Genomic DNA, 52,072 nt, shown 5'->3' with positions numbered 1-52,072 from the left:
GAAGTGTCCACGATGTCCTGACACATATGTGTCCACTACGTCATGACACATCACAGGTAGCGCGAACTACCAAAAAGGCGCACGGGGCCGGAGGCCCTAGGGCGTCACCTGAGCCAGCATCATCTGCTCGAAACCCTCACCGTAAGGCGGAAGCATTCCCCACTCGCCGCGCGGATCATGCTGCGCTGCTTCGAATACCGTTCGCGCGTGACTGAACTCGAGGAAACCCTCGCGCCCGTGGTAGTGCCCGATGCCCGAAGCCCCGACGCCGCCGAAGGGTGCATCGCTCAGCCCGGGGTGAGACATCGCGTCGTTGATGGTGACGCCGCCCGAGACGGTGCGTTCGAGTACGGATTGCTTCTCGTCCAGATCGGTTCCGAAGTAGTACAGCGCCAACGGCTTCGGCCGTGAATTGATGTCGGCGACGACGCTGTCGAGTTCGTCGTACGGCAGGATCACGACGGCCGGCCCGAAGATCTCCTCTTTCATGATCTGCGCGTCGGTCGGAGGGTCGACCACAATTCGCAGTGGACGACGACGAGTGTCTGCGGAGAGTTCTTCGTCGGGAACGGTGATGATTCGTGCTCCACGCTCTGCGGCGTCCGCGATGTACCCCTCGATGCGTGCGAGGTGACGCTCGCTGACTATCGAGACCATGTCTTTGTTGTCGGCGATCGTGGGGAACAGTCCTGTGAACTGATCGGTGAATGCGTCGATGAATGCTTCCGTGTTCTCGCGCGGGACGTAGATCAGATCGGGAGAGACGCAGAGTTGACCGGCATTGGTCGACTTCGCGATAGCCAAACGCGAAGCAGCAGAGTTGATATCGGCACTGCGGCTCAAGACGCTCGGTGACTTGCCGCCGAGTTCGAGGGTGACCGGAATCAGGTTCTTCGCAGCATTGGCCATGACCAGCTTGCCGACGGTCGTGCTGCCGGTGAAGACGAGGTGGTCGAAAGGCAGCGACGTCAGCAGATCAGCGACTTCCGGGCCGCCGGTCACCACCGCGACCTCCAAGGGGTCGAGCATTCGACGCGCTGCCTCGGCCAGGACAGCCGCAGTGTTGGGCACGATCTCCGACGGTTTGAGAACCGCGCGATTTCCCGCTCCCAGAGCGCAGGCCAGTGGGCTCAGGAGAGTGAAGAGTGGTGCGTTCCAGGTTCCGATGATGCCGATCGAACCCTTGGGTTGGTACGACACGTACGCAGTGGCACCCAGTTGATCCTGCATCGCTCCGGTGGCTCTCGGTGAGCGAATCATCCACTCTTCGAGCGAATCACGAACATGCTTGAGTGAAACCATCGATCCCAGAACGTCATTCATGACCGAGTAGGCCGGAATCCGACCGCCGAAGTCTTCATTGATCGCTTCGGTCAAATCCTTGTGGTTTGCCACCAGGAGATCGACGATGCGTTGGATGCGCTCGCGTCGTGTCTGCGCGGACGGAAGCCCGGCGGCGCGAGTTGCTTCCTGCTGGGCGCGCAGTATCCGTTCGAGATCGGTGGTGACGGCGACATCGGTGCTCATGGGCACTCCTCGTAGTGGCGAAGTATTGACCGGACCGTATCGACGCGGCGCGAGCGGATGCCCTTTTCGTCTCGTTGACCGGGACGGATTCGATTGGTAGAGAGAACACATGTCGCAGACACAGGTAGAAAACACTGCAGTGAAAATTTCCGTCGAGGAATCGGTGGGACTCGGTTTCCTGACACTCGATCGGCCGGCGCGCCGCAATCCGCTCTCGGCGGAGACCATGCGCGAGGTGACGGCTGCCCTTCTCGAGTTGTCTGCTGACGAGCGCGTGCGGGTTGTCGTCGTGCGCGCCGAAGGCCCGGTGTTCTCCGCGGGCCACGATCTGACGGAGATGATCGGGAGAACCCTCGAGGACGAGCGGGCGATCTTCGACGGCTGTACCGAGATGATGGAGACCGTGCAGCGGATTCCGCAGCCGGTGATTGCCTCAGTCCAGGGCCCGGCTATCGCGGCGGGCTGCCAGTTGGCCGCGTCGTGTGATCTGGTTGTTGCTGCGTCGAATGCTGTCTTCGGTACTCCCGGCGTCAAGATCGGACTGTTCTGCTCGACGCCCATGGTTGCTCTGAGCAGGGCGGTAGGGCGCAAGCGGTCGATGCAGATGTTGCTGACCGGTCAGACGATCGACGCCGAGACCGCTGCGGACTGGGGTCTGGTGAACTTCGTCGTCCCGCCCGAAGACCTGGACCGGGAGGTGCGCGAACTGGCCGCCAAGATCACGACGGCCAGCCCCTTGACGGTGAAGATCGGCAAGCAGGCGTTCTATCACCAGATCGATCTGCCGCAAGCGCAGGCGTACGAGGCGATGGCGGAAACGATGGCGACCAATGCCGTGACCTGCGACGCTCAGGAAGGTATGCAGGCCTTTGTGGACAAGCGAAAGCCCGAATGGCGCAATAAGTAACGATCGCTCTTCCGGTTTAGTTGGACGTCCTATAACCTGAGGCGCATGAGCCTGGATCCACGCACCAATACCGTCGACGGAGTGCTTCGGCGCTCGGCAGCCAAGTACCCCGACCGCGTAGCCGTCGTCTTCGAGGATCGCACCCGCACGTACCGCGAACTCGACGACGCGGTCACCCGGGTCGCGGCCTATCTGCTCGGTCTGGGTCTCGAACACGGCGACCGCGTCGCGGCGTACGGAACCAATTCCGACGCCTACGCAATCGGATTCCTTGCTTGTGCGCGAGCAGGTTTGGTGCACGTTCCGGTTAACTACGCACTCAAGGGGGACGAACTCCGGTACCTCGTGGCGCAGTCGGGCGCCCGGGCGGTGTTGGTGGATCCGGCGTTGGCGTCGACGCTCGACTCGGTCCGCTCCGACCTCGATCTCGACCACGTGATCGCACTGCGGGATGCGGAACTGTCGGTGGTCACGATCGGTGAGGCAGGGGAGGTGCCGGTCTTCGAACCGCGTGCGACGTCGACGGATCTGGCGCAGCTGCTCTACACCTCGGGCACCACCTCGAAGCCCAAGGGCGCCATGATGTCTCACGGTGCGCTCGTTCACGAGTACGTGTCCTCGGTGATCGCGCTGGGGCTCGACAAGAGCGACAACCCACTGATCTGCATGCCGATGTACCACTCCGCGGGCATGCACGTCTTCATGCTTCCGTACCTGTCCGTCGGCGCGACGGTCAGTCTGATGCAGGCGCCGGACATCCCGGAGATCCTGCGCCGTGTCGAAGCCGAAAAGATCGGATCGCTGTTCCTGGCTCCGACCGTGTGGGTACCGCTGGCCAACCATCCGGACCTCGAGACCCGCGATCTGTCCTCGCTGAAAAAGGCGCAGTACGGCGCCTCGATCATGCCGGTCACCGTGCTCAATCGCCTGCGTGATCGCTACCCGGACATCGGCTTCTACAACTGCTTCGGGCAGTCCGAAATCGGTCCACTGGCAACAGTTCTCCAGCCCAGCGAGCATGCTGATCGTCCGTCTTCCTGCGGTCGCGCGGTGTTCTTCGTCGAAACCCGCGTCGTCGACGCCGACGGAAACGACGTCGCCGACGGTGAGTCCGGTGAGGTTCTCTACCGCTCGCCGCAGCTGTGCAACGGCTACTGGGAGAATCCGGAAGCCACCGCCGAGGCCTTCCGCGACGGCTGGTTCCATTCGGGCGATCTGGTCGTGCGGGACGAAGAAGGTTTCATCACGGTCGTCGACCGGATCAAGGACGTCATCAACACCGGCGGCATCCTGGTGGCGTCGCGCGAGGTCGAAGATGCGGTCTACACGCACCCCGCAGTGGCAGAAGTTGCCGTGATCGGTACTCCCGACGAGAAGTGGATCGAGGCCGTCACCGCGATCGTCGTGCTCAAGGACGGCAACGACGAGTTGACGCCCGAGGCGTTGATTGCCCACGTCAAGGAACGGATCGCTCCGTTCAAGGTGCCCAAGCACGTCCGTTTCGTGGCCGAACTTCCGCGAAATCAGAGCGGCAAGCTACTGAAGCGGGAACTGCGCACCGTCTGAGACTTGCTATAGGTTCTGCCTTACCTTCGGTTCGTTTTCAGGTCTTTGACTCCGATTGCCTCACGGTATTGACTTCGGAGGACGGCATGGACTTCGGAAACAGCAAGGTGAGTGGTGGGAATGCAGGTCGATGCAGATGACTTCGCAGATATCTTGGCGACTGCGCGGGAGTTCATCCGAAAGGAAGTAGTTCCGCGTGAGCAGGAGATAGCCGACACCGACGCCATTCCTGAGGACATACGCAAGAAGGCCGCAGCCATCGGGCTCTTCGGCTACGCGATCCCTCAGGAATGGGGTGGGCTCGGACTCGACCTCACCCAAGACGTCGAATTGGCAATGGAATTCGGCTACACGTCCCTGGCGCTGCGCTCGATGTTCGGTACAAACAACGGAATTGCCGGGCAGGTATTGGTCGGCTTCGGTACCGACGAGCAGAAGGCTCAGTGGCTCGAGCGCATCGCCTCCGGTGACGTCGTCGCTTCCTTTGCTCTGACCGAACCGGGCGCGGGCTCCAACCCGGCCGGCCTTCGGACCAAGGCAGTTCTGGACGGATCCGACTGGGTCATCGACGGCAACAAGCGGTTCATCACCAATGCTCCACTGGCGCAGCTGTTCGTGGTGTTCGCACGCACCCGCCCGGCGGACTCCGATGGCCCCGGAATTGCAGTGTTCCTGGTTCCGGCCGACACACCGGGCGTCACGGTCGGCCCCAAGGACAAGAAGATGGGTCAGGAAGGTGCTTGGACCTCCGAGGTCACCTTCGACAACGTCCGGGTTCCCGAGTCGGCCCTCGTCGGTGGCGACCAGGACACCGGATACCGCGCAGCGATGACGTCTCTTGCACGCGGACGAGTCCATATCGCTGCGCTCTCGGTGGGAGCAGCACAGCGAGCGCTCGACGAATCTGTCGCGTTCTCCGTGGTCACGGAACAAGGCGGCACCGCTATCGGCGACTTCCAGCTTGTTCAAGCGATGCTGGCAGACCAGCAGGCCGGTGTCATGGCCGGGCGCGCGATGGTGCGTGAGGTGGCCGCGCGGTACGTCAGCGGTGAGGATCGACGTCTCGGCCCCTCGGCGGCAAAGCTTTTCTGCACCGAGATGGTGGGCAAGGTCGCGGATCTCGCCGTGCAGATCCACGGCGGCAACGGGTACATGCGCGGTGTGCCGGTCGAACGCATCTACCGTGAAGTTCGCCTGTTGCGCCTGTACGAGGGAACCAGCGAAATCCAGCGACTGATTCTCGGCGGTGGGCTCGTGGCGCAAGCGAAAAAGCAAAACCAGCGCTGACATCTTTCTTTACCTGACGAGCTTTAACCTCACGAACGGAGTGGACATGGGATTGTTGGACGGCAAGGTCGCAGTGGTGACCGGCGGAGCGCAAGGGATCGGACTCGAGATTGCGCGCACCTTCATCAAGGAAGGCGCGACCGTCGTCATCGGCGACATCAACGAAAGCGTGGGAACGGCTGCGGTCGCCGAACTCGGCGGAGAGTCGGTCGCCCGTTTCGCTTCCTGCGACGTGCGGGACTCCGGACAGGTCGAGGCAATGCTCGATCTGGCTGAAAGCGCTTTCGGTCCAGTCGATGTCATGGTCAACAACGCCGGTATGACTCGCGATGCCACGATGCGGAAGATGACCGAGCAGGACTTCGACGACGTGATCGCCGTTCACCTCAAGGGAGCGTGGAACGGGACACGCGCTGCCGCCGCCCGCATGCGTGAGCGCGAAACCGGCGCAATCGTGAACATCTCGTCGATCTCCGGCAAGGTCGGGATGCTCGGGCAGACCAACTACTCCGCCGCCAAGGCAGGCATCGTCGGCCTGACGAAGGCCGCGGCAAAAGAGGTCGCGTTCAAGAACGTTCGCGTCAACGCCGTTCAGCCCGGACTGGTCCGCACGGCAATGACCGAGGCCATGCCTGAACGGATCTGGAACGAGAAGCTGGCCGAGATTCCGATGGGGCGCGCAGCCGAGCCTTCGGAAGTTGCTTCGGTTGTACTGTTCCTCGCGAGCGACCTCTCGAGCTACATGACGGGCACGGTTCTCGAGATCACCGGCGGCCGCCACATCTGATCAGCCCTGTTCGAGTGCAAAAATTCTGAGTGTAAAAATTCTGGGTGTAAAACTTCTGGGGTGACTACTGACATGGGACAGCCGAACTCGGATCTTCCGCTCGACGGAATCACCGTAGTTGCACTCGAACAGGCGGTTGCGGCACCCCTCGCCACCAGACACCTCGCGGACATGGGTGCGCGGGTGATCAAGATAGAACGCGTCGGCGACGGTGATTTTGCGCGTCACTACGACCAGGCGGTTCACGGTCAGGCATCACACTTCGTGTGGCTCAACCGTTCCAAGGAATCGATCGCCGTCGACGTGAAATCGGAATCCGGCCGGCAGATCGTTCTCGATCTGGTCGCGCGAGCCGATGTGTTCCTGCAGAACCTGGCTCCCGACGCAGCCGCGCGACTGGGATTCGGTGCGGAGGAACTGCGCGAGAAATTCCCACGGCTCATCGTGATCGACATGTCCGGCTACGGCAGCGACGGCCCACGGCGCGAGCGCAAGGCCTACGACATGTTGGTCCAAGCCGAGACCGGAATGATCTCCGTGACAGGCACGCCGGAAACGGCCACCAAGACCGGCATCCCGGTCTCGGACATCGCGGCAGGAATGTACGCGCTGACTTCGATTCTGAGCGCCCTGTTCCGCAGAGAGCGAACGGGTAAGGGAGCGCTCGTCGAGGTCTCGATGTTCGATTCCACCGTCGAGTGGCTGGGTCATCCGATGTACATGAAAATGTATGCGGACAAGCAGATTCCGCGCGTCGGTCTCGGCCACGCCGCGATCGTTCCCTACGATTCGTATCCGACGGCCGACGGCGAGATCCTGATCGGCGTCCAGAACGATCGTGGATGGCGGGCACTGATGGTGGACGTGTTCGAGCGCGAGGATCTGGTCGACCATCCGCGTTACCGCACCAACATCGTGCGCGTCGAAAACCGCGTTGAGGTAGACGAATTGGTGGGTTCTCTGACTCGTCTGTACTCGACGGCAGATCTTGATCAGCGCCTGGCAGCTGCTGGTGTTCCGGCCGCGGCACTCAACGACATGGCCGGTCTGCTGGAACATCCGCAGCTGGAGAAGCGTGCCAGGTGGCGGTCCGTGGGCACCGAAAACGGTCCGATCGATGCCGTGCTGCCTCCGATGACGTTTTCGGATGTCGAAATGCGCATGGGTGATGTTCCAGCTCTCGGCCAGCAGACGGATTCTCTGCTGGCCGAGTTGGGTCGTACCGACGATCAGATCACGAATCTCCGACAAGACGGATCGATCGGTTGACGCGCCTAGCGTCGCAGGTTCTCGAACACCGCTGCAATTCCTTGTCCGCCACCGATGCACATGGTCTCGATCCCGTACCGCCCCTGGCGCCGGTCGAGTTCGCGCAACAGATTGGCGAGGATTCGCCCGCCGGTCGCGCCGACGGGATGTCCCAGCGAGATGCCGGAGCCGTTGACGTTGAAGCGTTCCTCGATGTCCTGCGCGCTCAATCCCCAAGCCTTGGCGCACGCGAGAACCTGGGCCGCGAAGGCCTCGTTGACTTCGATGAGGTCGATGTCGTCGAGTGACAGGTCGACACGGGAGAGTGCCTTCGCCACGGCAGGCACTGGGCCGATGCCCATCCGGTTCGGCTCCACACCGGCCACACCCCAGCTGACCAGTTTCGCGAACGGTCGCAGGCCCAGCCGTTCGGCGTTGGCAGCAGTAGTGACGATCGCGGCTGCGCCGGCGTCGTTCTGGCCGCACGCGTTACCGGCGGTGACAGTGGCGTCGGGATCGACGCGACCTCGAATGGGGCGCAGTGCAGCGAGATCGGCCAGCTGAATCCCTCGGCGCGGATGCTCGTCGTGGGTGACCACCGTCTGCTCACCACGACGTCCGGGCACCGAAACGGGAATGGTCTCGTCGTCGAAATACCCACTGTCCTGGGCATGAACTGCCCGCTCGTGTGATCGGACCGCGTAACGGTCCTGCTCGTCGCGAGTGATCGAGTACTCCCGACGCAAGTTCTCGGCGGTCTCGATCATTCCGCCCTCGACCGGGAAGTTGACTCCGCCGGAGTTCGTGCGCGGTTTGGCCAGTCGGTCGTGGAACTCGACGGAAGGGCGCTTTGTGCCCCAACGCATGTCGGTGGAGTAGAACTCGGTTCCGCTCATGCTCTCGGCGCCGCCGGCGATGACCAGGTCGCTCATCCCGGTCTGTACTTGCATCGCGGCGTAGATGATCGCTTGCAATCCCGAACCACAACGGCGATCGAGTTGTATTCCGGGAACGGACACGTCGAGACCGGCGTCGAGTGCCGCGATTCGCCCGATGGCCGCAGCCTCTCCGTTGGCGTAACCCTGACCGAAGATGACGTCGTCGACATCGGTGGACGCAATGCCGGTTCGTTCGACGAGGCCACGCACAACAGTGCCGGCGAGAGTGGTGACGGGAACGTCCTTGAAGACTCCGCCGAATCCGCCCACCGGGGTGCGAACGGGTTCACAGATGACTGCGTCGTGCATGGAATGCGCCTGTCTCGAGGAGAGGTGGGGAATGCGTCGCGTGGACGGACCGATCGAAGGGCCACCGCGACCTGGCCACTCGAATATCCAGCACGCGCGGCGCGATTGTCAACAGCGGGAACGACCTGTTCGGACATAGTTTCCGCCATACGGTTCGTATGCGAAATCGACTTTGACACATATACCGTTCAAGGATTGAATGGACGCACGACCTCTGCTGAGCACGGCTCGCCGCTGGTTGAAAGTTCCTGTAGTCGAATCGGTTTCGTCGACAGGAGAGGGTGAAGTACCGACTGACAGGTGGAACAGTGACTCGTTTGGCGCAGACGGCGGGATTGACCGAAACCCAGACCGACATCGTCGGGGCGGTACGAGAGTTCGTCGATCGCGTCGTCATCCCCGCGGCGCAGGAGCTCGAACACTCGGATACGTACCCGACCGACATCGTCAAGCAGATGAAGGACATGGGTCTGTTCGGATTGACGATCGAACCCGAGTACGGGGGCATCGGCGAATCACTGCTTACCTATGCGCTGTGCGTCGAAGAGTTGGCCCGTGGATGGATGAGCGTGTCCGGTGTCATCAACACGCATTTCATCGTGGCTCACATGATCTCGGCGCACGGGACGCCGGAACAGAAGGCGAAGTACCTGCCGCGTTTGGCTTCCGGGGAACTCACCGGCGCATTTTCCATGTCGGAGCCGGCCCTCGGTTCCGATGTTGCTGCGATATCGACCAAGGCGAAGCGGACGGACTCCGGCGATTACGTGATCACCGGGCAGAAGATGTGGCTGACCAACGGTGGTTCGTCGACGTTGGTGGCAGTCCTGGTCAAGACGGACGAGGGTGCGGAAAAGCCGCACAACAATCTGACGACGATATTGATCGAGAAGCCCGCAGGTTTCGGTGAGGTACTCCCGGGCCTGACCATTCCGGGCAAGCTCGAGAAGATGGGGTACAAGGGAATCGACACCACGGAGATGATCTTCGACGGTTTCGAGATCGGAGCCGAAGAGGTTCTCGGTGGCACCCCCGGCTTGGGATTCCGGCACATGATGGACGGCGTCGAGGTCGGTCGGGTCAATGTCGCCGCTCGCGCTTGCGGAATCGCCCAGCGGGCTTTCGAACTGGCTGTCACCTACGCAAAGCAACGCGAGACTTTCGGCAAGCCGATCGCCGAGCATCAGGCCATCGCGTTCCGGATAGCGGAGATGGGCACCAAAGTCGAAGCGGCCCATCTGATGATGGTCAACGCTGCCAGGCTCAAGGACTCGGGTGAGCGCAACGATGTCGCCGCAGGTATGGCGAAGTATCTGGCGAGTGAATTCTGCTCGGAGGTCACGCAGGACAGCTTCCGTATCCATGGTGGGTACGGCTACTCCAAGGAATACGAGATCGAGCGGTTGATGCGCGAGGCGCCGTTCCTTCTGATCGGTGAAGGCACCAGCGACATCCAGAAGCAGATCATCAGCAAGGGCCTGCTGCGTACCTACAACTGAGCCGAGAAGCGGCACCGCGAACTTTTGCGGTGCCGCTTTGTCGTGTCGGATCAGCGGGTGAACGTCAGCGCTTGAATGCCAGGGTTGTCACCGGTGACCGATTGCCGTATGCGTCAACGGCTTCGACACGAGCTTCGTATGCGGTGCCCGCCGCTGCATCGGGAATCGGAATGTCGAGGCTGTTCGGCCGCGGCATGAAGTAGAAGTCGGAGAGCACCTTCGACGAGACAACCTTCGCTCCGGTGGCTGTGTTCGTGATCTCGACGGCATAGTGATGGACCATCTGGTCGTCCATTGCCTGCGCGATCCGTAGCGCTGTTTCACCGTTTGCTCCGGTGCTCACCGAGAGCGGGGTGGCCGTGGTGAATTCCGGCGCGTGCGTGTTCCGTGCACCCTGGATGTAGCGGAAGTTGTCCTTGATCTGCTGGTTGGTCGAACCGTCGAGCTCGACCGTCCACCCCGAACCGCTCAGCGTGCCGGCGCTCGAGTACGGCGGCTGCCAGCTCGCGGACCACACGCCGCCGGCGTAGATGTCGTGCTTGTCTGCCGCCATGTTGATGCGGTTGATCTCCGTACGGTCTTGGTAGACCTCGACGAAGAGCGCTTGGGCGGTAGGTGATTCGAATCGGTTCGCGAGTCCGGACTCGGTCACCATCTGATAGCCGTGATCGATTTCGATGTACGACATCGAACCGTCGTTGACCGACGTGAAGTCACGCTGATGGATCGACCGATCGTCGTTGTTGTTCAGATGTGAGTGTCCGGAGAAGAAGATTGCCTGAGGGAAGGCGCTCAAGTCCTCTGTCAGTCGTGGATTCGACGCCTGCTGGCCGTCCATGGCCGTATTGCTGGCAGGTCGGTGGCCCTGGACGAGAATCGGTTTGGTCAGGTTCGCCGAGTCCGAGGTGATTTCGGTCAGGCGGGACTTCAGCCAATTGCGTTGTGCTGAATCATTGTTGTATGTCTCGGTGTTCACTGTGAAGAGATGGACACCGTTCACGTCCGATTCGTAGTATCCGCCACCGGAATCCGGGAACCACTCTGCCGGGTATCCGGCTCTGATCGCCGCGAGACTTGCATCGTGGTTGCCGTTGGAGATCAGCAGTTGGGTGTCGTTCATACCCTTCCTGGCGAGGTTTGCCTGGAAGATCTCTGCGACGATCTTGTGATCTGGGCCTTTGCCGTCTCCGTTGTCGTTGATCATGTCGCCGTTGGACAGGATTGCGTCTGGCTTCGGGAAGATGGAACCGATTGTGTCGAAGAAGCTTTCGTACTTCTTGTCGTTGTTCACGTGATCGCCGACATGGACGTCGGACATCACGACGACTCGAGCCAGCGGCTTCTCCGAGGTCTTGATCAGGTAGCCGAACGAGACGGCTGCGCTCGCGTGATCGCCGCGGAAAGCGGCGACAGTGACGTTGGTGTCCTTTGCGATCTGCAGCGGATGTCCGGGCGTGGCAGCTTGGCTGTCGGCGGTGGGTGTCGTTCCGTCCAAGGTGTAGCGGACGGTGGCGCCCCGCTCGGCGGTGAAGGTCAGGTCGAGGGGGTGCTCGTACCGTCCGCCGGGGACACTGACGCCGGGAACTGCGGGCGGAGAGTTGTTCTCACCTGAAGAACTGCCCCATTCGAAGGACGAGCTGCCCCAGCGGGGTTCGGCGTTCGGCTCGGCTTGGGGTTCGGCGGGGGCGATGCCGGGAACTGCGAGAGCCGCGGTCACGGCTGCTATCGCGATGGTCGTACGTCTCACGAGGATTCCTTGTCTTCGACGCGGTGGTTCAGACCCATCCGCAATTGGTCTGGACCAATTACGCTAGGCGGTGCCGAATAGGAAAAGGTGTGTCCTGAATGTCCGATTAATGAAGCGTGTATGAACACCCTGCAGTGCTTGGTATCGGTAGACATGGCTGCGTTTATGGCAAAGTCGACGGCGTGGACCTACGTCAGATCGAGTACTTCCTTGCCGTTGCCGGTGGGGAGTCTCTGTCGACGGCAGCGCAGAATCTGTCGGTCACCAAGCCGTCGCTGTCGCAGGGGATTCGTGGTCTCGAGCGCGAACTCGGAGTCGAACTGTTTCACCGTGTCGGTCGCGGTTTGGTACTGACGGCAGCAGGTCGGGCGTTGGTAGGGCCGGCCAGGCAGATGATGCGTAGTAGTGCGGCCGCGTTCAATGTCGCGATCGGTACGGCCGACGAGCCTCGTGGGCGACTCGACATCATTTCCGCGGCACATGGTCTCGAAGGCCCGATCGCACGCATCGTGGCGAACTTTCGTGAGCGGTGGCCTGGTGTCACCGTTCGGGTCGGTGAACTGATGCAGGGTGCGACGACCGAACAGGTGCTGGCCGACGGCGCATGCGAGGTGGTCTTCAGCTATTGGCCCCCGGACATGTCGGCGCTGTCGACAAAAGTGATCGGGGTGAACGAGTACTGGCTGGCAGTGCCATCGGGGGTGCACCCAGACGTGTGGCCCAACGGCGTGAAACCCGCTGCAGGAGAGCCGGTGTCATTGACAGAACTGCCCGATCTTCCGGTGGTGGGCGTGCTCAAACACTCGCGGGCGCGGCTCGCCATCGAGTCGTCCCTGCAGGCTGCCGGTGTCAGGACTCGAATGTCGACGGAGTTGGCGCAGCGGGAGACCGTTGGCGCGTTCGTCTTTGCGGGTTTGGGTATGGCATTCATGGAGCGTTCGCTGGCCGAGAGATCGGTTGCGTCCGGCGCGGAGATATTTCCGGTGGAGCCGGCGATCTCACTGAATTACGGCGTCGAATTCGATCCGGAGACACTCTCCCCGTTGGGCAGGCTGTTCGTAGACGGATTGTGACGTGTGCAGAGTTTCTCGATGTACGCGGACCCGGCCGGCGAGAGCGGGCCGTCGCGGTAGACCAAGATCGTCTGCCGGGTGATCGGTGGGAACAGCGAGCGAACCTCAGCTGCTGGGGAGTCTTGTTCGGCAATCGATCTGGGAAGCAGTGCGGCGCCTACGCCTTGGCCGACCATCTCCCGGACGGCAAGGCGATCAGGTACTTCCACGACGACGTTGGTGAGTTCCAGGTCGTCGTCGACCGAATGCCCGCGCCTGGCTGCGGAGGCCTCGACCACCATCGGCAAGCGCGCAACCACAGCGCGTGGAACCGGGTCGGATAGTTCTCTGGCCAGGTGAACGGGGATAGACAAGACCGTTTCCTGGGTACTCACGGAGATTTCTCGAAGCCCGTCGGAGACACCGGTACTCGGTTGGGTCTCGAGAAACCCGAGTTCACACGCGCCTGCTCTGACCAGTGCTCGCACGTCCTGTGCGTTCGCGGCGGCGTTCGTGAAGAACCGAATTCCGGGTGCCGTCAGATGGAGGCGTCCGGCGACCTCTGCCACCGGGTCGATGGCAAGATCGGACTGGACAGCTACGGCGAGTTCCCCGGCACGCAAAGTGGTTACCGCAGCCACCGCGGCTTCAGCCCGCGCAACGTCGGAAAGCAACGAACGGGCAGACTCGGCGACCGCCAGTCCGACTGCGGTGGGAGTCAAACCGCGAGTGGTGCGCTCGAAGAGTGTGGCTCCGAGTGCTCGTTCGAGGTTGCGTACGGCCTGCGACAGTGACGGTTGCGAAATACGCAGGACGTCCGCGGCCGCAGTGACGCTGCCGTGATCGACGACGGCGACGAGATACTGCGCGCTGCGTATGTCCATCCCGGGTGCCTGCATCTGACGATTCTCCCAGATGGTGGTGCCCTGACTGCGGTGACTTGCTGCGACCTGCAGACATAGGTCTGAGCTATGGCTCTGTGCGCCTTCTCGTCTTTGTGGCGCAGGCCATAGCGATGGTCGACTGTTCCAGTACCACTGACCGCGGTTCGCGCTCGGTGAGTACCTGGAACACAGGAGCGTGATGTGAGCGAGCTTCACCTACCCAACCGGATACGCCACTCGGCGTCGACACGGCCGTTCGATCTGGCGATCATGTGCGGCGACCGAGCTTTGACGTGGGCCGAGCTGGACGGCGAGACCAGTGCCTTGGCGAGTGCGTTGGCAGAAGTGACCGCAACGGGTGCTCGCGTTGGCGCGCTACTGCGGATGGGACTCGAAGGTGCGGAAACCTTCATCGCGTGTGCGAAGGCGGGCGCTGTGTTCATCCCGTTGAACTGGCGGCTCAACCCACTCGAACTCGTCGACATCGCCGAGGACGCAGAACTCGACGTCTTGATCCTCGACGACGAGTTCGCAGTGGGCGCGGCGGCGATTTCCGCAGCGTTGCCGGACATCGCGGTCATCACCGTGGGAGCTGTGGGGGGTCTGCCGGATTCGCGAACCTGGGCGGAGTTCGTGGCGTCCGGGACGGGCGTCGACCCCGGACAGGGGCACGATCCGGACGCAGCAGTTTTGCAGCTTTACACGTCCGGGACCACCGGCCGACCCAAGGGCGTCGTGGCCACGCATCGGAATCTGTACAACGAACCCGTGGGGTTCGACGTGTACGAATTCGGTTCGAATGCAGTGGCACTCGACGCGCTGCCCCTCTTTCACATCGCCGGTGCAGGCTGGATGAGTACGTGCCTGTCCGCCGGAGTGCCTTTGGTGCTGCTCGGCGACATGGCACCGGCTCGGGTCGCTGATGCCATCGCGACTCACCACATCACCCACGCATTTCTGGTGCCTGCGGTCATTCAGACGCTGGTAGATCTGCCCACCCTCGACACTTTCGACCTGACCAGCCTGCAGGTTGTCGCATACGGGGCGTCGCCGATCACGCCGGCACTTCTCGCCCATGCGATGAACGTGTTGAACTGCAAATTCGTTCAGCGATACGGGATGACCGAGACAACGGGTTCGGTATCCGTCCTTCGTGCCTACGACCATCATGTGAGTGGGCCGCGATCGGGCTTGCTCCGCTCTGCAGGAAAACCGATGATCGGTGTCGAGATCTCCATTCGAGACATCACGACTGGTGCGGAATTGCCGCCCAACGAATCCGGTGAGATCGTCGCGCGCAGTAGAAACAACACTCGCGGGTACTGGCGACGTGAACGTGAGACCGCCGAATTGTTCACCCACGACGGCTTTCTCCGAACGGGCGACGCCGGCCATCTGGACGACGAGGGCTATCTGTTCGTCACCGATCGTCTCAAGGACATGATCATCACCGGCGGAGAGAACGTTTATCCGATCGAGGTGGAATCCATTCTGGCCGAGCACCCTTCGGTTGCCGAGGTCGCGGTGGTCGGGGTTCCCGACAAGCGCTGGGGTGAATCCGTCACAGCGGTGGTCAAACTGGTCGACGGTGCCGAGGTGCCCAGCGTCGAGGAGTTGATTGCTTTCAGCACAGCGAAGTTGGCGTCGTACAAGAAGCCTCGCCAGATCCATTTCGTGGAGTCTCTACCTCGTAACGCCAGCGGGAAACTGCTCAAGTCGAGCTTGCGGACCATGTTGAACGCAAGCGGAGAAGCATCATGATCGTGACCGAAGACGTCGGTGTCGCACAACGAGAGGCGTGGGCGAACAAAGTCCTTCCACCGGTGGAGCAGGTACGGGACGGATTGTGGTCGATCCCTGTTCCCATGCCGGACAACCCTTTGCGCTACGTGCTCGTCTACGCGCTCGCGCTCGACGACGGACTAGCCCTCATCGACGTCGGTTGGGATCACGAACAGTCGTGGCAGGCTCTGGTCGACGGCATAGCGTCGATCGGATACCACATTTCCGAAGTGCGGTATGCGGCAATTACACACCTGCATCCCGATCACTTCGGCCTGGCGCCGCGCCTTCGGCAGGTCAGCGGTGCAACGCTGGCGATGCACGTGGCCGACGCGACGCTTCTCGGATACCACGGCCCCGAGCAGACTCGCGACGACATCAGTGGTTGGAACGTGCAGTTGTCCGAACTCGGCGCGCCGGCCGAAGTGCTCGACGCCTCTCGGGTCGACCTGGTGCGGTTCGCTGAGCACGAATCCATCGACGTCGTTCTTGGCGATGGGGATTCACTCGACCTACCCGGATGGAATCTTCGCGCCCAGTGGACGCCCGGGCACACCCCTGGACATCTCTGCTTCGTGGAAGAAGACAGGGGTTTGTTGTTCAGCGGCGATCACATGTTGCCGAGGATCAGCCCGAACATCTCCACGATTCCTGGTGAACTCGATAACCCGCTCCATCGTTATCTGCTCTCGCTCGAGGCGACGACAACCCTGGGTGAATGCGAAGTGCTTCCGGCACACGAATATCGATTCCGGGGGATCGCCGATCGTGCACGTCAATTGATGGGGCACCACGAGGAAAGATTGGCGGAAATTGTGGTGGCGGTGCAGGCCGAGCCCGAGTCCACAGCCTGGGACCTCTCGCGCACGATTTCCTGGTCTCGCCCGTTCGATCAGATGTCGCCGCGGCTACTTCGCCTGGCAGTCCGCGAAACACATGCTCATCTTGTTGTTTTGGCCAAGCGGGAGATCGCGACACCGTCCGGCGGCACGCCCGTGCGATGGAGCCTCCGCGCGCAGTGACCTTTCAAAAATCTCATCACGGAAGTAGGAACCGAACATGAGCGTCGTGCTCACCGACTTCGCCGACGGCATTGCCGTCATCACACTCAATCGTCCCGAGGCCAAGAACGCGGTCAACCTGGAACTCGCAAAGGCATTGGCGGCCGCGATCGACGAGTTCGAGGAACGGTCCGATCTCACCATCGGAATTCTGACCGGGGCTGGTGGAACCTTCTGCGCTGGCATGGATCTCAAGGGATTTGCGCGTGGGGAACGACCATCGCTGCCCGGTCGTGGGTTCGCCGGTTTGACGGAAGCTCCGCCGTCGAAGCCGCTGATCGCAGCCGTCGAGGGTTGGGCACTCGCCGGCGGTTGTGAACTGGCGTTGGCAGCCGATCTGATCGTGGCATCTTCCGACGCGAAATTCGGCTTACCCGAGGTGAAGCGGGGGCTTGCCGCGGCCGCCGGTGGCCTTCTGCGTCTGCCCAAGATTCTCCCGTATCAGCTCGCCATGGAGATCGCTATCACGGGTGACCCACTCAGTGCCGCCGTGGCGCATCATCACGGCCTGGTCAATCGACTCGCCGAACCGGGACAGGCTCTGGCCGTCGCACGCGAGCTTGCGGCACGAGTAGCGGCAAACGGTCCGCTGGCCGTGCGCGCGACGAAGCAGGTGCTGGCAATGTCCGCCAAGTACACCGATCCGGATGCCTTTGTCGCGCAACGCGAATTCATCGATCCGGTCTTCGCATCCCGTGATGCCAAGGAAGGCGCCACCGCATTCGCCGAGAAGCGCTCTCCCGTGTGGAGTGGTTCATGAGTGCCGAAACCGTCGAGCGCGCGGCCGTCAGCATCGAACGCACGGGCGCTGTCGCAACGATCGTTCTCGATCGACCGCATCGCCGCAACGCCCTCGATCTTGACGCCTGGATCGCGCTCCGTGAAGCGGTCCTCGAACTTCAAGAGGACTCGCAGATTCGCTCGGTGATCCTGACCGGCGCGGGTGGCACCTTCTGCGCGGGTTCCGATCTGGACAAACGCGGCTCGTCGCATCCGCTCGATCGGATGCGCGTCATCAACGCAACCGCAGCCGCCCTGGGTGAGTTTCCCAAGCCCCTGGTGGCAAAGGTCGACGGGTTTGCCGTCGGAGCCGGATGGAACATGGCGTTACTCTGCGACTTCGTCGTGGCAGCCAAAGGCGCGAAGTTCAGCCAGATCTTTGCCAAACGCGGGTTGTCGGTCGACTTCGGGGGTTCGTGGATCCTGCCGAGACTGGTCGGACTCCAGCAAGCCAAGCGACTGGTGATGCTCGCCGAGACGATCGACGCTCAGGAAGCCTACGAACTCGGATTGGTGACCTATCTGGTCGAACCGGCCGAACTGGACGAACACGCGTCAACACTGGCGCAGCGGCTCGCCGACGGTCCGCCTGCTGCATTGAGTCAGTCTGCGGCCATGCTCGAACATCACACTTCGCTCTCGTTGCGGGAAGCACTCGACAACGAGGCAAGGGCACAAGCCGTCAATTTCGCGACGGACGCTACCGACGCGGTTCGTGCCTTCGTGGAAAAGCGGGAGCCGAATTTCACCGGAGAGTGGGCGGTACCAGGGGTAACTCGCGTGGAGTGAGCGACAGATCGCTGGTCGTATGATGAGTGAGTGGACCTGCACTTTGTTACCTACTTCGTCGCTGTTGTCGACCACGGTGGGATAACGAAGGCCGCTCAGGCTCTCTACATTTCGCAACCGTCTCTTTCGCAGGCAATTCGTACGCTCGAGCGTCGACTCGGCGCCACGCTGTTCGATCGGACGGGTCGACGGTTGGTTCTCACCGATGCCGGACGAACGTTCGATCTCGCGGCCAGGCGAATACTTGCCGACGTCGAGCGCGCGAAGGCCAAGGTTACCGCCGTTCGCGAACTCGAGTTCGGCCGTGTCGACGTCGTCTCGTACTCCGCGTTCTCGATCGATCCGATGGTCGAATTGGTCCGTCGATTCCGGGCCAACTTCCCGAAGATCGTCGTGCGCGTTCTCGACACGTACGGCCCGGCCGGGGTGGACAACGCGTTGCGGCGCGGATCGGCCGAGGTCGGTGTCACCGATCTGAGTATCGGGTACGAAGGATTGGTCACGGCTCCGATCGTCACTCAGGAGTTGGTGCTCGCCACGCACGCGTCGTTGTCCGGCCGCTTGGTGGCGCCGTTGATCGATCCGGTTCCTCGAGCGCTACTGCACACTTTGCCTCTCGTCGTCGACCTCGGTGACCAATCGAACCAGTTCCGGGGTTTGCTCAGCGAAGGCGCCGAGAACGTCGTCGTGGATTGTGTCCATCCGGTCACGACGTGGGACCTGGTCCGTCGCGGAATCGGCGCCACAGTTGTTCCGAGAAAAGTTGCACAACAGCAGATGTCGGATGTGTGTGCCTTCTCGTTCGATCCGCCGCTTCGGCGCGACGTCGGCATCGTCTACCGCTCGGGTGAGCAATCGCCGGCCGCTGCCGCGCTTATCGCGACTGCTGCCGAAATGGCCGCCACGTCCTCTTCATCCGCTGGGGAGGGCTGATCTGTGGAATTTCGACAGATGGAGTACTTTCTCGCGGTGGTCGAGAACAAGGGAATCAATGGCGCCGCAGCCGCTTTGGGGGTCGCTCAGCCGACAGTGTCCCAGGCGTTGCGCGGGTTGGAACGCGAACTGGGAGTGAGGCTTTTCCACCGGATCGGGCGCGGCATGGTGCTCAGTGCCGCCGGTCGCAGCTTGGTCGGCCCGAGCCGACAGGTTCTGCGAGACGTTGCAGCCGCGGCGGAACAATTGACGGCATCCGACGGTGCGATTGTCGGTCGACTCGACATCATGGCTTTTCCTGCGCTGACCTCCGGGACGATCGTCGATCTGATCGCGGAGTTCTGTCGGCGGTATCCGCAAGCGCGAGTCAGATTTTCGGAACTCGAGCGGGAGGACAATCTGGAAAGCCTCATCCGGGACGGCCACTGCGAATTCGCGGTGGCACATCTGCCGCTCGAGGCCGGCGAAGGGCTCGAGATCGTCGAATTGGGGGAGCAGGAGTACCGCCTGGTCTACCCGGCGGGAACTGATCTACCCGAGGGGCCGGTACGCCTTTCGGAAATGCCGGACATTCCCATGGTATTCGTTCCTCGCGGGGCGGCGATGGGTGACGCGATCGAAGATTCGATCCGAAAGGCCGGTACGAGAACGGAACTCGCAGTGGTCACGGAGCAGCGGGAGTCGCGGCTACCGATGGTCATCGCTGGGCTCGGCGGTTCGTTGGTCGAGCGCTCGGTGGCGAAATCGATGCCAGGAAAGGTGGTGGAGCGAGCCTGTGAGCCGAGATTCCTGCGTGCGTACGGTCTCGCCTTCGACCCCTCGACATTGTCGCCGGTGGGACAGGCATTCGTGAACTTGGTCCACGAATACCTGTCCGACGAATACCTGTCACAGCACTAGCGTCGGCAGATACGCTCGCGAGCCGCCTCGTACTCGGATGCGAGACGCTCGACCACTGCATGCGTCGGAAGAACTGCGTCGACCGAACCGATTCCCTGGCCCGCGCCCCAGATGTCGCGCCAGGCCTTGGCGTCGGTATCGGTGGTCGCGAAACTCATTGCGGAAGGATCGGATTCGGCCAAGTTTTCCGGGTCCAAACCGGCGGCAACGATGCTGCCACGCAGGTAGTTCCCGTGCACTCCCGTGAACAGATTGGAGTACACGATGTCCGAAGCGCCAGAGTCGACGATCATTTCCTTGTACGCCGGATCGGCGTTGGCCTCTTCCGTAGCGATGAAAGCCGAACCGACATAAGCCAGGTCGGCACCGGCCGCGAGGGCAGCAAGAATCGAATCACCGTGAGCGATCGCACCCGACAGCAGTAGCGGACCGACGAACCACTCACGAATCTCCCGAATCAGGGCAAACGGCGACTGTCTACCGGCATGTCCGCCTGCCCCGGCGGCGACCGCGATCAGCCCGTCCGCACCCTTCTCGATCGCCTTGCGTGCAAAGCGGTTGTCGATGACGTCATGGAGAACGATTCCGCCGTACGCATGAACCGCATCGTTGATGTCCGTGCGTGCGCCGAGCGAGGTGATGACGATCGGGACCTCGAACTCGGCGATGGTCGCCAGGTCCTCTTCCAGGCGGTTGTTGGACCGATGGACGATGAGGTTGACCGCAAATGGTGCGGAGGGCTTCTCCGGGTGCTCACGATCATGCTCCTCGCGCGCCACCGTGATCAGCTTGAGCCAATCCCGAAGTGCCGACTGCGGACGGGCATTCAGGGCCGGAAAAGACCCGATGATCCCGGACGTGCACTGCGCGATGACGAGGTCGGGCGTCGAGATGATGAACATCGGTGACGCGAGAACGGGTACCCGCAGTTGCGACGTCAGGTCTGCGAAGGTTGTCATTTGGAACCTGCCTTGTCGACCGACTCGAGAAGCCTCGACCGGAGATCGGTTTTGAGGACCTTGCCGGCGGCGGACGTCGGGAGTAGCTCTACCTCGACGACCTCGCGAATCTTCTTGTACGGCAGCACTTGTTCGGCGACAAACGCCTTGATCTGCTCGGCGTCGAACTCGGCGCCCGGAATCATCACCACGAAGGCGACGGGTTCTTGACCGTTGCTCCCCACTTCGCGGCCGACGACCGCAGCAGTCGAGATCGCGGGGTGCGAGACCAGAATCTCTTCGAGTTCACGCGGATAGACGTTGTACCCCTTGTAGATGAGCATGTCCTTGGCCCGGTCACAGATGAAGAGGTATCCGTCCGAGTCCAGGTACGCGATGTCGCCCGTGTCCAACCAGCCGTCGACGAACTGTTCAGCGGTAGTTTCCGGGTGACCGAGATAGCCGTCGGTGACCTGAGGTCCACGCACCCACAGCTCGCCACGTTCGTTCTCGCCCAGAACCGTCTTCCGGTCGAGTTGATCGCGAATCTGTATCTCGGTGTCGAAGATCGGGAGGCCGACGCTGCTCTGACGGTACTCCGAGCCGTTGATCAGCGGAGCGGCCGTGACCACACAAGTGGCCTCCGTCAGTCCGTACCCCTCGACGACCAGCGCTTTGGGAAATGCGCGGCGGAGCGCAGCGAGCGTGACGCTGTCGATCGGGGCAGCGCCGGAGGACACGACACACACGCTGTCGGTGTTACGCACCGTAGCGTCGGGATGAACCGACAGCGCGTGCCACATGGCGGGAGACCCGGTGAGGTAGGTGGCCCCATGCTTTTCGATCAGCTCGAGCATCCGGCCGGGTTCGAACCGGCCGGCAAATACCTGAGTGAGTCCGGAAATCAACAGGAACGACGTGTTGAGCAACGAATGTGCGTGGAAGAGAGGTGAGACTACGATGGTCGCCCCGGTTCCCGGCGTCGGACCGAGCACGTCGAGGCCGTCGATGCGTCGTGGCGTGACCAGACCGTCGGCACCTGCCTCCAACTCGTGCCCGGTTCTCCAACCACACATCTGCGTGATGTTGCCGACGACGTTGCGGTGAAGAACGCGAACACCTTTGGAAACTCCGGTGGTTCCGCCCGTGAACGCGATGTGTGCGATGTCGTCGCTACGGACGGTGGCAGGGGTGAATTCGGTGGGTAGGTCCGCGATGAAGGCGTCGAACGCGACGACCGACTCCGGTGCGTCGAGCGCGCCCTCGGCGTCCTGGACCATCACGATCGTACGTACGGTGCTTCCCGCAGAAGCCGCCAGAAGGACGTGCAGCTGCGAACTCTGAGTGACCGCAGCAACGGCCGACGTCTCTTCGATCTGCTTGCGCAGCCCAAGCTCTGGCTGCAGTGGATTGACCAACGTAACGGTCGCTCCGGCTTGCAGGCAGCCGTAGTAGGCCTGGAGGAACTCGACGCAGTTCCCGAGGTGCATCAACACCACGTCGCCGACGCCCACCCCGGCTTGCCGCAATGCACCGGCGAATTGTGCACTGCGCTGACCGAGTTCGCGGAAGGTGCACGTGCGCTCGCCGTCCACGACCGCGAGGCGATCACCGTACAGTGCCGCCATGCTGGGTGCCCAGTACGCCATGGTGGTATCCGGGTAGTGCATGTTGTGGCGCAGTTGTGGATTGGCGATCACGCTGGCGCCCGTCACCGGGGAGCCATCCGGATAGCGCCGTCGAGCCTGATGGTTTCGCCGTTGAGATAGCCGTTCTCGAGCATGGAGACGGCCAGCTGACCGAACTCGTCGGGGCGACCCAACCGTGAGGGGTTGGGAACCGAAGCTTCGAGGGCGGTGCGCACGTCTTCGCGCAGGCGCGCCAGCAGGGGAGTGTCCATGATGCCAGGAGCGATGGTGTTGACGCGGATTCCGCGGCTGGCGAGATCGCGAGCAGCGGTGACCGTCATGCCGACGATGCCGGCTTTGGATGCCGTGTAGTTGATCTGACCGATCTGACCTTCGAATGCCGCGACCGACGCCGTCATGACGATGGCACCTCGCTCACCGTCCACGGCGTCGAGTTCGGCCATCCGCTCGGCGCCGAGACGGAGTGCGTTGAACGAACCGACCAGATTCAGTTTGACGACGAACTCGAAATCCTCGACCGATCCGGCTTTTCCGTCCTTGTCGAGAATGCGCATGCGACGCCCGGCCCCCGCGCAGTGGACGACGCCGCGCAGTCCACCGCGCTCGTGCGCCGCGTCGAGTGCTTCCGCGAATTGTTCGCTGTCGGTGACGTCGGCCGGGGCGAATTGTGCGGCAGCTCCGAGATCGGCCGCCACCTGCTTACCGTCGGAGGAAGGCAGATCGATCAACGTGACCTGCGCCCCGGCGTCGAGCAGTCGTCGAGCGGTTGCCAGGCCGAGACCTGAAGCCCCGCCGGTGATCGCGGTGGAAAGTCCCTCGAGTTTCATGAATCAATTCTTCTTTCCTGCTGGATGACGTACGGCCCGAAAGCTTTGTCGGGTCAGATCAATTCGAGAATGGTCGCATTGGCCATGCCGCCGGCCTCACACATCGACTGGAGGCCGTAGCGAATTCCCCGATCGCGCATGTGATGTGCCAGGCGAGTCATCAAGATCGCGCCCGATCCGCCGAGTGGGTGACCGACCGCGATCGCGCCGCCGAGCGGATTCACACGATCGATGGCCGCGCCGGTCTCAGCCTGCCAGGCAAGCGGGACGGGCGCGAATGCTTCGTTGATCTCGAAAGCGCCGATGTCGTCGATGGACAAGCCGGAGCGATCCAATGCCTTTGCAGTAGCGGCAATCGGACCGGTGAGCATGATGACCGGGTCATCGGCCGCGACCACTGCGGTGTGGATACGGACGAGAGGCTTCCACCCGCGTGCCCGGGCGTACTCACTGGTCGTGACGAGTGCGGCGCCCGCTCCGTCGGAGATCTGAGAAGAGTTGCCGGCGTGGATGACTCCGTCGGCGTCGAAGGCCGGGGGCAGCTTCGCGAGCGACTCCAGACTTCCGCCTCGGCGAATGCCTTCGTCCTGGGACAACTCGGCGATCGGAGCGATCTGCCCGGTGAAGGCACCTGCATCGGTGGCGCTGGCCGCGAGTTCGTGTGAGCGAAGTGCGTATTCGTCCAGAGCGGTTCGTGTGAGGGCCCATTTCCGAGCCATCATCTCGGCGCCGGTTCCCTGGCTGAAACTGTCCACCCCGAAGCGTTCGAGTACCGAAGCGGGGAAGTGCTCACCGTTTTTGCTGGCGGTCCCCATCGGTACTCGCGACATCGATTCGACGCCTCCGGCTACGACCACGTCGTTCTGGCCGGAGATGACGGTGGCCGCGGCGAAGGAGACTGCCTGCTGGCTCGATCCACAGGCTCGGGTCAGCGTGACACCGGGAACGCTGTCCGGCCAACCGGCGGCGAGTGCCGCTGTGCGGGCGATGCTTCCGGCCTGTTCGCCGACCTGACTGACGCATCCCCAGATCACGTCGTCGACCGTCGCCGTGTCGAGCCCGGTCCGTTCAGCGAGCGCACGCAGTACATGCGCAGACAGCTCGGCCGGATGGATCTCCGAGAGGGCGCGGCCGCGACGGCCGATCGGTGTACGTACTGCGTCGACGATGACGGCATCTCGCATGTATCTCTCCTGCTGTTCGTGCCCGGTGTTGCGACGGCGCGGTTGGGGCGTTACTCGAGTCGATCACGAGCGGGGCGACCCGGCAATGTCTTTCGGTGAATGGCTGTGTTAGCGAATGGCTATACGTGGAGTACTCAGCCGCGGATGAGCTTGCGGTCGCGTTCGGGGTTGGCGAAGACGAGGACCAGAACCGCGGCGATGACGCCGATGATGCCGATTGCCTGGAAGGACTGGGCGTAGCCGTCGGCCGGCGTTGCAGCGTTGTCCACGATGACTCCCGTTGCGTAGGGCGCAATCAGGCCGCCGATCGACATGATGGCGAGGAAGAATCCCATCGTTCCGGCAGTCTGCTGCGGCGGGCACAGTTCGGAGATCGCAGCGTTGATGAGCGGGAAGGTGATTGCCGAGAATCCGTAGCCGATCGAGACCATGGCGACAGCGACGATGGGAGTGGAGATCTGAGGCAGGAACAGGAGGATCGATCCGCAGATCAGAACGCCGACACAGGGGACGATGACACGAACCGTGCGAGAGGTGAAGCCGCGGCCGATCAACTTGTCCGTGACCGAACCGGAGGTGATCATGAGAACCAGCCCGACGATCGAGGGTAGCGCGAACATCGAACCGGCCTGCATCGCACTGTATCCGAGGCCGACCTCGAAGTACGACGGCAGCCAGGTGAGAACGACGGTGGTCAGCGCATAGATGGCGGCGATGAGGAAGCAGCAGCTGACGAAGGTGCGGGAGAGCACGATCTTGCGCCACGGAACATTGGGTTCGGTGACTGCCTTCGTTGCTGTCCCGGTCGCCTCGGTTGCTTCTGTATCTGCATTCTTGGTCGCCTTGACGGCCTTGCTCGTGTACGGGCCCTCGGACCAACCGGCCAGCCAGCAACCCATCCACACGAGCCCGAGAACGGAGAGCGAGAGAACCGCTGCTCGCCAGCCGTAATGAACGGCGATGAAGGTCAGTACCGGCGCGAGGGCAATCTTCGCGATAGAGGCGGATCCGGCGAGCATTGCGCCGGGAAGGCCGCGCTTGGCCGGCGGGTGCCACGAGTAGGCGGCGGTGTGCATCAGCGCCGAGCTGGGACCCTCGGCGAATCCGAGGAGCATGCGCGAGACGATCAACATCGCGAGGCTGGCGCCGAGAACGAGGGGGAGCATGACCACGGACCAGATTGCGGCCAGGATCAACAGCGCCCAACGTAGGGTCAGGTACTTGTTGAGCGGTCCGGCGAGGAATCCACCGATGCAGAACATCAGGAAGAAGAGCGAGCCGACCATGCCGATTTGCGACGACTTCAGTCCGAGCTCACGAGCGAGGGGCTGAGCGATGATTCCGAGGACTGCTTTGTCCGCGTAGTTGACGATGTAGAGGAAGACGACGAGCCCGGTCATCGTCCACGCACGCTTGCGAGTACCGAAGACGGGGACTGCTGACGAATCTGGCGTTGCTGTTGCTTCGGGCTGGACGTCGTTACGCTGTGGCGCGATGGGGGTCACGTGGCGTCCCTTCGAGACTGGTGGGCGGATGCGATCGTGCTCGAAGCGCGGCCTCGAAGCGATCGTCGGTGTTGTATTTGCCGGCTGACCTATTCAACGTGTTCTGGATCACTTTGAGCAATGTCGCGTCGGTGATCGGAACGATAGCGGTTGCCTATGTATTGCAGGTCAGGCCATATTGGTACGCCCTATCGGACGCATAGCCGATGGGTGTTGGATCAAAGACGGAAGGTTGAGGCAAGGTGAGATCAGGATCACCCTGTTCCCATTGACCGACTGGAGTTCATACATGCAGCGCACCGTGTTCAACGAGGATCACGAGGCATTCCGGGCTACCGTCCGCGATTTCATCGCGAAGGAAGTAACCCCGGTCCACGAGAAGTGGGAAGAGGACGGTCACCCGCCCCGTGACTTCTACCGGCGGCTGGGAGAGCTGGGCGTACTCGGAATTCAAGTCCCGGAGGAGTACGGCGGAGGCGGCGAGAAGTCGCTCAAGTTCAACGTCGTCGTCGCCGAGGAAGTTGCTGCCGCCGGGGCGTCGTTCGGCTCGCAGTCGGTGCATACGAACCTGATCCTGCCCTACCTGCTCGAGTACGCGAACGACGAGCAGAAGAGCCGCTGGTTGCCGGGCTTCGCTTCTGGAGATCTGATGTTCGCGATTGCGATGACCGAACCGGGAACGGGTTCGGATCTGGCGAACATCGCGACGACGGCCAGGCTGTCCGAGGACGGTACGCACTACGTGGTCAATGGTTCGAAGACGTTCATCACCGGCGGGGTACTTGCCGATCGCGTCCTGGTCGTGTGCCGCACCGCGCCCAGTACAGCGGAGAACCGACGCACTGGGTTGTCGATTCTGGTGGTCGATACGTCGTCGCCCGGATACTCGGTGGGGCGCAAGATCAACAAGATCGGCCTCAAGACCTCCGATACTGCGGAGCTTTCGTTTGTCGACGTACAGGTGCCCGTCGAAGACCGGCTCGGAGAAGAAGGCGACGGGTTCAGCTATCTGACTCACAACCTGGCTCAGGAGCGGTTGACCATCGCGTTCGGAGCAGCCTCCACCGCGAGTGCCGCACTTCGCTTTGCCATCGACTACGTCAAGGACCGCAAGGTGTTCGGTAAGCCCGTTGCGGCATTCCAGAACACCAAATTCGTTCTGGCCGAATGTGCTACCGAGGTCGATGCCATCCAGCTGGTGTCCGACAACGCACTCGAATGCCATGACCGTGGCACGCTGACGATTCCCGACGCAGCGAAGGCGAAACTGTTCTGCACCGAGGCGGCAGGTCGAGTGATCGACAAGTGCCTCCAACTGCACGGCGGATACGGCTACATCACCGAGTACCCCATCGCGCGTCTTTACGCAGACACGCGCGTCACGCGAATCTACGGTGGCACAAGTGAAGTCATGAAGACCATCATCGCGAAGGATCTCGGTCTCTGAATTGCTCGCTACAAACTTTCGGCCTCGGAACGTTGTTCCGAGGCCGAAAGCCATTTCTGGGTAGATCAGTTCGGCGGAACCCCGACGACGCCGTCCGTGATCAGCGCCGAGTTGTGATCGGCGTTGGTTCCGAGGATGTCGGCGATCACCGCGATCGAGTCGCCGCCGACCTCGGAGGCGGGGCCGGTGGCCAGGTGCGCGCCGTCGAACGAGGCAGGGTTGGCGGCAGCCAGATAGCTTCCGATTCGAGGTTGATCGAGTGCGGAGAACATCGGGTTATTCTCGAGTTCACCGGATTTCACAACCTCCTCGAAACTTCGGTACCTCTCGAACAGAACTGACGATGTGTCCAGCGCTGCGGCGATCTCGGCGGCGCTGTGTTCCCGGAACCAGTGTGAGAACAGGGCAGTCAGCACCTCTCGGTGGCGGTAGCGGTCCGCTTCGGTGGAGAAGTCCGCTCCGAGTGCGGTTTCGACGGCGTCGACAGCCGCCGTGGTGCCGGTGACCGACGCGAGGTCGCGGAAATGGCGAGTAGTGAGGGCGACGATCATGAACCGTTCGTCGTCACTGGAGACGAAATCGATTCCGTACGTGCCGTAGACGGCGTTGCCACCGGACTCGCGACTGCGGCCGTTAACCTGTACTTCGGTGAGGTAGCCGAGAGTTCCTGCGGTGGCCAACGCGACGTCTTCGAGTGGGAGCGTGATCCGAGATCCACGTCCGGTCGAATCACGTTGACGCACTGCCGCAGTGATCGACAGGGCGGCGTACAGCCCGCACGCGACATCCCAAGCGGGCAAGGCGTGATTGACAACTCCGGCGTAGTCCGCGGGGCCGGTGATCCGTGGAAATCCCAACGCGGCGTTGACCGTGTAGTCGACTCCGGGGCTGCCGTCGCGGCGCCCGAGGATCTCGAGGGTGATGACATCGCTGCGCAACTGGGCCAGGGAGTCGTGGCTCATCCAGTTGCGGCCGCCGGCATTGGTGACCAGGATTCCGCCGCCAGGTCCCGTAGCTGTGATCAGTTGGCGAACGAGTTCTTGGCCGCGCTCGGCACGCATGTCCACCGAGAGTGAGCGTTTGCCTTTGTTGAGCCCGGTCCAGTAGATGCTTTCACCCTCGGCTGTCACCGGCCAGCGCTTGTAGTCGGAGGCACCTCCAATGGGATCGATCCGGATCACCTCGGCACCGAGCTGGGAGAGAGTCAGCCCGCACAGGGGCGCGGCGACAAAGCTCGAGACCTCGACGATGCGAAGCCCGGACAGCGGGCCTGGGGTCTGAGTCATCTGTGTTCCTCCGGGGTAGAAGAGTGTGCGGTCATGCCATCAACACGGTGAAACGCCAGTCGAGAACCGGAGTGTGTGGTGCAGAAGCATTGTGGGAGAACACGAGTGAACGCAGCTGCACTGCGGTTCCGTGTTCGAGGGGCGACGAACCTTCGACGTGCAGTTCGCTCGAGAGGGTATCGCCCTCGTGAACGGGTCCGGTGTGATCGCACGAGTGCCACCCGAGAACCGTCACCACGTTGGGCAGTGCGCGAGTTGCCTGGGCGAGTGCAATCCCGATGGTGTGGCCGCCGTAGACGAGGCGACCGTGAGTGCCGACGCGCTCGTCGTGATGCGTAGCTGCGATGTTCAAGCTCAGGCGGGCAAGTTCGGGGGCGCTGGAGACGACGTCGCCGCTGCTGTGGAAGACGGAGCCCACCAAACCTGATTCGAAGTGCTTGCCGGGTACCCGCTCTCGGTACGTGTCGAGGTCCCAGCCGTCAGGTGAGACGTACGGAGCGGGTTCGTGCGGACCGATCGCCCCGAGGTCGTCGGCGTGGCGAGTTCTCGTCTCGATCGGGTCGGGGCTCAGCGGGAGCATGGCGCAGCGGTAGAAGTCGAGGACCGTGTTGCCGTTCTGATCAGCGGACGTCATCCGCAGCGCGGCAAGTCCGGTGGCGGCGCGTCCCGGCTTGGCCGAGTTCTCTCGTAGACCGACCACTTCGGTCCGTGTGTACAGGGTGTCGCCGAGCAGGGGGAAGCGGTGGAAACGCAGTCCGCGGTAGAAGAGGTTCGCCTTGACGTGGTGAGTGACCACGGTGGACTGGCCGATGGCAATGTCGGTGACCAGGCCTGGATGTGCCACTGGTGCAGCGGAACCCGTGATGCTTGCCGACAGATGTGCGTCGAGAGGCAGGCGCATGCGGTCGCCGAGGATCGTCTGGTGGGTCGCGGCGAGTCCACTGGTCAACGTCACCGCGGGGGCTTCGTCGAATACCTGTCCGTGGGTGAGTTCGTCGAAGTACGGTCCTCCTACGTAGTGCTCGCTCATACGGTGACTCCTTCGGCTCGGGCAAGCGTACGACGCGCTGCCACGGCGACTGCTTCGTCGAGCATCTGGCCGTCGAGTTGGGCGGCGCCCGAACCCCGGGTTTCGGCTTCTTCGAGTGCGGTCAATACCCGTCGGGCGTCACTGACGGCGTCCTCCGAAGGGGTGAATGCGTCAGTGGCCGAGTCGATCTGCGCCGGGTGGATGACCCATTTGCCGTCGAATCCGAGAGCGCTGGTCCAGTGCGCAGCGCGTCGGAAAGCGTCGTCGTCGGCGATACCGAGGAAGGGTCCGTCGATTGCTGCGACGCCGGCCGCGCGGCAGGCAATCAGGATTCTGTCCTGAACGGCAAGCCAGTGTTCAGGCAGAGCCGAGTGCGAGCGACCCAGCGCTGCACCGAGATCGGCGTATCCGATGACGGCGGCCTGGAGGCGAGGAGTCGCGCGGGTGATGGAGTCGGCATTCTGGACACCGAGCGGAGTTTCGATCAGTGCTTGCAAGGTGGTGTGGTGCCCGCCTGCAGTCGCGAGGATCTGTTCGGCCTCGAGCAGTTCGTCGGGCGACTCGACCTTCGGGACGATCACGCTGGTCAGTGATTCTCCGAGGGCGCCGCAGGCGATCAGGTCGTCGCGGGCCCACGGCGTGGCCAGGCCGTTGATCCTCACCGAGATGGTGCGCTTCGCACCGAACTCCTGCACCAGCGCGGTGACGAGGGCTCGTGCCAGGTCCTTGTTCGCCGAAGTGACGGCATCTTCTAGGTCGAGGATCACCTCGTCTGCGTTCGAAGAGAGTGCTTTGCGGGCCTTGCGCTCGTCCGAACCCGGTGCGACCAGGGACGCGCGGCGTCTGGTCGAGCGGTAGTGGTTCTCGTCCATGTGTGTCGATTACCTCGATCTGGGGATCAAATGTACGGCCAGTTGTGAAAGTGATGAGCTGCCGTGAACGGCCTTGATGTGCACCGAACTGCCTCGATGCTGGCAGTTGCTGCGTATCCATGTCAAGGAGCGGTATTGACATTGCGCGAACAATATCGAAATATGGCCGTACAAACTTTTTTCAAGTCGAGGCGGATTCATGCTCAAGCTCAACGACGAAGAGACATTCCTGATCGAAACCGTGCGCCGGTTCGTCGACCGAGAGGTCAAGCCCACGGTCCAGGAGGTGGAGCACGCGAACGAGTATCCCGAGAAGTGGATCGATCAGATGAAGCAGATCGGGATCTACGGTCTCGCGATTCCCGAGGAGTACGGCGGATCGCCGGTGTCCATGCCTTGTTATGCGCAGGTGACGCAGGAACTGTCGCGAGGGTGGATGTCCCTGGCGGGAGCGATGGGCGGACACACGGTGGTCGCGAAGCTCATCTCGCTGTTCGGTACGGAAGAGCAGAAGGTGAAATACCTGCCGCGAATGGCAACCGGTGAGATCCGGGCAACCATGGCGCTCACGGAGCCCGGCGGTGGCTCCGATCTGCAGGCCATGACGACCAACGCCAAGAGCGACGGCACAGATCTGGTCGTCAACGGGGCCAAGACGTGGATCACCAATGCCCGACGGTCCGGTGTGATCGCCTTGCTGTGCAAGACCGATCCCAGTGCAAGCCCTCGGCATGCGGGCATCTCGATCGTTCTCGTCGAGCACGGAGAAGGACTGACCGTCTCCCGCGATCTCCCGAAGCTCGGGTACAAGGGCGTCGAGAGTTGTGAACTGTCCTTCGACAACTACCGAATCTCCGAGTCGGCCATTCTCGGTGGCACTCCTGGCAAGGGATTCGGGCAGATGATGAAGGGGCTCGAAACCGGCCGTATCCAGGTGGCCTGCCGTGCACTGGGCGTGGCCACGGCTGCCCTCGAGGATTCGCTTGCCTACGCGCAGCAGCGCGAAAGCTTCGGGCAGCCGATCTGGAAGCACCAGTCGATCGGGAACTACCTCGCCGACATGGCAACCAAGTTGACTGCCGCACGGCAGCTGACGTGGCATGCAGCGCAGATGTACGACAGCGGCGAGCGATGCGACATGGAGGCAGGCATGGCCAAGCTGTACGCCTCCGAGGTGGCAATGGAAATCGCGTTGTCCGCCGTCCGCATCCACGGTGGTTACGGCTACTCGACGGAGTACGACGTCGAGCGGTACTTCCGTGATGCGCCGCTGATGATCGTCGGTGAGGGAACCAACGAAATTCAGCGCAACGTGATCGTTTCGCAGTTGGTTGCCCGCGGCGGTCTGTGACGGCCCGGTGAGCAAGTAGGATCATGTCGCTATGAGCGGTAAGGAAAGAGAGACGGAGCCGGCGTACCAACGCCTCTCTCGTGAGCTTCGTCAGCAGATCTCTGCCGGTACCTACCGCGACGGCATTCAGTTGCCCACCGAATCCGAACTGGCGCAGCATCATGGCGTGAGCCGACAGACCGTCCGCCGAGCCTTTCACGACCTCGTTGCCGAGGGCATCGTGTACCGGGTACCCGGGCGCGGAACGTTCGTGACCGAGAACAGTGGCCGCTATCTCCGTCATCTCGGGTCCATCGAAGATCTCATGAACCTTTCGCGGGATACGACGATGGAAGTAGTCTCACCGCTGCAACGGCGCGTGGACATCGAGGCTGCCAGTCGGCTTCGGCTCGACACCGACGTCGTGTACACCGTGGTCTTTCGGCGGATACACGAAGGGGTTCCGTTCGTTCAGACGACGGCGCACCTGCCGGAGGCGATAGCTCGTCAGATCATCGACCTTCCTGCCATGGCTGCCGGTGCAGTCAGCGCCAACACGGTGATCGGCCTACTGGAACCGCTGATCGACAGTCCGATTGTCGAAGCAGCACAATCGATCACGGTGTCCCCGGCGACGGCGGACGTAGCCAGGGACGTCGATTGCGAGATCGGGCACGCCATGTTGCGGGTGGATCGGTTGTACTCCAACTCGCAGGGCGTCGCCAACGAGTTGTCGGTGAGCTACTTCTTGCCGGAGCAGTACACGTATCGGGTGACACTGCGCCGGGGCGCACATTAGAACTGCGCTCGGGCGCTGTTGCTTTCCTTTGCTGTTCAACACCTTTCAGGAGATAACTATGCGAATTTTCAACGGAATCGACGAAGTAGAGACGGCTGTCGGTGAGCACCTGGGCTACAGCGCGTGGTTCCCGGTCACACAGGATCGGATCGACAAGTTCGCCGACGCCACGGAGGATCACCAGTGGATTCACGTGGATCCCGAGCGCGCAGCTCAGGGTCCTTACGGCGGCACCATTGCCCACGGCTATCTGACCCTGTCGTTGTTGCCGGTGCTCGGCGCTCAGGTGATGCGCGTCGACGGAATTTCCATGACCGTGAACTACGGCAGCAACAAGGTGCGATTCCCCGAACCGGTCAAGGTCGGTTCGTCGGTGAGAGCGGGCGCGGAGATTCTCTCCTTCGAGCGCACGGCGAAGGGCGCGACGATTGTCGTGCGGTACACGATCGAAATCGAAGGAGCGGGCAAACCGGCGCTGGTGGCAGACACCGTGCGCCTGCTGGTTGCCTGAGCCCTTTTCCATTCTTCCAAAGCGAGATTCGAGGTCAGTTGTGAAACGAGCAGCATTGGTCGCGCCGGTCCGAACCGCGGTGGGCCGTTTCGGAGGGGCACTTCGAGACGTGCCGGCGGAAAGTTTGGCCGCCACCGTCGTCAAGGAGACTGTGCGTCGTAGCGGAATCGATCCGTCCCGCATCGACGACGTCGCGATGGGGCAGTCGTACGCCAATTCGGAGGCGCCGTGCATCGGAAGGTGGGCGGCGCTCGAGGCCGGATTGCCCATTTCGGTGGCCGGTTTCCAAACGGATCGCCGATGCGGAACGGGCCTGCAAGCCATCGTGACTGCGGCCATGATGGTCCAGACGGGTGCTGCCGACGTGGTTCTGGCGGGGGGTGTCGAATCGATGAGCGGGATCGAGCATTACACCACCGGAGCGCGGTGGGGTACCAAAGCCGGTGGGCTGCAACTGTTCGACCGCCTCGATCGTGGTCGCGAGCGCTCGCAACCCGAGTGGCGTTTCGGCCGGATCAGCGGAATGATCGAAACGGCCGAGAACGTCGCGACACGCTGCGGGATCAGTCGAGAAGAGTCGGACGCCTTTGCCGTCGACAGTCACCGAAAAGCGACACTGGCAAGAGATTCCGGCCGGTTCGACGCTGAAATCGTCGCCGTCGAACTGAAAGATCGAAAAGGGAACGTCACACAGTTCCGTGCTGACGAGGGGATCCGTGCGGATAGCTCACTCGAAACCTTGGCACGGCTGCGTGCGGTGACCGAGGGCGGGGTCGTGACCGCCGGTAACGCCAGCCAACAGAATGACGCTGCCGCAGCGATGTTGGTGGTCGCCGAGGATCGTCTGGACGAGCTGGGGCTGGAGCCCATCGGGTTCCTCGACAGCTGGGCGGCAGCCGGATGTGAACCGGCGCTGATGGGCCTCGGGCCGGTCGCCGCCGTCTCGAAACTGTTTGCCCGGACGGGCGCAGGCTTCGCCGACTTCGAGCTGGTCGAACTCAACGAAGCGTTTGCGTGTCAGGTTCTCGGCGTCGTGAAGGAATGGGGCTTCGAGGACCTCGATCGCCTGAACGTCAACGGTTCCGGCATCTCGCTCGGGCACCCGGTGGGAGCGACGGGTGCGCGTATGGCGACGACGGCCCTTCACGAACTCGGCCGTCGCGGCGGCGGAAAAGCGCTGTTGACCATGTGCATCGGCGGTGGGCAGGGCATGGCGGCCGTGGTGGAGTCTGCCTGACGAGGTCTCGCTTCTGGGTACACTTGCGGCGGGGATCGGAAGTTCTACGGAGGCAGTCGGTTGACGAATGCAGGTGCAGCAGACACCAGCGGCGCGCTGAGCATCGAGGATGTTCGTCGCGCCAGGGCTGCACTCGAGGGTTTGGACGTCACCAGTTGGTCCGGCCGCTTCGAGCTGCTCTCCGACGCCAACCGTCTGCGTCTGCTGCTCTGCCTTCACCACGCACCGGGTATCTGCGTCACGGATCTGTCCGTAGCGCTGGGGATGAGCGGCACAGCCGTCTCACATGCGCTGCGACTGCTGCGTAGCCAGGGGTGGGTGAGCGCGACGCGCGACGGCCGATCGATGCGATACCAACTGGCAGACGACACCGTTCACCAGTTACTGCATTCGATCGGCGCCACGCATTTTCACGAGGAGCCACACACCCCCGGGCACACGCACAGCTGAGCGGCTCTCAAGGAGTCGCGAAGAACTTCTCGACGGCCGGTGCAGCGTTCGGGTTTCCGTTGGTGATTCCTGCGCCGACTCCGGCAACCGTGCCGATGACTCCACCGACGATGCAGCCGGCGATGAAGTTCGGGAAGATCGACAGGCAGCCGATTCCGACGCCGAGGTTGGCTCCGATGAGCGTCGACTGCAGGCCGCCGTTGTTCCAGCCGGTATTGACCTCGTTGGCCATGGTGTCGAACGCGGCCTGCTTCGGATCGTTACCGGGGAAGAGCATCAACGCCGCCTGGCTGTTCGACTCGGCGGTCGGGGTCAACAGGGGTTGGGACGGATCGAAGCCCGCATTCGGGGGCGCTGCGACGGCAGTGCCTGCTCCGGCGCCGACAGCGGCGACAACGAGAACGGACATCGTGAGAGTTCGGGACAGTTTCATGGGGACGGCCAATCTGTCTGTGTGGAACCGGTCGTGAATGGAGGCGGTGCAGTTCGTTTGCCAGAACTCCACCGTCAGGATCGATCGTGCGGACCTCCTCGGGCACAACGGGACCCGTCGTCTCCGCGCGACGGGCCGTGTTTGGTGGCTACCCGACTCCGTGTGCCCTGAAACCGCCCAGTCTCATTCGTTTTTCGACAACCGTGCGCGCAATTCTTCGACCTCGGTAGTAAGGCGATCGACCTCGGCTTGCAAGGGTTGGCGTGCCAGAGCGAGGGATTCGTCCATTCGTTCCTTGTCGAAGCGAGGCGTGATGTTTCGACTGCAGTTCCAGTCGAACGCTTCGACGTCGATGACGATGGAACGCTGGGCTTTTGCCGTCATGGTGCCCCCGGGTACCCGCAAGAGTTGTTGCAGCAGTTCGGGGTCCTGATCCGCTTCGATCACCTGCGCGCGCCCGTAGAGCTTCAATCTCGTCCGCGTCGGGTAGTCGATGACGAACAGCGAGATGCGATTGTTCTCTTCGAGATTGCCGAGTGTCACGAATTGCTGATTGCCGGGCAGATCGGCGAATCCGATTCGATTCGGACCCAACACATGCAGGAATCCGCGCGGGCCGCCGCGATGTTGGACGTACGGCCAACCGTCCGGCGTCACCGTGGACATGAAGAAGGAATCCACGGATTTCACGAATCCCTGAGCGCGGAAATCGAATTCCATCGGGCCTTCGTCAGGCTGATCGAGTTTCGAACCGTAGACGGTGAAGCTACCGGTCGACCGCTGACGCTCCACCGCAGCGGGTGAAAAGGCGATGTGTGCGTATCGGGTCGACATTTTTTTATCTCCTGGTGCTCAGTGCCAGCGGTGGTCGGCAACGGCAGTTCGCGGACCGAACTTGGGTTTGACGGCTTGGCCGCTGACCTGCAGCAGTCGCACCGCGCGGTATCGATGCGGTTGGAGGGGAGCGAGGTACTGCACCATCTGGGCGTCGTCGATCGGTTCACCCAGCAGCGACCACCCGACGACGGCGGCGAGGTGATAGTCACCGACCGAGAGTGCGTCGGAATCGCCGAAGGCACGCTGAGCCACTTCGGCGGCAGTCCAGATCCCGACGCCGGGCACCGCTCGCAATCGTTTGGTCGCTTCGGCCCTGGAGAACGTGGATGCCTGCTCGAGGCGGTCGGCGACGCGAGCGCACTGAACAATCGTCTTGGACCTTGCGGGATCGACGTTCGCGCGATGGAACTCCCACGACGGCATTCGCCGCCATTGGTCCGCGGTGAGTGGAACTCGCATTCCGTCGGGGGCGGGACCGGGTGGGCGCTCACCGAACTTGGTCAGCAGGCGGCGCCACGCGGCAAATGCGTCGATGCCGTGAACTCGTTGCTCGAGGATCGCGGGAACCAGAGCTTCCATGACGCGGCCGGTGCGGCCGATGCGCAGATGAGGGAAGCGTCGATGGGCTTCGGCGAGCTTGGGATGTTCGGGAGCAAAATCTTCGGCTTCGTCGTCGAGACCGAGCAGCGCTTCGGCGCCGTCCAGTAATTCCGTGGCACCGGGACCCCACGCCTGCACGCGGACCGTGTGCCGATCCGACTGCGTGATGCGGTAGGTCACAGGACCCGAAAGTTGGCGGGAAACTCGCCAGATCGCTCCGTCGGCGGACCGCCGATGTGCGGGGTCGCCGGGTCCGCGCTGATGCGGGCTGAGCGTCAGCGCGGCATCGAGTGGTCGCTGAGAAGTCACCGTGACTTCGTCGACCGGAGATAGCGGCGTCATCGAGGTCAGCGTATCGCCACCGTGCATCCTCCGTTAAGGCGTGTGTCGGTGGCGCAACGTATTGTCCGAGCCATGATCATCGTGAGCACCGACGGATCCTGTCTGCGAAACCCCGGTGGGGCTATCGGCTGGGCGTGGGTCAATCACGAGGGTCCGAGCATGTCCGGCGGAGAAGCGTCCGGCACCAACCAGATTGCCGAGTTGCGTGCCCTCTTCGAGGCCGTCGTCGCGCATCCCGGTGGGGATCCTCTGCTCATCGAATCCGACTCGCAGTACGCCATCAAGTGCGCGTCGGAATGGCTGCCGAGTTGGAAGCGCAAAGGATGGAAGACCGCGAGCGGCGGGGCGGTCAAGAATCTGGAACTGGTGCAGAGCATCGACCGAGCCATCACCGACCGTGTCGGACCGGTGCGCTTCCGCTGGGTGCGCGGTCACGTCGGCAACCACTACAACGAGATGGCAGACAAGTTGGCCGGCGAAGCCGCACGCGCCATCGTCTCGGGGGACATCGCGTCGGTCCCGCTTGCGGCGCCGGTCAAGAAGGAACCGACCGTCGTGAACCCCTCGTACAAAGAGAAGTCCACGACGGCCGAAGAACCGGCAGATCTGTTCACGCTTTTCTGAGCGGTTCAGAAACCGTCGGCAACCTGAACCAGCGCCCGGCCGGTGTATTTGCCTTCGCGCACCTGATCGATCACCGAGACGACGTCGCGGACGGCAACGAGGTTCGTGATCTCCTTCAGATGACGTGGCGCAAGGTCGGAGCCCAGACGGGACCACAGTGCACGACGGGGTTCGATCGGCATCAGTACCGAGTCCATGCCCAGCAGTGAGACTCCGCGGAGAATGAACGGCAGCACCGTCGTGGGCAGAGCGGCGCCACCGGTCAATCCGCTGGCAGCGACAACACCGCCGTAGTTGATCGTGCTCAGTACGTGGGCGAGGGTCTTTCCGCCGACGCAGTCGACGGCCGCAGCCCACTGGGATTTTCCGAGCGGACGGGGCTTGGCGTCGGGATCCTCGGGGAGCCGGCCGATCACCGAAGACGCACCGAGCGATCTCAGAAGGTCTGCCGCACCGGGCTTGCCACTGGAGGCGACCACGTCGAAGCCTGCGCTTGCCAGAAGGTCGACGCTGACTGTGCCGACTCCGCCGCTCGCGCCCGTCACCAGTACCGGACCGTCGGCGGGCTTCACTCCGCTGGCCAGAATGGCTTGGACACTCATGGCGGCGGTGAATCCAGCCGTGCCGATTGCAGCAGCGTCGGCAGTGGAGATGCCGTCGAGCTTCACGACCCACTCGGCAGGCAAACGGGCGATCTCGGCGTAGCCGCCGTTGCGAGCGGTCCCGATCTCGTACCCGTGGGCCACCACCTTGTCGCCGGGGGCGAACGCGTCGGACTCGGAGGCAATGACCTCGCCGGCGACGTCGATGCCGGGGACGATCGGGTAGTCGCGAACCACCCCGCCCTTCGGAGTGACCGCGAGGGCGTCCTTGTAGTTGACGCTCGAATACTCGACGCGAATGGTGACCTCACCTGCGGGGAGAAAGGATTCGTCGACGGTTTCGGGGGCGAAGTCGATGGTGCCGTCGCTGTCGCGGGCGACCCAGGCGTTGAAGGTAGTCATAGGTCGAACATAAAGGCCTTCGGCCCTGTGCGCCTTTTTGGTAGTGCGGACTACCAAAAAGGCGCACAGGGGCGGAGCCCCTAGATCAAGCTGCCCTCATGCACCGCTCGATCGAAAGCCGGCAGCGGACCACCCGCGCGCAGGGTCGTCGCCAACGCAGGATCGGCGAGATGGAGACGGCCGATCGCGATCAGATCGAACTCACCCCTGCCGATTCGCTCCTCGAGTTGCGGGATATTGTCCACCACGGGTGCAACGCCTTCGATGCGACTGTCGCGCAGTGACTTTCCGATCCCGACGCTACCGACAGCCATCGTGACGGCGCCGGTCAGCTTTTTCGCCCAACCGGCCAGTGAGAGGTCGCTGCCTTCGAAGGCCGGGATGTCGAAACGCCTGATACTGGCGTCGAGGACGTCGACCCCGGCGTCGACCAGCGCACCCAGGATGACACCCAACTCCTCGGGAGTTTCCGCGATCTTCGCGGTGAAATCCTGCTGCTTGTGCTGCGAGAAACGGTAGATGATCGGCAGATCCGGGCCGATTACCGCGCGGATTGCAGCGACGACGGCAGCCGGGAACTTGGTACGACGCTCGAGATCGCCGCCCCACGCGTCGTCGCGCTGGTTGGTGCCCTCCCAGAAGAAGGAATCGAGGAGGTAGCCGTGACCGCCGTGGATCGCGATACCGTCGAAGCCGAGTTCGACAGCATGCTTTGCGCTGCGGACATAGGCGTCGATGACGTCCTGGATGTCCTGCTCGGTCATGGCTTCGGTGCTCGCCTGCGCTCGCTCGACGTAGGCAGCGGAGTACGAGGTGACGCCGAGCGGACCCCATTCACCGGAGGGTCGCATCGGCTTGAGTGATGGGTCCATCTGCGTCATCGCGCCCCACAGCGGTCCGACGTGCCAGAGCTGAGGCACGATCTTGCCGCCCGCCGCGTGCACGTCGTCGACGACCTTGCGCCATCCGGCCTGCGCAGCGGGGTCGTGGAGGTTGGGGACGTCGGCGTGATCGACAGCGGTCTCGTGATCGATCGCGACGCCTTCGGTGACGATCAGCCCGGTGCCGCCCTCAGCACGTCGGCGGTAGTAGTCGGCAACGTCGCGGCCGGGCACGCCCTCGATGGAGTACGTGCGCGTCATCGGCGACATGACTATGCGGTTGGACAATTCGAGCGAACGGATGCGGAGCGGTTGGAACAGCGGGTTGGTCACTTCGTCACAGCGCTTTCATGAATCGGAAGAATCCGGGGTCCTGGTCGACACGGAGCCGCGTGAGAGTTCGGTAGCTGATCAGCCACTTACCGTCCTCCTTGCGGTATTCCTCTTGGTAATGGCCGTAGCCGTGCAGGTGCAGTTCCTTCTCGCCGTCGTTCCACCACAGCATGTCCTCCATTGCCCAGATACCGGTTGCGGTGGTGGGCGAGGTCAGCACGATTTCGGGGGTGTGTGCGTGGTGCGCTGTGGTGAGGGGGATGTCGCCGTCGAGCATGTTCCGAATTGCTGCGGTGAGCTTGTCGATTCCCACTACCTGGTTCGAGGTGTCACAGGTCTTGGGTTGCTTGTCTGTCGGGAGTCCGCCCCACGTCTCGCTGACGACGTCTGCGGTGTGCAGGGTTGGGTAGACGTGCCACTGCTTGGTGTCCATGCAGCGTAGGCGCGCGGCGAAGACACGCTTGATTTCCTCGATGGCGAGCAGTTCCTCGACGGCACTGATCGACTCCACTTCGGACTCGGTCTGAGACATTCAACCTCCAACAGTGATCGGCAATATGGGTTCACATTCGGGTGCTCGGGTCAGGCCGTCAACGACCTGTCCCGGTGAGCGCGACGGCACTCGGTATGGTCGAGCGAACGAAAGGGGTGTCAGACGTGTGTACCGAAGAGGTCCCATCGACCGGACCGGAAGAGATTGCCGAGGTTCGGGCTTTCTGGCGCGAGTTGGGTGTTCCGGGCGTGATCGACGTCCATACCCATTTCATGCCGAAGAGCGTCATGGACAAGGTGTGGGGCTACTTCGATTCCGCGGGACCGATGATCGGTCGACCATGGCCCATCGCCTACCGGCTTGCCGAGGAGGAACGGGTACACCGTCTCCGCGAGTTCGGCGTCCGGGCTTTCACGTCGATGATCTACCCCCACAAGCACGCGATGGCCGAATGGCTCAACCAGTGGGCCGTCGAATTTGCCGCGCAGACACCTGATTGCCTGCACACGGCCACGTTCTATCCCGAGGAGTCGGCGGCGTCGTACGTCGGCAAGGCGTTGGAGTCGGGCGCGCGAATCTTCAAGTCCCACATCCAGGTCGGCAGTTACGATCCGAACGATCCTCTGCTCGACAAGGTCTGGGGTCAGCTCGAGGACTCCGAGACGCCCATCGTGATTCACTGTGGTTCGGGACCGGCCCCGGGGGAGTACACGGGGCCCGATCGCATCGCTTCGCTGCTGGCACGGTACCCGCGCCTGCCGTTGATCGTCGCGCACATGGGGATGCCCGAGTACAGCGACTTCCTCGATCTTGCAGAGGCTTACGGCAACGTCCGCCTGGATACGACCATGGCGTTCACCGACTTCACGGAAGAGCAGTGCGCCTTCCCGAAAGCCGATGTTTCTCGGCTCGTCGACATGCAGGACCGGATTCTGTTCGGTAGCGACTTTCCGAACATTCCGTACCCGTATCTCACTGCCTTGCAGGCGGTTACGCGCTTCGATCTCGGTGACGAGTGGTTACGAGCTGTTGTGCACGACAACGCTGCCAAGCTCTTCTCGGTGAGCTGAGCCCACCGAGAGGAACTTCGACTCAGCGGAGTTTGATGCTGCCGCCGTCGGCCATCAACGTCTGACCCGTCATGTACTTGGAGTCCTCGCTCGCCAGGAACACCACGACGGGAGCGATGTCGGTTTCGGGATCACCGATGCGTCCGAGAGGTACCTTGGCGACGGATGCGGCCGCGCGCTCGGGGAAGGCTTCCTGCCACTTGACGACGCCTTCGGTGGCGGCGAACGGGCAGACCACGTTGACCCGAATGCCCTCTGGCGCCCACTCGTTGGCGACGACGCGCGTCAGGCCTCGCACAGCTTCCTTGGCTGCCGCGTAGGACGTCTGGGTGGGCATGCCGTCCAGGCCGGAGCCCGACGCGAAGTTGACGACCGAACCCTTGGTCTTCGCGAGTTCGTCGTGGCACGCCTGCATCAGGTGGACGACAGGGTAGAAGCCGGTGTTGAAGGACAGGTCGAACATGTCCTGCGTGGTTTCGAGCAACGGAGCCTGCCGGGACGCGTGAGCGTTGTTCACCAGGATGTCGAGCTTGCCGAAAGCCTCGAGCGCGGCGTCACGGATCTGCTCGGCAGAACCTGCGGCAGCAAGGTCGACGTTCAGGAATTTGCCGGCCCCGGCCAGTTCCTCCTCGAGTGCCTGGCCCTGCTCGTCGTTGATGTCGACGAACAGGACCTTCGCGCCTTCACGAGCGAAGACTCGGGTGATGGCACGACCGATTCCACCGGCGCCGCCGGTGACGATCGCTACCTTGCCGTTCAACCTCATGAAAACGCTCCTCTTCGTAGGTGCTGCTTAAACTGTTGCGGTCTCGTCGACTGCAAGGGCAATCTTTTCGAGGCCGGCGATGCTGTAGGCGGCGTAGGTCTCGTACGGTCCGCGGCCTGAGAAGTAGGACGAGAGCTGGCCACCGAGCTCTTCGACGGTGAACGCGGATCCGGCTGCGTCGAAACGATTCTCGACCTTGGGTGCTTCCATCAACGCCACCATCTTGCCGTAGACGACAAAGACCTGGCCGTTGATCTCGTCGGAATCGGGGGATGCGAGGTAGCTGACCAGGGTCGCGACGCGCTCGGGTGCAAGCGGATCGAGACCGCTTACGCCGGTGTTGTTCTCGCCGAAGGCTTCTGCCGTCATGGCAGTGCGGGCACGGGGGCAGATCGCGTTGGTGCGGACGCCGTAGCGGGAGAGGCCTGCTGCGCTCGAGAGCGTCAGAGCGGTGATACCGGCCTTGGCTGCCGAGTAGTTGGGCTGTCCGGCGCTGCCGAAGAGAAAGGCCTCGGAAGAGGTGTTGATGATGCGGCCGTAGACCGGTGCGTCGGCTGCCTTGCTGGCTGCACGCCAGTGGACCGCGGCCGCGTGCGAGGTGGCGGCGTGACCCTTGAGGTGCACGCGGATGACGTCGTCCCAATCGGATTCGGTCAGGTTGAAGATCATCTTGTCGCGCAGGATGCCTGCATTGTTGACGAGGATGTCGAAGGATCCGAAGTTCTTGACAGCTTCTTCGATGATGCGCCCGCCGAGCGACCAGTCGGAGACGTCGCCGGTGATGGCGAGCGCCTGTCCACCTGCGGCCTTGATCTCGTCGACCACGTCGTTGGCCGCTGCACCCATGTCGTTGACGATGACGGCTGCGCCGGCAGCGGCGAGTCCGAGTGCCTCGGCGCGACCCAGTCCGGCACCGGCGCCGGTGACGGCGGCAACTTTGCCTTCCAAGCTCAGTGATTGCGTCATGTCGTGCTCCTTCGATCCGGGCTGGCGGTAGATTCAGTGAAAATTAGTATTCATTCTAATTTGAAGTCGAGAGTTCGGTCGTCGTTCCGAAAAAATCATTTCAGCAAAATCGGAATTAGTTCTAGTTTTGAACACAATTCTGGCCATCTGAGGGGCAGTCCCACTCAGCGGGAGCGGTGATCTGGGTCACGAGCCGTGCATGTCACCTTGGGTCGACGCGGCGATCCCACCGCGTACGCGCTTGCGTCACCACCGATCCGCTCAGTTCCTGGCCGCATTCGTCGGCGCCAGGATCAGATAGTTCTCACCGGAAACGCAGTACGGTCGGCCCCGAATTCACCGGGCCGGACATCAAGGAAGGCACCAGCAGTGTCACTGAATTTGGCAGATCTGTACGAGGGCATTTCGGATCTGATTCCGGACCGCACGGCACTCGTGTGCGATGGGCGTCGTCGTACCTACGTCGAACTGGACGAGGGATCCAATCGCATCGCCCGCCACCTGGCGAGTGTCGGTGTCGGGCCGGGCGACCACGTCGCTCTGCACATGCGCAACAGCATCGAGTTCGTCGAAAGTTTGCTCGGTTGCCTCAAGATCCGCGCCGTCCCGATCAACGTCAACTATCGCTACGTCGACGCCGAACTGACCTACCTGTACAACGATTCGCAGTCGGTAGCGCTGATCGTGGACGAGGAGTTCGTTCCCGTCGTGGAGACGGTTCTCCCGGCCGTGCCTGGCATCGAACACGTCGTTGTCGTCGGGGAGTCGGCGGTCCGAGATGTCGAAGGCGTCGACGTCGTTCGATATGCCGACGCTGCCGCGGAGCAACCCGCTACTCGTGATTTCGCGCCTCGCAGCAACGACGACCTGTTTGTCATCTACACCGGCGGCACCACCGGAATGCCCAAGGGCGTCATGTGGCGTCATGAAGACTTCTACTTCGCGGCACTCACCGGCGGAAATCCTTTCGGTCCGCCGCACACCACCGCTGACGCTCTGTATGCCGCGGTACCGAACGTTCCCGCGATGAACATGCTCAGCACTGCACCCCTGATGCACGGCGCGGCGTCGTACTCGCTGTTCACCGGATTCTTCATGGGCGCCAACGCAATTCTCATGGCGCGATTCGACGCGAAGTCGACACTGCAGCTCGCCGGGAGTGAGAAGGCCGTCTCCATCACCGTCGTCGGAGACGCGATGGCTCGTCCGCTTGCAGACGAATTGGCGGCAAACGCAGCAGATTACGACCTCAGTACGGTCGGAATGATCTCGTCGGGCGGAGCGTTGTTCTCGCTCTCACTGCGCGAGCAGTTCAAGTCCATACTCCCGAACCTGGTGATTCGCGACGGATTCGGCTCCTCGGAGTCGGGCGTCGACGGCAATCTCGAGATCGGCGAAGACGGACTGATGCGCATCGCCGCTCGCGACGAGACCCGCGTCGTGGACGAACGGATGCGGGCGCTCGCGCCGGGATCTCCCGAGACCGGGCACATCGCTCGCAGTGGTCACGTGCCGGTCGGTTACTTCAATGATCCGGTCAAGACCGCGGCTACGTTCCCGGTGATCGACGGAGTGCGGATGTCCGTACTCGGCGACGTCGGGCGCGTGGAAGCCGACGGCTCGATCGTCCTGCTGGGGCGTGGTTCTCAGTGCATCAACACCGGCGGGGAGAAGGTGTACCCCGAAGAGGTCGAACAGGCACTCAAGAGTCACCCGGCAGTGCTCGACGCTCTGGTCGCGGGAATTCCGGATGCGAAGTTCGGTGAGCGCGTCGCTGCGGTCATCACGACCCGCGAAGGTTTCGACGTCCCGGACGCTGCCGAGATCGGTGAGCATTGCGCGTTGCAGGTCGCTCGGTACAAGGTGCCGCGCACTGTTGTCAGTGTGCCGTCGATCAGGCGTTCACCCAGCGGAAAGGCCGACTATCGCTGGGCCAAGGCCACTCTCGCCGAACAAGCCTCCTAATCGGCCGGAGTCATCCAGCGCGTTTGTGAGGGACGCGTTGGGTGGCCCTGGCACTCTAGCCTGTCACCGTCAGAACCAGCAGAGCGACGTTGAGCGCAACGATCAAGCCCGCCGCAACCCATGCCGCGACGGTCGTGAGCGGGGCATTGCGAGCGTCGCCCATGAGTTCGGGGTCCGAGGTCATACGCACCAACGGGATGATCGCGAAGGGGATGCACAGGCTCAAGACCACCTGGCTGAGTACGAGTGCGAGAGTCGGATCGACGCCCAGTGCGAGAACGATCAGCGCCGGGATGAGAGTGACGATTCGGCGCGTGATCACCGGAATGCGAATGGCCAGAAGGCCATGCATGATTTCGGCGCCGGCCGCGCAGCCCACGGAGGTCGACGCGAGTCCGGAGGCGAGGAGTCCGATCGCGAATACGACGGCCACACCCGGGCCGAGTGAGTTCTCGATCGCGGCATGTGCGCCGTCGATGGTGTCGGTGCCGGGTACTCCGCGCAGTGCCGACGCGGCCAGGAGCAGCATGCCGATGTTCACGCCACCGGCGATGATCAACGCGACGACGACATCCCAACGCGTGACCTTGAGTAGTCGCTGCAATCGTGGCCCAGGTTTGATGTGGCCGTGGCGATCTCGTGCCAACGCGGAGTGTAGGTAGATCGCGTGCGGCATGACCGTGGCGCCGAGCATGCTGGCGGCGAGCAGTACGGTTTCGGTTCCTTCGAAGCGGGGGACCAGTCCGGCGACGGCTTCGCTACCGGATACGTCGGTGAAGGCGAGCCCGGTCAGGAAGCCGATCGTGATGATGGCCAGCAATCCCATGACCACGAACTCGAAAGTGCGCTGTCCGCGCCGACTTTGGATCGTCAGGATCACCATCGACACGCAACCGGTGATCAGCCCGCCGAAGAAGAGCGGGACGTTGAAGAGCAGGTTGAGTGCGATGGCGCCGCCGATGACTTCGGCCACGTCGGTTGCGATCGCCATCATCTCGGCCTGGAGCCAGAACGCGCGACGGTTGTTCTTACGCAGGCGCTGACCCAGCATTTCGGGCAGGGATCTGCCGGAGACCAGTCCGAGTTTCGCGGACAGATACTGCACCAGGACGGCCATCGCGTTGGCGAGTACCAGCACCCAGATGAGGAGGTAGCCGTACTTCGCGCCGGCGGTGAGGTTGGCGGCGACGTTGCCCGGATCGACGTACGCGATGGCCGCGACGAACGCCGGACCGAGCAGGGCGATGGATCTCCCTGTCGGTCGTCGGCGCGGAGTCGTCGGCTCTTGCGTACTGGTGCTCATCGGTCTCCTGGTCGCACGTACTCGGACCTGCCGGTTCGATTATGTGAACTATAGAGTTCGGGCAGCCAAACTTTCAACCGCTGTGCGCGGTTAGTGACCGCAGAGACTCCCTAACCGCGCACAGGGGTTAGGGAGTCACCCCGGCGGCGAGGAGAGCGCGGGCCTCGGGGCGGCCGTCGAGGAGGGCGTTGGTGCGCAACTCGACCTTCCACTCGCCGTCTGTCTTGATCAGCTCCCAGCGGTTTGCGGTGATGCGGAGGACCTTGAATCCAGTCGGGTTCTCGGGATCCTTGATGACCAACTGCGAATGGCAGGTAGCGACGGCCTTGTTGCCGTCGATGCGGACGTGCGCGGGCGTCATCATGTGCGCCGCGCCGTTCATGATCCAGTTCTGGTGAGAGGCGCTGTGAACCATGGCCCGCAGTTCGCCGCGGCCGTGCATCGCGCCGGTGTCGACGTCGTAGACACCGTCCTCGAGCCACAGGTTCGCGACCTCGTCGGCTGATCCGCTGTCGACGGCAGGGCTGTACGTGGTCAGCAGTTCGGAGATCGCGAGCTTGTCCTCGAGCAATTCGACTCGGGCGAGCAGGGATTCGATCAGGGCGGTCGAGTCGGTCATCGGTACGTCCTTTGCATTGGAATGTCGGCGAGTCAGGAAGTGGTGAAACAGAAGCCCTCGGCGAGGGCGATTCGGTGAAGTTCTTCGAGTTGTTCGCAGTAGTGCTCGACGCTTCGAGCGCCGATCGAGCAACTAGCTATGGTCGCCCCGGCGTCGCGGACGCGAGTCAAGGCGCGAAGGGTGGATTCGCGCTTGCCGAGGGGATCGAGCGGCGCACCGGCGGGAAGCACCACGTCGAATCCGTCGGGGAGCGTCGTGGCGTCGAGCATTTCCTTCAGTTCGGAGAATCGCAGCCCGAACGGCACCCACCCGTCGCCGTGTGTGGTGGCCCGGCGCAGCGATCTCTTGGACCGGCCGCCGATCCACAGGGGCACACGTTTCTGGACGGCATGGGGTTCGACGACAAATCCGGAGTAGTCGTAGAACTCGCCGTGATACTCCGGAGTCGGCGTCGACAGCGATGCCCGAAGTGCGGCCAAGGCATCGTCAGCGCGCGCTCCTCGGTCGGCAAACGGAGCATTTATGAGATCGAATTCTTGTTTCACTGTCCCCACCCCGAGGCCGAGTATCAGGCGTCCGTTGCTGACGCGATCAAGCGTTCCGTAACGCTTGGCGATCTCGAGGGGGTGGTGGTAGCCCAACACCAGCACCTGCGTCGCCAGCAGGATTCGTGACGTACGTGCGGCGAGAAAACCGAGGGTGGCGAGCGGATCCCAGTAGGTTCCGCCACGTTCGGTGGCCATCTCTTCTGGAACCGCCACGTGTTCACTGCAGGTCAGATGGTGGAAACCGAGTCGATCCGCCGCGGCAGCCACTGTGGCGATCTCGTCGATGTCAGCACTTGCCTCCCACTCCGAGCGCGTGCTCGGGTGCTGAATCAGGACCGGCGTGACGATTCCCAGGTGCATCGGGCGTTTATAGCCCTCCCGCTCATGCGGCGGCAGGTGAATTACCGCTGATCGGGATCGAAAAGGTTGATTCACTTTCCAGAAACTGTGACCTGGGTTATAGTCGGTAGAATCAATTCCAGTTTTCGGGAGGCGTCCATGACCATTGTTGACATGAACGACACACTGTCCACCGTCCAGACCGACGCCGGGCAACCCAAGAAGGATCTGCCGCCGTCGATGGTCGAGCGGATGACACTGATTCTCGACGCCTTCGACGGCCGCGCCGCACGGCTGACGCTGGAAGAGGTCGCGTGCCGCACTCAGTTGCCGCGGTCCACCGTCCACCGCATTCTCGATCAGCTCGTCAAGCTGGACTGGGTTGATCACGCGTCGTTCGGCTACTGTCTCGGGCGCCGTGCACTCGGCCTCGGTGGTGGCGACGGCGGCCACAGCCAGATCCGCGAAGCCGCAGCACCGCTTCTGCACGAGCTGCACCTGCAGACCGGCATGGTTGTTCATCTGTCGGTGCTCGACGGGCGCGAGAGCGTCTACCTCGACAAGGTCGGCGGTCGGTTCGCCGCGGCTCTGCCGTCCCGCGTCGGCGGCCGAGTACTCGCCCATTCGACGGCCGGCGGCAAGGCGATGCTGGCGTGGATCGACCCCGAGCGTGTCGACGCTCTGTTCGGGTCGGCTCTTCCCCGCTGCACCGAGAACACGATCACCGACGTCGCGGTGCTCCATCAAGAACTGAACCGGATCCGTCAGCGTCGGGGACTGGCCTTCGAGCGCGGTGAGTCGGCGCGTGGGGTCGCTTGTGTGGCGTCGGCAATTCGCGGACACGAGGGGCCTGTCGGCAGCATCGCGTTGTGTGGGGACATGCGGACCGCTCAGCTCGAGCGCGTTGCTCCGCTGGTCGTCGACGCGGCTCGCGAGGTCTCGCGCACGCTGTACCCCGAACTGGGCGCTCCCCGGCGTGGACGCAAAACCCCTCCCGTTCCGACCAATACGTTCTCGGCCGAGACGATGGATCGCCTGCTGGCAGCGTCGTCCGACCACTGGATCTGACGTATTTTGATCGACTTGTCTCGCTGATCGGGACGAGTCATAGCAGCTCAGCGGTACTGATGGCACCGTTCGGACCATGACGACTGAACTGAGCTACGAGGGAACTCTGAAGGAACTGCAGACCGATCTCGGTGTGCTCCGGTACCACGAAGCCGGCGACGGCCCGCCGCTCCTGCTGCTGCACGGATCGGGCCCTGGAGTCACCGGTTGGCGTAACTACCGCGGCGTTCTCGCGGACTTCGCGGAGCACTTCCACTGCTACGTTCTCGAGTTTCCCGGATTCGGCGTCAGCGATCCCGGCCCCGACCATCCGATGATGATGGCGCAGGCGTCGGTCGGGATGTTCCTCGACGGCCTCGGCCTCGGCCCGGTCCACATGATCGGCAACTCCATGGGCGGCATCGTCGCCACCAAGGTTGCGATCGACGAACCCCACCGGGTGAGCAAGCTCGTCACCATCGGCGGCATGGGCAAGAACACCTTCTCGCCCGGCCCCGGTGAAGGCATCAAACTCCTCATGGAGTTCACCGACAATCCCACCCGCGAAGCTCTGGTCCGTTGGCTGCATTCGATGGTCTTCGACCGTGCCGTCGTCACCGAGCAGCTCATCGAAGAGCGTTGGGCCCTCGCCACCGAGCCGACGACGCTCGAGATCGCCCGCCGTATGTACAGCAGCAAGGCCATGGCAGCTATGGGCGCGGCTGCTGCTGCGTCGACCGCCGTGCCGTACTGGGCGCAGCTGAACAAGATCAAGGCGCCGACGCTGTTGACCTGGGGACGCGACGACCGCGTCAGCCCCGTGGACATGGCGATTCTGCCGATGCGCGACATCCCCAACGGCGAAGTTCACATCTTCCCCAACTGTGGCCACTGGGCGATGATCGAGGCCCGTGACGCCTGGGTTGCGTCCGTTTTGGCATTCCTCACGCGTCCAGAAGGCAAGTAAGGGGCTCCCACTCACCGGGAAGTGTTTCTGCACTTCGGCGGGCCCCCTGCCACCGTTTCATCAACAGATTTCATTCTGCCTAGGCGCTCGCCGGGTATCGAAACCAGAAAGCCGGAAGATCATGGGTCAGGTTCTAGACAACATTTCACAGTTCGCCGACGAGATCCGCGCAGACGGAGTCGAGGGCGACAGGCTGATGCGCTTGACGGACGGCAGCGCGAAGCGGTTGCGCGACTCCGGTGTCATCCGGATGTTCCAGCCGAAGGAGTTCGGTGGGCTCGAGGCGCATCCGCGTGAATTCGCCGAGACGGCAATGGCTATCGGTGCGATGGACGGTGCCACCGGTTGGGTCAGCGGCATCGTCGGTGTTCATCCGTGGGAGCTTGCGTTCTTCGACCGTAAGGCTCAGGAAGAGGTGTGGGGAACCGATCCCGATACGTGGATGGCGTCGCCGTATGCGCCGATGGGTGTTGCGAGGCCCGTCGAGGGTGGGTACATCCTCAACGGCCGCTGGTCGTTCTCCTCGGGTACCGATCACTGTGACTGGATCATGATCGGCGCGATGGTCGGTGACGAGTCCGGCAAGCCGCTGATGCCGCCGAAGCACCTGCACGTGTTGTTGCCGCGCTCCGATTACGACATCGACCAGGACAGCTGGAACGTCGTCGGCCTGCGCGGAACGGGTTCGAAGGATCTGATCGTCAAGGACGCATTCCTGCCCACCTACCGCACGATCGACGCCGGAAAGGTGTACGACGGGACGGCGTGGAAGGAAGCGGGCCGTACGGAGACGTTGTACAAGTTCCCGTTCTCGTGCATTTTCCCGTTGGGGATCACTTCGTCGTTGATCGGTATCGCCGAAGGTGCGTTGGCGTGCAACATGGCTGCGCAGCGTGAGCGGGTGACGGTCAGTGGTGTTCCGATCAAGGAAGATCCGTACGTGCTCTTCGCGATCGGTGAGGCGGCTGCCGAGATCGCTGCGTCTCGGGCTGCGATCTTGGAGACGGTGGATCGTTTCTGGGACATGACCGAGAAGGGTCAGGAAGTTTCGTTCGAGCTTCGTGCGATCGGTCGGCGTACGCAGACTGCTGCGGCGTGGCGTGCGGTGCGGGCGGTGGACGAGATCTTTGCTCGTTCCGGTGGTGGCGCGTTGCAGTTGAGCACGCCGATGCAGCGGTTCTGGCGTGATGCCCATGCCGGTTTGGCGCATGCGATCCATGTGCCTGGTTCGATTTTCCATGCGTCGACGCTCTCGCAGCTCGGTGGCGAGCCGCAGGGCATCCACCGCTCGATGATCTAGTCCCACAAACATTCTCGAAGCAAGGACGGTTAGGCATGACTGAAATTCGGGGCCTGGGATATCTCAGGATCCAAACGCAGGACGTGGCTCGCTGGCGCGAGCTCGTGGTCGACGGACTCGGTCTCGCGGTCGGTAGTGGCCCGGAAGCCGACGGCCTCTACTTGCGTCTGGACGAGCGTCGTGCGCGTCTGATCGTCCTGCCCGGTGAGACGGACAAGGCTCTCGCAGTGGGCTGGGAAGTGCGAGATCAGTTCGCGCTCCAGCGTGTTCGCGAGGCGGTCGAGAAGGCCGGAGTCGAGGTCGAAGTTCTCTCCGAGGTCGACGCCAGCTACCGCGATGCCGAGCAGGTCATCGCATTCGGCGATCCCAACGGCAACCGCGTCGAAGTGTTCTTCGGGCCGGTGCTCGACCACAGCCCGTTTGTCACCCCGCACGGCGGCCGTTTTGTCACCGGCGATCAGGGCCTCGGCCATGTGGTGCTTCCGGTTACGCGTTTCGACGAGGCGTACACCTTCTACACCGAGGTGCTCGGATTCCTTCCGCGCGGTTCCATCCGTCTCGGTGGAATCGACGC

49 protein-coding genes (1 of these 49 cut by a window edge) are annotated in these 52,072 nt (G+C 62.8%); 26 read left to right on the top strand and 23 right to left on the bottom strand.

Going from position 1 to position 52,072, the window contains the following annotated elements:
• Positions 1-96: 96 nt before the first annotated feature.
• Complete coding sequence (locus QM716_RS05890) at positions 97-1,527, bottom strand: coniferyl aldehyde dehydrogenase (RefSeq protein WP_283302983.1); 1,431 nt, start codon at positions 1,525-1,527, stop codon at positions 97-99.
• 109 nt (positions 1,528-1,636) lie between these two features.
• Here QM716_RS05890 and QM716_RS05885 point away from each other — a divergent pair, with 109 nt between their 5' ends.
• From QM716_RS05885 to QM716_RS05865, 5 genes are all read left to right on the top strand, one after another.
• Positions 1,637-2,434 (top strand): enoyl-CoA hydratase, encoded by a 798-nt coding sequence (locus QM716_RS05885; protein WP_283302981.1) that lies wholly within the window; start codon positions 1,637-1,639, stop codon positions 2,432-2,434.
• Between the two features lie 45 nt (positions 2,435-2,479).
• Positions 2,480-4,000 (top strand): acyl-CoA synthetase, encoded by a 1,521-nt coding sequence (locus QM716_RS05880; RefSeq protein WP_283302979.1) that lies wholly within the window; start codon positions 2,480-2,482, stop codon positions 3,998-4,000.
• Positions 4,001-4,120: 120 nt separating this feature from the next.
• Positions 4,121-5,287 carry an acyl-CoA dehydrogenase family protein gene (locus QM716_RS05875; protein WP_007729538.1) on the top strand — a complete coding sequence of 389 codons (1,167 nt, stop codon included), beginning with the start codon at positions 4,121-4,123 and terminating at the stop codon, positions 5,285-5,287.
• Positions 5,288-5,333: 46 nt separating this feature from the next.
• Complete coding sequence (fabG, locus tag QM716_RS05870) at positions 5,334-6,074, top strand: 3-oxoacyl-ACP reductase FabG (RefSeq protein WP_283302977.1); 741 nt, start codon at positions 5,334-5,336, stop codon at positions 6,072-6,074.
• Between the two features lie 72 nt (positions 6,075-6,146).
• A complete protein-coding gene (locus QM716_RS05865) occupies positions 6,147-7,343 on the top strand; it encodes a CaiB/BaiF CoA transferase family protein (RefSeq protein ID WP_283303082.1) in 1,197 nt (398 codons plus the stop codon).
• A 5-nt stretch (positions 7,344-7,348) separates the two neighbouring features.
• Here QM716_RS05865 and QM716_RS05860 read toward each other — a convergent pair whose 3' ends face one another.
• Positions 7,349-8,569, bottom strand: a complete 1,221-nt coding sequence (locus tag QM716_RS05860) for an acetyl-CoA C-acetyltransferase (protein ID WP_283302975.1) — start codon at positions 8,567-8,569, stop codon at positions 7,349-7,351.
• A gap of 308 nt (positions 8,570-8,877) precedes the next feature.
• On the opposite strand from QM716_RS05860, the gene QM716_RS05855 reads away from it, so the two are divergent.
• A complete protein-coding gene (locus QM716_RS05855) occupies positions 8,878-10,068 on the top strand; it encodes an acyl-CoA dehydrogenase family protein (protein ID WP_283302973.1) in 1,191 nt (396 codons plus the stop codon).
• Between the two features lie 64 nt (positions 10,069-10,132).
• Here QM716_RS05855 and QM716_RS05850 read toward each other — a convergent pair whose 3' ends face one another.
• The gene (locus QM716_RS05850; protein WP_283302971.1) at positions 10,133-11,815 is read right to left on the bottom strand and encodes a metallophosphoesterase; all 1,683 of its coding nucleotides are present in this window, start codon (positions 11,813-11,815) and stop codon (positions 10,133-10,135) included.
• A gap of 182 nt (positions 11,816-11,997) precedes the next feature.
• Here QM716_RS05850 and QM716_RS05845 point away from each other — a divergent pair, with 182 nt between their 5' ends.
• Entirely contained in the window at positions 11,998-12,888 is an 891-nt protein-coding gene (locus QM716_RS05845) for a LysR family transcriptional regulator (protein ID WP_283302969.1), read from the top strand.
• Here QM716_RS05845 and QM716_RS05840 read toward each other — a convergent pair.
• On the bottom strand, positions 12,822-13,766 hold the full coding sequence (locus tag QM716_RS05840; protein ID WP_283302967.1) for a LysR family transcriptional regulator: 945 nt from the start codon (positions 13,764-13,766) through the stop codon (positions 12,822-12,824). The genes QM716_RS05845 and QM716_RS05840 overlap by 67 nt on opposite strands.
• A gap of 186 nt (positions 13,767-13,952) precedes the next feature.
• Between QM716_RS05840 and QM716_RS05835 the strand changes: the two genes are divergently transcribed.
• Genes QM716_RS05835 through QM716_RS05810 form a run of 6 tightly spaced genes read left to right on the top strand, consistent with a single transcriptional unit; the run spans position 13,953 to position 19,996 of the window.
• Entirely contained in the window at positions 13,953-15,512 is a 1,560-nt protein-coding gene (locus tag QM716_RS05835; protein ID WP_283302965.1) for an AMP-binding protein, read from the top strand.
• Positions 15,509-16,555: an MBL fold metallo-hydrolase gene (locus tag QM716_RS05830; protein WP_283302963.1), complete on the top strand. Its 1,047-nt coding sequence runs from the start codon at positions 15,509-15,511 to the stop codon at positions 16,553-16,555. The genes QM716_RS05835 and QM716_RS05830 overlap by 4 nt, the downstream gene beginning before the upstream one ends.
• 37 nt (positions 16,556-16,592) lie before the next feature.
• Positions 16,593-17,354, top strand: a complete 762-nt coding sequence (locus QM716_RS05825; RefSeq protein ID WP_283302961.1) for a crotonase/enoyl-CoA hydratase family protein — start codon at positions 16,593-16,595, stop codon at positions 17,352-17,354.
• A complete protein-coding gene (locus QM716_RS05820) occupies positions 17,351-18,163 on the top strand; it encodes an enoyl-CoA hydratase/isomerase family protein (protein ID WP_283302960.1) in 813 nt (270 codons plus the stop codon). The genes QM716_RS05825 and QM716_RS05820 overlap by 4 nt, the downstream gene beginning before the upstream one ends.
• A 30-nt stretch (positions 18,164-18,193) precedes the next feature.
• On the top strand, positions 18,194-19,096 hold the full coding sequence (locus tag QM716_RS05815) for a LysR family transcriptional regulator (RefSeq protein ID WP_283302958.1): 903 nt from the start codon (positions 18,194-18,196) through the stop codon (positions 19,094-19,096).
• 3 nt (positions 19,097-19,099) lie between these two features.
• Entirely contained in the window at positions 19,100-19,996 is an 897-nt protein-coding gene (locus tag QM716_RS05810; protein ID WP_283302957.1) for a LysR family transcriptional regulator, read from the top strand.
• Here the strand turns inward: QM716_RS05810 and QM716_RS05805 are convergent.
• The 5 genes from QM716_RS05805 to QM716_RS05785 all read right to left on the bottom strand — a co-directional run bounded on the left by QM716_RS05805 (position 19,993) and on the right by QM716_RS05785 (position 26,192).
• Positions 19,993-20,955, bottom strand: a complete 963-nt coding sequence (locus tag QM716_RS05805; protein WP_283302956.1) for an NAD(P)H-dependent flavin oxidoreductase — start codon at positions 20,953-20,955, stop codon at positions 19,993-19,995. The genes QM716_RS05810 and QM716_RS05805 overlap by 4 nt on opposite strands.
• Positions 20,952-22,604, bottom strand: a complete 1,653-nt coding sequence (locus QM716_RS05800; protein ID WP_283303080.1) for a class I adenylate-forming enzyme family protein — start codon at positions 22,602-22,604, stop codon at positions 20,952-20,954. Before QM716_RS05800 ends, QM716_RS05805 begins: the two co-directional genes overlap by 4 nt.
• 41 nt (positions 22,605-22,645) lie before the next feature.
• Positions 22,646-23,410, bottom strand: a complete 765-nt coding sequence (locus QM716_RS05795; protein WP_003939944.1) for an SDR family NAD(P)-dependent oxidoreductase — start codon at positions 23,408-23,410, stop codon at positions 22,646-22,648.
• Between the two features lie 53 nt (positions 23,411-23,463).
• Complete coding sequence (locus QM716_RS05790; RefSeq protein ID WP_283302954.1) at positions 23,464-24,594, bottom strand: thiolase family protein; 1,131 nt, start codon at positions 24,592-24,594, stop codon at positions 23,464-23,466.
• Positions 24,595-24,728: 134 nt separating this feature from the next.
• A complete protein-coding gene (locus QM716_RS05785; RefSeq protein ID WP_283303078.1) occupies positions 24,729-26,192 on the bottom strand; it encodes an MFS transporter in 1,464 nt (487 codons plus the stop codon).
• A 196-nt stretch (positions 26,193-26,388) separates the two neighbouring features.
• Here QM716_RS05785 and QM716_RS05780 point away from each other — a divergent pair, with 196 nt between their 5' ends.
• On the top strand, positions 26,389-27,546 hold the full coding sequence (locus QM716_RS05780; RefSeq protein ID WP_283302952.1) for an acyl-CoA dehydrogenase family protein: 1,158 nt from the start codon (positions 26,389-26,391) through the stop codon (positions 27,544-27,546).
• Positions 27,547-27,611: 65 nt separating this feature from the next.
• On the opposite strand, the gene QM716_RS05775 is transcribed toward QM716_RS05780, so the two are convergent.
• The 3 genes from QM716_RS05775 to QM716_RS05765 are packed head-to-tail and all read right to left on the bottom strand — an operon-like array spanning position 27,612 to position 30,734.
• Entirely contained in the window at positions 27,612-28,832 is a 1,221-nt protein-coding gene (locus QM716_RS05775) for a CoA transferase (protein WP_283302951.1), read from the bottom strand.
• A 31-nt stretch (positions 28,833-28,863) separates the two neighbouring features.
• A complete protein-coding gene (locus tag QM716_RS05770) occupies positions 28,864-29,862 on the bottom strand; it encodes a MaoC family dehydratase (RefSeq protein WP_283302949.1) in 999 nt (332 codons plus the stop codon).
• Positions 29,859-30,734 carry an HpcH/HpaI aldolase/citrate lyase family protein gene (locus tag QM716_RS05765; RefSeq protein ID WP_283302948.1) on the bottom strand — a complete coding sequence of 292 codons (876 nt, stop codon included), beginning with the start codon at positions 30,732-30,734 and terminating at the stop codon, positions 29,859-29,861. Before QM716_RS05765 ends, QM716_RS05770 begins: the two co-directional genes overlap by 4 nt.
• A gap of 199 nt (positions 30,735-30,933) precedes the next feature.
• Here QM716_RS05765 and QM716_RS05760 point away from each other — a divergent pair, with 199 nt between their 5' ends.
• Genes QM716_RS05760 through QM716_RS05740 form a run of 5 tightly spaced genes read left to right on the top strand, consistent with a single transcriptional unit; the run spans position 30,934 to position 35,061 of the window.
• Positions 30,934-32,085 (top strand): acyl-CoA dehydrogenase family protein, encoded by a 1,152-nt coding sequence (locus tag QM716_RS05760; RefSeq protein WP_003940468.1) that lies wholly within the window; start codon positions 30,934-30,936, stop codon positions 32,083-32,085.
• Positions 32,086-32,116: 31 nt separating this feature from the next.
• A complete protein-coding gene (locus QM716_RS05755) occupies positions 32,117-32,863 on the top strand; it encodes a GntR family transcriptional regulator (protein ID WP_283302945.1) in 747 nt (248 codons plus the stop codon).
• 58 nt (positions 32,864-32,921) lie between these two features.
• Positions 32,922-33,374 (top strand): MaoC family dehydratase, encoded by a 453-nt coding sequence (locus tag QM716_RS05750; protein ID WP_283302944.1) that lies wholly within the window; start codon positions 32,922-32,924, stop codon positions 33,372-33,374.
• Positions 33,375-33,414: 40 nt separating this feature from the next.
• The gene (locus QM716_RS05745; RefSeq protein WP_283302942.1) at positions 33,415-34,611 is read left to right on the top strand and encodes an acetyl-CoA C-acetyltransferase; all 1,197 of its coding nucleotides are present in this window, start codon (positions 33,415-33,417) and stop codon (positions 34,609-34,611) included.
• A 60-nt stretch (positions 34,612-34,671) separates the two neighbouring features.
• Positions 34,672-35,061, top strand: coding sequence for an ArsR/SmtB family transcription factor (locus QM716_RS05740; protein WP_283302940.1), 390 nt, complete (start codon positions 34,672-34,674; stop codon positions 35,059-35,061).
• A 7-nt stretch (positions 35,062-35,068) separates the two neighbouring features.
• On the opposite strand, the gene QM716_RS05735 is transcribed toward QM716_RS05740, so the two are convergent.
• The 3 genes from QM716_RS05735 to QM716_RS05725 form a co-directional block, all read right to left on the bottom strand.
• Entirely contained in the window at positions 35,069-35,566 is a 498-nt protein-coding gene (locus tag QM716_RS05735; protein ID WP_283302938.1) for a hypothetical protein, read from the bottom strand.
• A gap of 111 nt (positions 35,567-35,677) precedes the next feature.
• Positions 35,678-36,328 (bottom strand): pyridoxamine 5'-phosphate oxidase family protein, encoded by a 651-nt coding sequence (locus QM716_RS05730; RefSeq protein ID WP_283302936.1) that lies wholly within the window; start codon positions 36,326-36,328, stop codon positions 35,678-35,680.
• Positions 36,329-36,346: 18 nt separating this feature from the next.
• Positions 36,347-37,300: a DNA-3-methyladenine glycosylase family protein gene (locus QM716_RS05725; RefSeq protein WP_283302934.1), complete on the bottom strand. Its 954-nt coding sequence runs from the start codon at positions 37,298-37,300 to the stop codon at positions 36,347-36,349.
• A 45-nt stretch (positions 37,301-37,345) separates the two neighbouring features.
• Here QM716_RS05725 and QM716_RS05720 point away from each other — a divergent pair, with 45 nt between their 5' ends.
• On the top strand, positions 37,346-37,897 hold the full coding sequence (locus tag QM716_RS05720) for a ribonuclease H family protein (RefSeq protein ID WP_283302932.1): 552 nt from the start codon (positions 37,346-37,348) through the stop codon (positions 37,895-37,897).
• Between the two features lie 5 nt (positions 37,898-37,902).
• Here the strand turns inward: QM716_RS05720 and QM716_RS05715 are convergent, their stop codons facing one another.
• From QM716_RS05715 to QM716_RS05705, 3 genes are all read right to left on the bottom strand, one after another.
• On the bottom strand, positions 37,903-38,901 hold the full coding sequence (locus tag QM716_RS05715) for an acrylyl-CoA reductase family protein (RefSeq protein ID WP_283302930.1): 999 nt from the start codon (positions 38,899-38,901) through the stop codon (positions 37,903-37,905).
• Between the two features lie 80 nt (positions 38,902-38,981).
• On the bottom strand, positions 38,982-40,115 hold the full coding sequence (locus QM716_RS05710) for an oxidoreductase (protein WP_283302928.1): 1,134 nt from the start codon (positions 40,113-40,115) through the stop codon (positions 38,982-38,984).
• A gap of 4 nt (positions 40,116-40,119) precedes the next feature.
• On the bottom strand, positions 40,120-40,647 hold the full coding sequence (locus QM716_RS05705) for a nuclear transport factor 2 family protein (RefSeq protein ID WP_283302927.1): 528 nt from the start codon (positions 40,645-40,647) through the stop codon (positions 40,120-40,122).
• A 125-nt stretch (positions 40,648-40,772) separates the two neighbouring features.
• Between QM716_RS05705 and QM716_RS05700 the strand changes: the two genes are divergently transcribed.
• Positions 40,773-41,678, top strand: coding sequence for an amidohydrolase family protein (locus QM716_RS05700; RefSeq protein WP_283302925.1), 906 nt, complete (start codon positions 40,773-40,775; stop codon positions 41,676-41,678).
• Positions 41,679-41,700: 22 nt separating this feature from the next.
• Here the strand turns inward: QM716_RS05700 and QM716_RS05695 are convergent, their stop codons facing one another.
• The gene (locus QM716_RS05695; protein ID WP_283302923.1) at positions 41,701-42,444 is read right to left on the bottom strand and encodes an SDR family NAD(P)-dependent oxidoreductase; all 744 of its coding nucleotides are present in this window, start codon (positions 42,442-42,444) and stop codon (positions 41,701-41,703) included.
• A gap of 27 nt (positions 42,445-42,471) precedes the next feature.
• Positions 42,472-43,410: a 3-oxoacyl-ACP reductase gene (locus QM716_RS05690; RefSeq protein WP_230815229.1), complete on the bottom strand. Its 939-nt coding sequence runs from the start codon at positions 43,408-43,410 to the stop codon at positions 42,472-42,474.
• A 369-nt stretch (positions 43,411-43,779) separates the two neighbouring features.
• On the opposite strand from QM716_RS05690, the gene QM716_RS05685 reads away from it, so the two are divergent.
• Positions 43,780-45,375 (top strand): acyl-CoA synthetase, encoded by a 1,596-nt coding sequence (locus QM716_RS05685; protein ID WP_283302920.1) that lies wholly within the window; start codon positions 43,780-43,782, stop codon positions 45,373-45,375.
• A gap of 55 nt (positions 45,376-45,430) precedes the next feature.
• Here the strand turns inward: QM716_RS05685 and QM716_RS05680 are convergent, their stop codons facing one another.
• The 3 genes from QM716_RS05680 to QM716_RS05670 all read right to left on the bottom strand — a co-directional run bounded on the left by QM716_RS05680 (position 45,431) and on the right by QM716_RS05670 (position 48,205).
• Entirely contained in the window at positions 45,431-46,678 is a 1,248-nt protein-coding gene (locus QM716_RS05680; protein ID WP_283302918.1) for an Nramp family divalent metal transporter, read from the bottom strand.
• 127 nt (positions 46,679-46,805) lie between these two features.
• The gene (locus tag QM716_RS05675; RefSeq protein ID WP_283302917.1) at positions 46,806-47,297 is read right to left on the bottom strand and encodes a nuclear transport factor 2 family protein; all 492 of its coding nucleotides are present in this window, start codon (positions 47,295-47,297) and stop codon (positions 46,806-46,808) included.
• Between the two features lie 32 nt (positions 47,298-47,329).
• Positions 47,330-48,205 carry a TIGR03619 family F420-dependent LLM class oxidoreductase gene (locus QM716_RS05670; protein WP_283302916.1) on the bottom strand — a complete coding sequence of 292 codons (876 nt, stop codon included), beginning with the start codon at positions 48,203-48,205 and terminating at the stop codon, positions 47,330-47,332.
• A gap of 138 nt (positions 48,206-48,343) precedes the next feature.
• Between QM716_RS05670 and QM716_RS05665 the strand changes: the two genes are divergently transcribed.
• The 4 genes from QM716_RS05665 to bphC form a co-directional block, all read left to right on the top strand.
• The gene (locus QM716_RS05665; protein WP_283302915.1) at positions 48,344-49,252 is read left to right on the top strand and encodes an IclR family transcriptional regulator; all 909 of its coding nucleotides are present in this window, start codon (positions 48,344-48,346) and stop codon (positions 49,250-49,252) included.
• Positions 49,253-49,328: 76 nt separating this feature from the next.
• A complete protein-coding gene (locus tag QM716_RS05660) occupies positions 49,329-50,198 on the top strand; it encodes an alpha/beta fold hydrolase (RefSeq protein ID WP_283302913.1) in 870 nt (289 codons plus the stop codon).
• Between the two features lie 121 nt (positions 50,199-50,319).
• Positions 50,320-51,498: an acyl-CoA dehydrogenase family protein gene (locus QM716_RS05655; protein WP_283302911.1), complete on the top strand. Its 1,179-nt coding sequence runs from the start codon at positions 50,320-50,322 to the stop codon at positions 51,496-51,498.
• A gap of 35 nt (positions 51,499-51,533) precedes the next feature.
• On the top strand, positions 51,534-52,072 hold the 5' portion of the coding sequence (gene bphC, locus QM716_RS05650; RefSeq protein ID WP_283302909.1) for a biphenyl-2,3-diol 1,2-dioxygenase. The gene runs 382 nt beyond the window's last position; only the first 539 of its 921 coding nucleotides appear in the window; the start codon lies at positions 51,534-51,536; its stop codon lies beyond the right edge, outside the window.

This window comes from Rhodococcus sp. IEGM 1409 (genome assembly GCF_030056735.1).
Lineage (GTDB): Bacteria > Actinomycetota > Actinomycetes > Mycobacteriales > Mycobacteriaceae > Rhodococcus_F.
This window is presented reverse-complemented; position numbering and strand designations above follow the sequence as displayed.

Bases quoted from the DNA above. Each gene is read 5' to 3' on its own strand.
- QM716_RS05830 (WP_283302963.1), top strand. From the start codon at position 15,509: ATGATCGTGACCGAAGACGTCGGTGTCGCACAACGAGAGGCGTGGGCG.
- QM716_RS05790 (WP_283302954.1), bottom strand. From the start codon at position 24,594: ATGCGAGATGCCGTCATCGTCGACGCAGTACGTACACCGATCGGCCGT.
- QM716_RS05875 (WP_007729538.1), top strand. From the start codon at position 4,121: ATGCAGGTCGATGCAGATGACTTCGCAGATATCTTGGCGACTGCGCGG.
- QM716_RS05750 (WP_283302944.1), top strand. From the start codon at position 32,922: ATGCGAATTTTCAACGGAATCGACGAAGTAGAGACGGCTGTCGGTGAG.
- QM716_RS05725 (WP_283302934.1), bottom strand. From the start codon at position 37,300: ATGCACGGTGGCGATACGCTGACCTCGATGACGCCGCTATCTCCGGTC.
- QM716_RS05800 (WP_283303080.1), bottom strand. From the start codon at position 22,604: ATGCACTACCCGGATACCACCATGGCGTACTGGGCACCCAGCATGGCG.
- QM716_RS05820 (WP_283302960.1), top strand. From the start codon at position 17,351: ATGAGTGCCGAAACCGTCGAGCGCGCGGCCGTCAGCATCGAACGCACG.
- QM716_RS05880 (WP_283302979.1), top strand. From the start codon at position 2,480: ATGAGCCTGGATCCACGCACCAATACCGTCGACGGAGTGCTTCGGCGC.
- QM716_RS05770 (WP_283302949.1), bottom strand. From the start codon at position 29,862: ATGAGCGAGCACTACGTAGGAGGACCGTACTTCGACGAACTCACCCAC.
- QM716_RS05655 (WP_283302911.1), top strand. From the start codon at position 50,320: ATGGGTCAGGTTCTAGACAACATTTCACAGTTCGCCGACGAGATCCGC.
- QM716_RS05760 (WP_003940468.1), top strand. From the start codon at position 30,934: ATGCTCAAGCTCAACGACGAAGAGACATTCCTGATCGAAACCGTGCGC.
- QM716_RS05730 (WP_283302936.1), bottom strand. From the start codon at position 36,328: ATGTCGACCCGATACGCACACATCGCCTTTTCACCCGCTGCGGTGGAG.
- QM716_RS05715 (WP_283302930.1), bottom strand. From the start codon at position 38,901: ATGACTACCTTCAACGCCTGGGTCGCCCGCGACAGCGACGGCACCATC.
- QM716_RS05670 (WP_283302916.1), bottom strand. From the start codon at position 48,205: ATGCACCTGGGAATCGTCACGCCGGTCCTGATTCAGCACCCGAGCACG.
- QM716_RS05775 (WP_283302951.1), bottom strand. From the start codon at position 28,832: ATGACTCAGACCCCAGGCCCGCTGTCCGGGCTTCGCATCGTCGAGGTC.
- QM716_RS05765 (WP_283302948.1), bottom strand. From the start codon at position 30,734: ATGGACGAGAACCACTACCGCTCGACCAGACGCCGCGCGTCCCTGGTC.
- QM716_RS05885 (WP_283302981.1), top strand. From the start codon at position 1,637: ATGTCGCAGACACAGGTAGAAAACACTGCAGTGAAAATTTCCGTCGAG.
- QM716_RS05825 (WP_283302961.1), top strand. From the start codon at position 16,593: ATGAGCGTCGTGCTCACCGACTTCGCCGACGGCATTGCCGTCATCACA.
- QM716_RS05780 (WP_283302952.1), top strand. From the start codon at position 26,389: ATGCAGCGCACCGTGTTCAACGAGGATCACGAGGCATTCCGGGCTACC.
- QM716_RS05660 (WP_283302913.1), top strand. From the start codon at position 49,329: ATGACGACTGAACTGAGCTACGAGGGAACTCTGAAGGAACTGCAGACC.
- QM716_RS05690 (WP_230815229.1), bottom strand. From the start codon at position 43,410: ATGACGCAATCACTGAGCTTGGAAGGCAAAGTTGCCGCCGTCACCGGC.
- QM716_RS05840 (WP_283302967.1), bottom strand. From the start codon at position 13,766: ATGCAGGCACCCGGGATGGACATACGCAGCGCGCAGTATCTCGTCGCC.
- QM716_RS05720 (WP_283302932.1), top strand. From the start codon at position 37,346: ATGATCATCGTGAGCACCGACGGATCCTGTCTGCGAAACCCCGGTGGG.
- QM716_RS05805 (WP_283302956.1), bottom strand. From the start codon at position 20,955: ATGACAACCTTCGCAGACCTGACGTCGCAACTGCGGGTACCCGTTCTC.
- QM716_RS05675 (WP_283302917.1), bottom strand. From the start codon at position 47,297: ATGACCGACTCGACCGCCCTGATCGAATCCCTGCTCGCCCGAGTCGAA.
- QM716_RS05755 (WP_283302945.1), top strand. From the start codon at position 32,117: ATGAGCGGTAAGGAAAGAGAGACGGAGCCGGCGTACCAACGCCTCTCT.
- QM716_RS05865 (WP_283303082.1), top strand. From the start codon at position 6,147: ATGGGACAGCCGAACTCGGATCTTCCGCTCGACGGAATCACCGTAGTT.
- fabG (WP_283302977.1), top strand. From the start codon at position 5,334: ATGGGATTGTTGGACGGCAAGGTCGCAGTGGTGACCGGCGGAGCGCAA.
- QM716_RS05680 (WP_283302918.1), bottom strand. From the start codon at position 46,678: ATGAGCACCAGTACGCAAGAGCCGACGACTCCGCGCCGACGACCGACA.
- QM716_RS05890 (WP_283302983.1), bottom strand. From the start codon at position 1,527: ATGAGCACCGATGTCGCCGTCACCACCGATCTCGAACGGATACTGCGC.
- QM716_RS05695 (WP_283302923.1), bottom strand. From the start codon at position 42,444: ATGAGGTTGAACGGCAAGGTAGCGATCGTCACCGGCGGCGCCGGTGGA.
- QM716_RS05795 (WP_003939944.1), bottom strand. From the start codon at position 23,410: ATGAAACTCGAGGGACTTTCCACCGCGATCACCGGCGGGGCTTCAGGT.
- QM716_RS05860 (WP_283302975.1), bottom strand. From the start codon at position 8,569: ATGCACGACGCAGTCATCTGTGAACCCGTTCGCACCCCGGTGGGCGGA.
- QM716_RS05705 (WP_283302927.1), bottom strand. From the start codon at position 40,647: ATGTCTCAGACCGAGTCCGAAGTGGAGTCGATCAGTGCCGTCGAGGAA.
- QM716_RS05665 (WP_283302915.1), top strand. From the start codon at position 48,344: ATGACCATTGTTGACATGAACGACACACTGTCCACCGTCCAGACCGAC.